The following is a 49164-nucleotide window of genomic DNA, read 5'->3' as shown; positions in this document are numbered from 1 at the left end:
GTTTCACGGAAACGGCGCACCACTCTATCTCTTTGTTTTGACGCAATTCCTGACGGAAAACCGTGGCACACTTTTCCTGGAATTGCTCTAGGGCATCGCGACCAGCATGACCGTGCAAGGCATCGGTTGGAAAAACGACCTTCTGCTTGCGCTTTGCGCCATGCTGGTGGTGCTGACGATCAACGCCGTTTCCGGTTTTCCGACCCTTGGCGACTATGGCGCCGACAATGACAGCATGCTGCGGCTGGTCGAGATTCGCGACCTGCTAGGCGGCCAAAGCTGGTTCGATCTCCACCAATACAGGATGGGCACCTCGGGCGGCTTCGTCATGCATTGGTCGCGGCTTGTCGATACGCCGCTCGCGCTGATCATCATGGCCTTCGATGCGCTGGGCGCCAGCACGGCCGCGGCCGAGCGCGCCGCGCAGATCATCTGGCCGACCCTCCTCTACGGGCTGACTATATTCGTGCTGATGCGCGCCTCGCAGCGCTTCGCCGCTGCGAATGTCGCGATGCCGGCAGTCATTCTGTCGACGGCGGCGCTTTTCTACCTGGTGATCTACAGCCCGGGCGTGATCGATCACCACAATGTCCAGCTGCTTCTGACGGCGGCCGGCCTCTGGCTTCTGATGGAAGCGCCCTCTTGGCGGCCCGCGGCCCTTCTGTCGGGCATTTGCGCCGGCCTGACGCTCGCGGTCGGCATGGAGACGGCTCCCTATGTGGCGGTGCTCGGCATCTGCGCCGCTGTCCTGTTCATCCTCGACGACAAGGAGCGCGGCACGGCACGAGGCTTCGGCATCGGATTTGCCGGCATCGCCTCCCTGGTCTTCGTGGCGACCATCCGGCCCGCCGACTGGGGCGTGGCCCAATGCGACGCCTTCTCCTCCTTCCAGTTCGCCGTGGCCGCATTGTCCGGCTTCGGCCTCGTGATCGCCAGTACCTTTGCCGCATCGAGCCGCCGGGCGCGGCTGGTTTCGATGCTGGCGCTGATGGCGGCGGTCGCGGTCGTTGTGGTCGTGTTCTTCCCGCAATGCCTGGCATCGCCCTATGCGGGCATGGACGAACGTATCCGCACCTATTGGCTGGCCGACGTGGTCGAAGCGCAGCCCTTCTGGAGCGTCGCCATCCACCAGCCGAAGCTGATGGCGGCGCGCTATGTGACGCCTTTCATCGCGATCCTGCTGGTCGGCTTTCAGCTGCGAACCCGTCGCCTGCGCCGCGAGGAAACGCTCGCCGCCATCCTGCTCGTCGTCGCCTTCGGCGTCAGCCTATGGCAGGTGCGCGGCTCGACTTTCTCCGTCGCCTTCGCCGTGCTGCCGCTCTCGGCCTGGATCGCGAGAATCCGCCTGCGGGCGGACGCCGCGCCCTCATGGCGCCTTTCCACCGGCATTGTCATGGCGTGGCTGGTCTCGCTCAACGCGACCTGGGCCGGGGTCGCGGTAGCGGCGCAGTCCGTGGTTCGGCAGGCGCCACAGCGGGTTAATTCCGACCCCGACCATGCCGTGACCTGCGGCAAGCCGGGCGACTTCCACGATCTTGCTGCGATGCCCGCGACGACGGTGCTTGCCTCGTCCAATCTCGGCTCGGGAATATTGGCGTTCACCGGCCATCGGGCGCTGGCCGGCCCTTACCACCGCAATGTCGGCGGCAATCTCGCCATGCTCGATGCGTTCATGGGGACGCCGGACGCCGCCCGCGCCGTCATCGAACGCGAGCATGTCGGGCTGGTCGCGATCTGCCGCGGCAACACGGAAGAGATATCGCTGGCTCTGGACGCGCCGAAGGGCCTTGTCGCGGCGTTGCTGCGGGGCGACCTGCCTGAGTGGCTCGAACTGGACCAGTCTACCGCGGGAAAGCCGATCGAGATCTACAAGGTTCGTTGAATATCGGCCCGCAGCCATATCAGCATCGTCGACAGCGCCCTTCGCAATACGCCTGCTCTGCGCTGATGCAATTTCACTGCGTGATTTAGAAAACCGCTATCGAAATCAGTTCCGTGGATCGTTGCAATCCAGCCTGTGCTTTGGTTAGCATTTCGTTTAGGCGGCGATATATGTATTCAAGAAATTTGGATTCGGGGTTTTAGCTTGGGGAGAAGACATCCATGTCGGCCATAGAGGGCGCGGCGGCGCCAGCATCAGCTACACAAACGCTGCAGCATGTTGTCTCTCACATGGTGGACGCCGTGAACCGCGCCGCGTTTGTGGAAAAGCCTTTCTGGCATCTGGAAATGACCGATGTTTTCCCGGCGGACCTTTATCGGCGCATGCGCGCCGCCATGCCAGAGGCGCGCGAATATCGTGCGCTCAAGGGACGCAACAATGTGAATATCAAGGCTGACGGCACCGCAACGCGGATCAAGATCGACCTCTACCCCGAATACATCCGCCATCTGCCGCAGGAGAAGCGGGCGATTTGGTCCCTGGTTGGCAAGGCATTGCACGCGCCGCAGCTTAAGGACGCATTCATGCGCCGCCTTGCCCCGGGCCTGGAGCGCCGGTTCGGCTCGGACTTCATGAAGGTCGGCATGTATCCGGTGCCGATGCTGACGCGCGACGTGGCGGGCTACAAGATCGGCTTCCACACCGACACGAAATGGAAAGGGATCACGGTCCAGTTCTACCTGCCGGAGGACGACTCGATCAACCATATCGGCACCCGCTTCGCCGAGCGCATGCCGGACGGGCGTTTCGAGAATTCGCACCGGATGTCGTTTTCGCCGAACACCGGCTACGCCTTTGCGGTCGGCACCGACACCTGGCACGCGGTCGACACCGTCGGGCCGGAAGTCCGCACCCGCGACAGCATCCTTCACACCTATTTCGTGGACAACACCGCGACGCTCAAGATCCGCAACCGGAGCAAGCGCGCGGCCAATTTCGTGATGAACGAAGTCCGCCACGTCGGCCGGTAATCTCTCGGCGCCCACCGTCGGCACAGCTGAATCCATGCCAACCAGCCGTCGTCAATCCTGGTGCAGGATGAATTCCAGGTAGAGGTTGCGCTGCAGGATCGAATGGTTGTCGTCGGATATCAGCGACACCATCAGCGCGCCGTCGTCGCGGGTCCAGACGTCCAGCCCTTCCATATTGTCGATCTGGTAGCCCATATCGGCTTCCATCAGCACCGGCCCGTCGGCGACCGCGCCCTTCTCGACGCTTTCGCCATAGATGCGCCGCAGCCGCATTTTCACCCCGCGCGCGATCGAAAAACTGCGCTCCAGCAGCAACAGGTCGCCATCCGGCAGGAAGGCGCCGTCGGTTACGTCGAAATCGCCGTCGCGTCTGACGGTGAAGACGCCCTTATGCGGCCCCTCGATGATGGCGGCGTAGACGTTGCCGGCTTCATCGAGGCTCCTCTCCGAGACCACGACCAGGCCGCCCGCGTGCTGCCCATAAGGATAGGCATGGGTGACGGTCTCGAAGCCGCGGTTCTGGCGCAGCTCCCGGGCGGGGATCTGGTAATCGAGCTGCCCGATCGGCGCTTTCATATTGTCGGGATCGATCTTGAACTGGGCGACGCGCTGGTCGCGCTCAAAGCCGACGGTGGCGATACCGTCCCTGACCGCGAGCCCCTCAGCGTCGACCTTCCATTTCCGGTTGATCGGCCGGCCCGAAGCGTCGACCATCTGCTGCAGGCGGAAGTTCGAAACGCCCGACGGACGTCGGTCGGCGTCATGCGTGATCGTGCCGAAGAACCAGAAGCCGGTGTCGGCGACGCCGATGAAGTCGCTGCCCGGCTTCAGAAAGCGAAAGGCCGATAGCGCGCCGAAATCGCGCGCCTGCGAAGTCATCTCCAGCCCGCCGACGAATTCAAGCGGCCCGAACCGCGTCTCGTCGCGGCCGATATGGAACTGGCTGATCGGCCGCGCCGAAATCCCGACTGTTGCGACGGGAGTTCCTGGAGCGGCAATTGCCGGCGATGCGCAGGCCAGCACGCAGGCGAAAAGCGTCCGCCGCGCACACCGCCCCGAAAGGATCATCCGGCGCGTCGCAATCCGCCGCGCCGCGTGTCGCGTGCGCTCTCCTCGCCGAACAGCGAGGCGAGCTGCTCGGTCATGGCGCCGGCGAGTTCCTCGGCATCGACGATGGTGACGGCGCGGCGATAATAGCGCGTGACGTCGTGGCCGATGCCGATCGCCAGAAGCTCGACCGGCGAGCGCGTCTCGATCAGTTCGATGACTGCCCGCAGATGCCGTTCCAGATAATTGCCCGGGTTGACCGAGAGCGTGGAATCGTCGACCGGCGCGCCGTCCGAGATCATCATCAGGATCTTGCGCTGCTCCGGCCGGCCGATCAGGCGGTTATGCGCCCATAGCAACGCCTCGCCGTCGATGTTTTCCTTCAGTAGGCCCTCACGCATCATCAGCCCGAGATTGCGCCGCGCGCGCCGCCATGGATGATCGGCGGACTTATAGATGATGTGGCGCAGGTCGTTGAGTCGGCCGGGATTAGGCGGCTTGCCATCCTTCAGCCATTTCTCGCGCGCCTGCCCGCCTTTCCACGCCCGCGTGGTGAAGCCGAGGATTTCGACCGAAACGCCGCAACGCTCCAGCGTGCGCGCCAGGATGTCGGCGCAGGTCGCGGCGACGGTGATCGGCCGGCCGCGCATGGAGCCCGAATTGTCGAGCACCAGCGACACCACCGTGTCGCGGAACTTGGTGTCGCGCTCCTGCTTGAAGGACAGCGGCTGCATCGGGTCGATGACCACGCGCACCAGTCGGGCCGGATCGAGATAGCCTTCCTCCAGGTCGAAATCCCAGGAGCGGTTCTGCTGCGCCATCAGCCGGCGCTGCAGCCGGTTGGCGAGCCGCCCGACAACGCCGGAAAGGTTGGCGAGCTGCTTGTCGAGGAAGGCGCGCAGCCGGTCGAGCTCCTCTTCCTCGCACAGTTCCTCGGCGCCTACCGTCTCGTCGAAGGCGGTGGTGAACACCTTGTAATCGATCTCTTTCGGCAGGTTCAGGAACGGATTGTCGTTGCGCTTGGCCTCGCCCGGCGTCTCGGCGTCGGCGTCGTCCTCATCGGACAGGTCGTCGGAGGTGGCGTCGGTCGCTTCGGTCTCGGCCGACTCTTCGTCGTCGGCGGAGGCTTCGGCATCTTCCGACTGCGACTGCTCGGAGCCTGAATCCTCCTCGCCGCCTTCCTCGCTCTGTTCCTCGCCCTGCTGCTCGTTCTCTTCGTTTTCCTCCGAGTCGTCGGTTTCCTGGTCTTCGCCGAGTTGCTCGGCCATTTCCATGGAAACCAGCATGTCGCGCACGACGCGGGCAAAGGCCTGCTGGTCCTCGAGCTTGGCCGACAGGCCGTCCAGCTCGCCACTCGCCTTTTCCTCGATCCAGGGACGCCAGAGATCGACCAGCCGCTCGCCGCTCTTCGGCACGGAACGTCCGGTGAGCTTCTCGCGCACCATCAGCGCAATCGCTTCCTCGAGCGGCGCGTCCGCCTTGTCCCTGACGTCGACGAGGTTCGCCTTGGCGTATTTGTCCTCGAGCATCGAGCCGATATTGTCGGCCACGCCCTGCATGGCGCGGCTGCCGATCGCCTCGACGCGCGCCTGCTCGACGGCGTCGAAGATGGAACGCGCCAGCTTGCCTTCCGGCGCCAGCCTGTTGTGGATGCGCTGATCGTGACAGGCGCGCTTCAGCGCCATGGAATCGCCCAGGCCGCGCGTGATCGCAATGTCGTTGCGGGACGCTTTCTTCGGCAGTTCGGGCAGGCGCGCGCGGTTGCCGGCCAAAGCCGGCCGGTCCTTGGCAAAACCGACCTCGAGGTCCTTGTCGCCGGCGACGGCGCGCATGCACACGGTCACCGCGCGCTTGAAGCTGTCGGCTTCAGACCCGTTCTTCGGCTTGTTGCGCGTGTTGTCGCCTGGACCCGCCATGATCATTCCCTGCGCGATTCATGCTGAAAGGCTGGAGGCCTTTTCAGCCGCGCGCCTACCCCAGCACCACGTTGGCGGCGCTTTCCGGCAGATCCTCGCCGAAGGCGCGCTGGTAGAACTCGGCCACCACCGAACGCTCCAGCTCGTCGCACTTGTTGAGGAAGGTCAGCCGGAACGCCATGCCGATATCGCCGAAAATCTCGGCGTTCTCGGCCCAGGTGATGACGGTCCGCGGGCTCATCACGGTCGACAGGTCGCCATTGATGAAGGCCGAACGCGTCATGTCGGCGACGCGCACCATCTTGTTGACGATGTCCTTGCCCTTGCTGTCGCGATAGTGCTTGGCCTTGGCCAGCACGATATTCACTTCATTGTCGTGCGGCAGGTAATTGAGCGTGGTGACGATCGACCAGCGGTCCATCTGCGCCTGGTTGATCTGCTGCGTACCGTGATAGAGACCCGTGGTGTCGCCGAGACCGACCGTGTTGGCGGTGGCGAACAACCGGAATGCAGGGTGCGGGCGGATGACCCGGCTCTGGTCGAGCAGGGTCAGGCGGCCCGACGATTCCAGCACGCGCTGGATGACGAACATCACGTCCGGCCGGCCGGCATCATATTCGTCAAAGCAGAGCGCCACATTGTGCTGATAGGCCCAGGGCAGGATGCCGTCGCGGAATTCGGTGACCTGCAGCCCTTCCTTGACGACGATGGCGTCCTTGCCGACGAGGTCGATGCGGCTGACATGGCTGTCGAGGTTGACGCGCACGCAGGGCCAGTTGAGCCGCGCCGCGACCTGCTCGATATGCGTCGACTTGCCGGTGCCGTGATAGCCCGACACCATGACGCGACGGTTGTAGGCAAAGCCGGCGAGGATCGCCAGTGTCGTCGCCTTGTCGAACAGATAGTCGGGGTCGATGTCCGGCACATGCTCCGTCGCCGCCGAATAGGCGGGAACGATCATCTTGGAATCGAAGCCGAATTTCTCCTTCACCGGCACGGTCGTGTCGGGCAGGTTGGCGATGTCGCGATCGACCTTGTTCATCACTATCAACGTCTCCACGGGCGAAACGCCGCGTTTCGCCGGCAATCGATTTTGTCCGGGGGCGGTCTTAGAGCCTTTTCCAACCATATGAAAGTTGGAAAAACGACTTGGTACCGTGGGGCCGCTCAGCACAATCCTGCTTGCTTGAGCACGCGATAGGCCTGCAGCACATCGCGGAACCGGTCTTCCGAACCTCTGTCGCCGCCATTCGCATCCGGATGGTGGCGCTTAACGAGTTCCTTATAGCGCGCCTTGATGTCCTGACCAGTCGCCTTTGTGTCAAGGCCAAGCGTTTCCAGCGCCTTGGCCTCAAGTGGCTTTGCCTTGCGCTCGCGCGGCTCGCGTGCTCCGCCGCTGAACAGATTGAAGGGATCGCGCATGCGGTTGTAGTAGCCGGCCCGCCCCGAACGCTGCTGCGCGAAATCCGGCGCCGAGCGCGTCCCGCCGCCATTGGCGCCCATGCGCCATGTCGGCCTGTGGCCGGTCAGCGCCTCCTTCTGGAAGCGGGCGATCTCAGTGTCCGACACGCCGGAGAAGTAATTGAAGCCCTTGTTGTATTCGCGCACATGGTCGAAGCAGAAGCGAAAATACTCGCCCTCCTTGAGGCGCCCGACCGGCGCGCGATGCGTGCCGGCTTCGTTGCAGCCGTCCCACTGGCAGATCGGGGCGCGCGACTTCAGCTCCGCGTCCTTCTCCGGCCGAATTCGAATTTTCTCGAAATATTTGGGGTACGCTTTCATCTCACCCATTTATGGGCTGTTCGCATGTGCGAAACAAGAATTGACATTTCGCCGATGATCGCCCTAACCGCTGAATCGCGGCTTAAAAGCGGTCGAAATTCAAGATTTTGCGGCTATGCCGCAGATGTGGGGAAGGGAAACCCGGATGTCCATACAGTCGACAATCGAAAACAAGCTGAAAGCGGCATTTTCGCCCGAACGGCTAGCGGTCATCAATGAGAGCCACCTTCACGCCGGGCATCATCACGTGGAGTCCGGCCACCACGCGACGTTCGACGGCGCCGGCGAGACGCATTTTCGCGTTCGCATCGTTTCGCCGAGCTTTGCCGGCATGGCTCGCATCGAGCGCCACCGTGCCGTCAACGAATTGCTCGCGGACGAACTGAAAGCCGGCGTGCATGCGCTGGCGATCGAGCCGGCGGCGCCCGGCGAGAAGACGCGCTGGTAAGCTCTCAGCCGACGCTCGCCTTGAGGAAGGCCAACACAGCCGCGGTCAAGGCGTCGCCGTCCTGGCCGAAATCGCGATTGATCGACATGTGCGTATAGGCGCTGCCGTCGAACAACGTGACTTTGGCGCCGGTGGCGCGCAGACGTTCCGCGAAAGCCTTGGACGCTTCGCCTCGCCCGGGCGCGCGCGAATAGGCAATGAAGGTCGGCGGATGTTTCCTGCCCTCGACATGGGCCGACGGCGATAGCGCCGCCCATTGTGTCGGGTCGGGAAAGGCACGCGCATAGGCGCCCATCATGCCACCATTCCTGGAAAGCGCTGCAAGATCATAGGCCCTGGTATCGTCCAGGATCAGCGCGGCGACACCGGGCAAACCGCCGCGCATGCCGGTCAGCGCGATCAGATGGCACCCGGCCGAATGGCCCATGCCGACGATGCGATTGGGATCGCCGCCGTATCGGGCAATGTTGGCGCGCACATAGGCGTAGGCCTTTTCGACGTCGCCGGCCTGGGTGGCGACATCGGCTTCCGGCAGCATGCGGTAATCGATCGAGACGAACACGAAGCCATTGGCGAGCAGGAAGTCCGGCTTTGAGCCTACCTGGCCGCGTTTGCCGAACCGCCAGGCGCCGCCATGGACAAAGAAAACCACCGGCAGGTTGTTTGCGCCGTCCGGCGCGTAAATATCGAGCTTGGCCGGACCGTAATCGAGGGTTTGCGGTGCCGGCCGGCCCGGACGCCTGGCGGCTGACGCACCTGCCGGCAGCAACGCCCCAAGGCATGCCGCGATGAAGCCGCGTCGATCGATCATCGTCATCTCCGGCCAGGCTGCGGCGCAAGCGCGCCACGCACCTCGATTGGATCAATAATGACAACTTGTGGGCAGCAAACCAAATCAGGACCTTGAAGCTCCGCCGGCAATCACCACGTATTTCTCGGGCGAGCATTTTCGGCCGCGTCGGGTATCCCCCGGGTCAATGCCAGATTGCATGCGCTATCCTTCATGTGAAGGGAACAAAGAGTGCTTTCCGGCAGTTGATGCAGCGATGAGCCGATTGGCAGCCCACCGGCTCCGAGGCAAAGCACCATGCGCGAGAACCAATCAGACGTCTTCGATCTGTTTTCGGAGATTTATTCCAACGCGGCTCAGGAAGAGATCAGCCTGCAGCAATATCTCCTGGCCTGCCGCGAAGACAAATCCATGTATGCGTCGGCGCCCGAACGCATGGTCGAGGCGATCGGTGAGCCGAACCTGGTCGACACCAGCAAGGACGAGCGGCTCGGCCGCATTTTCTCCAACCGCACCATCAAGGTCTATCCCTCCTTCTCCGATTTCTACGGAATGGAGGATACGATCGAGCGCATCGCCGGATATTTCCGCTATGCCTCGCAGGGCCTCGAGGAGCGCAAGCAGATCCTCTATCTCCTCGGCCCGGTCGGCGGCGGCAAATCCTCACTGGCCGAACGGCTGAAGAAGCTGATGGAGGAGCGCCCGATCTACACGCTCAAGGTCGGCAATAAGATCAGCCCGGTCTTCGAATCGCCGCTCGGCCTTTTCCATCCCGATCGCATGGGCGATCTGCTGGAGGATAAATACGGCATCGCCCGCCGCCGCCTGAACGGACTGATTTCGCCCTGGGCGGCCAAGCGCCTCGACGAACTGTCGGGCGACATCTCCAAATTCAGCGTGGTCAAGCTGATGCCGTCGCGGCTGCGCCAGATCGCCATCGCCAAGACCGAGCCCGGCGACGAGAACAATCAGGATGTCTCGGCCCTGGTCGGCAAGGTCGACATCAGGCAGTTGGAGCACTTCAGCCAGTCCGACCCGGACGCCTACTCCTACAGCGGCGGCCTCAACCGGACCACGCAAGGGCTGCTCGAATTCGTCGAGATGTTCAAGGCGCCCATCAAGGTCCTGCACCCATTGCTGACGGCAACCCAGGAAGGCAGCTACAACGGCACCGAGAATTTCGGTGCCTTCCCCTATCAGGGCATCGTCGTGGCCCATTCCAATGAATCGGAATGGCAGCAGTTCAAGAACAACAAGAACAACGAAGCCTTCCTCGACCGCATCCTCGTGGTCAAGGTTCCCTATTGCCTTCGTGTTACCGAGGAGAGGCACATTTACGAGAAGCTGCTGCGCGAGAGCGAGCTGGCAAACAGCCCCTGCGCGCCCGAAGTGCTGGACATTCTCAGCCGCTTCACCGTCTCGACCCGCCTTGCCGAGCACGAGAACTCACCACTCTACACCAAGATGCGCGCCTATGACGGCGAGAACCTCAAGGAGATCGACCCCAAGGCCAAGTCGGTCCAGGAATATCGCGACGCCGCCGGCGTCGACGAGGGCATGACCGGGGTAAGCACGCGCTTTGCCTTCAAGATCCTGTCGCAGACGTTCAACTACGACACCAAGGAGGTGGCGGCCGATCCCGTGCACCTGATGTACATCCTCGAGGAGGCCATCAAGCGCGAGCAATTCCCGAAGGAAACGGAGGCCGCCTTCCTCGAATTCATCAAGTCGGAACTCGCGACGCGCTATGCCGAGTTCATCGGCCATGAAATCCAGAAGGCCTATCTGGAGTCCTACAGCGAGTACGGTCAGAACCTCTTCGACCGCTACATCGCCTATGCCGACGCCTGGATCGAGGATCAGGACTACAAGGACCCCGACACCGGCCAGATCCTCAACCGCGAGGTGCTGGACAAGGAATTGTCGCAGGTCGAAAAACCGGCCGGCATCGCCAACCCCAAGGACTTCCGCAACGAAGTGGTCAAATTCACCCTGCGTGCCCGGGCGCGCAACCATGGCCGCAATCCCTCCTGGACGAGCTATGAAAAGCTTCGCGAGGTCATCGAGAAGCGCATGTTCGGCCAAGTCGAGGACCTGCTGCCGGTGATCAGCTTCGGCTCCAAGCAAGACAGCGTCACGGAGAAGCGGCACAACGAATTCGTGCAGCGTATGGTGGAACGCGGCTACACCCAGCGGCAGGTTCGCCGGCTGGTCGACTGGTATATGCGCGTGAACAAGGCGGGTTGAGCAAAGCCGGGACGGTTCCATGCCGATCTTCATCGACCGCCGCCTGAACCCTAAGGACAAGAGCCTGGGCAATCGCCAGCGCTTCCTCCGGCGCGCCCGTGATGAGCTCAAGCGCAGCATCCGCGACCACGTCCGGACAGGTCGTATCGCCGACATTGACCGCGAGCATGCCGTGCCGATGCCTCGCAAGGGCACCAGCGAACCGACCTTCGGTGACGACAAGGAAAGCGGCAGGCGCCAGCACATCCTGCCCGGCAACAGGACATTCAGCCCTGGCGATCTTATCTCCAAACCGGGCGGCGGCGGAGGCTACGGATCGGCTCCAGGGACCACGGAATCCGAAGACGACTTCCGCTTTGTGCTGTCACGCGAGGAAGTGCTCGACCTTTTCTTCGAGGACCTCGAACTGCCGGATCTGGTCAAGCTCAATCTCAAGCAGATACTGAGCTTCAAGCCGAGACGGGCAGGCTTCACGGCAAGCGGAGCGCCGACCAACATCAATGTCGGGCGCACGATGCGCAACAGCCATGGGCGCCGCATCGCGCTCAGACGCCCCAAGCAGGCGGAGTTGGACGCAATCGCCCTGCAGATTGCCGAGCTTGAAGCGAAGCCGGCAAGCACGGCCATGAGCGAACGCATCGCTGCCCTGCGCGAGGAGTTCGACCGGATCGAGCGCAGGCGCAGGCGAATTGCCTATGTCGATCCGGTCGATATCCGGTTCAATCGCTTCGATCCCCAGCCGGTGCCGAACGCCAGCGCGGTGATGTTCTGTTTGATGGACGTCTCCGGCTCGATGGGAGAGCGCGAGAAGGATCTGGCCAAACGCTTCTTCGTGCTGCTGCATCTGTTTCTGACACGGCGCTACGAACGCACCGAGGTCGTCTTCATCCGCCACACCCACGAAGCCAAGGAGGTGGACGAGCATACGTTCTTCTACCACACCGAAAGCGGCGGCACGGTCGTCTCCACCGCGCTCGAGGAAATGCACCGCATCATCGAGGAACGTTATCCGGTCGCCGAATGGAACATCTACGCCGCACAGGCCTCCGACGGCGACAATTTCGCCACCGATTCAGAGCGCTGCATAGAACTGCTCGACCGCAAGCTGATGCGGCTTTGCCAGTATTTCGCCTATGTGGAGATCATCGACGAGCGGGAAAGCCACATTTTCGGCTCGACCGAGAACGGCACATCGCTCTGGCGCGCCTACAACGCCGTCGACGGAAAATGGCCGAATTTCCAGATGAGGCGCATCGCCGCGCCGGCCGACATATACCCGGTCTTCCGCGAGCTCTTCGCCAGGCAACCTGATCTGCGCAAGAGCGCTTGAGGACTGAGGCTCGAAGGGACATAGGCCGATGGTCAGCCAGGCGCGCAAATCCGAATTGCTGTTTTCCGGGTCGGACTGGGATTTCAACAAGCTGTCCCGGGTCTATGACGAGATCGAAGCGATCGGCCTCGAAGAGCTTCGCCTCGACATCTACGCGGTGCAGATGGAGATCATTTCTTCCGAGCAGATGCTAGACGCCTATTCGTCGGTGGGCATGCCGCTGATGTACCGGCATTGGTCATTCGGCAAGCACTTCCTCTATAACGAACTGCTCTACCGCAAGGGCGCACGCGGTCTGGCCTACGAACTGGTCATCAACTCCAATCCCTGTATCGTCTACCTCATGGAAGAAAACACCATGGCCCTGCAGGCTTTGGTGACGGCGCATGCCGCGCTGGGACACAATCATTTCTTCAAGAACAATCACCTTTTCCGACAATGGACGGACGCCGGCGGCATCCTGAGCTATTTGGATTTTGCCAAGAGCTACATAGCCCGATGCGAGGAACGGCATGGCTTGGCGGCCGTGGAAGCAATCCTGGATTCGGCCCACGCGCTGATGGAGCAGGGTGTGTTCCGCTATCATCGGCCGCCGAGACTGTCGTCCGAGCAGCAGCGCGAAGGGCTGCGCGAGCGCCTGGAATACGAGGAGCGTTCGTTCAACGATCTCTGGCGGACACTACCGCCTTCGCAAGAGAGCGACGATACCAAAACAGCCGGTGACGACGACGCGGCCGAGCGGAAGAAATCGCTCAATCTACCGGAAGAGAACCTGCTCTACTTCCTCGAGAAGAACAGTCTCGTCCTCGAGCCTTGGCAGCGCGAGATCGTCAGGATCGTGCGCGTCATCGCGCAATATTTTTACCCGCAGCGGCAAACCCAGGTGATGAACGAAGGTTGCGCGACCTTCGTGCATTACACGCTCATGAACATGCTGTTCGACCGTGGCCGCATCAGCGAAGGCGCCATGCTCGAAATCCTGCGCAACCACTCGAACGTGGTCTTCCAGCCGGCCTATGACGACCCCCGCTTTTCCGGCATCAATCCTTATGCGCTGGGTCTCGACATGATGCAGGACATCCAGCGCATCTCGACCGCGCCGACCGCCGAGGACCGCGACTGGTTTCCCGACATCGCCGGCCGCGGCGACTGGCGCGACACCTTGCTCGACGCCTGGGCCAACCATCGCGACGAATCTTTCATCCGGCAGTATCTGAGCCCAAGGCTGATCCGCAAATGGCGGCTCTTCGTGCTGGCCGACGGTGCCGACGAGCCGCACTATGAGGTAGCCTCGATTCACAATGAGCGCGGCTATGGCAAGATAAGGTCGGCGTTGGCGCAAAGCTACGATATCGGCGCCAACCGTCCCGACATCCAGGTGGTTGACGTCGACCTGCTCGGCGACCGGCATCTGCGGCTCCAGCACGCGGTCAAGGATGGCGTCATGCTCGAGGGCCAGAGCCGCGACGCGACGCTGCGCCATATCCGCAACCTCTGGGGCTATGATGTCAGCCTGGCGGCAATCGATGCCGGTACCGGCGCGATACTCAGCGAGCGTTGGACCAAGGAACTCTGAGCGGCATCGCCGGACATCGACACGCGCCTTAGCCCTCGCTGGCGGGACGTATCCGCAATCTGGCGATGCGGTTCTTCTCGCGCTTCATCACCACGAAACGCTTGCCGTGGAAGGTGAAGGCCTGCTTTTCCTCCGGGATCGACTGCGTCTCATGAATGACGAGGCCGGCGATCGTCGTGGCTTCCTCGTCGGGCAGGTCCCAGTCGAGCGCGCGGTTCAAATCGCGGATTGGCACCGTGCCGTCGACGACGACCGAGCCGTCCGCTTCTTTCTTCACACCCTGCATGTCGATGTCGTGCTCGTCGGCGATCTCGCCGACGATCTCCTCGATGATGTCTTCCAGCGTCACCAGCCCTTCGACCTCGCCATACTCGTCGACGACGATGGCGAAATGCGCCTTGCGCCGCAGGAAGGCGTTGAGCTGCTCCTGCAAGGTGGTGGTGTCCGGCACGAACCACGGCTTGGCCGCGATCTTCATGACGTCGATCCGCGAAAAATCGTTGCCGACCTCGTTGAGGGCCCTCAGCAGATCCTTCGCATGCAACACGCCGACGATGTTGTCGAGCGAGCCCTTCCACAGCGGCATGCGGGTGTGCGGGCTCTGCAGGATCTCGCGCACCACCGCTTCCGGCGCATTGTCGGCATTGACCGAGCGCATATTGGTGCGGTGGACCATGACATCCGACACTTCGAGCTCGTCGAGATCGAACAGGCCCTCAAGCCGATTGCGCTCCTCGGCAGCCGTGTCATCGCGCCGGGGTTCGTCGCCGTCTTCATCCTTGCCATTGCGCTCGGACCGCTGCGGCGGCTCGATCGGCCGCAGCGCATAGCCGCAAGCGGCAAGCAATCGGGCGCGGAAGAAAAGCGCCAAAAGCACGATGGCGGCAAGGACGGCGGCGACGATCCAGCCGGCGCCGTTCATCTGGGATGGCTCATCTCGAGCCATCCGGGATGGCTCGATTTGAGGAAGGAGAGCACTTCCGACGACGGCACGTCCTTGGCGATGAAAGCCTGGCCGATGCCGCGCGTCAGGATGAAGGTCAGCGCGCCGCGCGAGACCTTCTTGTCCTGGGTGATGAAGCCGAGCAGCGCCTCGGCGTCCGGCAGCTCGCCCGGAATGTCGGCCATCCGCCAAGGCAGGCCGACGGCGCGCAGATGCGCTTCGACGCGCTCCGCGTCGTCCGGACTCGCCAGGTTGAGACGCGCCGAGAAGCGGTGCGCCAGCGCCATGCCGATGGCGACGCCCTCGCCATGGACGAGCCGGCTCCCGTCATACTGCGTGGCAGCTTCGAGCGCATGACCGAAAGTGTGGCCGAGATTGAGCAAGGCGCGGTCGCCGGTCTCGAACTCGTCGCGGGCAACGACGTCGGCCTTGGCGCGGCAGGCCTCGGCGATCGCCTCGACCCGCGCCGGACCGCCGGCGAAGACTTGCCCCCAGTTCTGTTCGAGCCAGGCGAAGAAGGCCGGGCGGTCGATCAGCCCGTATTTGGCAAGCTCGGCATAGCCGGCGCGGAACTCGCGGATCGGCAGCGTGTCGAGCACCTGGGTGTCGGCAAGCACCAGCCTGGGCTGGTGGAAGACGCCGACGAGGTTCTTGCCGCGCGCGCTGTTGATGCCGGTCTTGCCGCCGACGGAAGAATCGACCTGCGCCAGCAGCGAGGTCGGTATCTGCACGAAATTCATGCCGCGGCGCACAATGCCGGAAGCAAAGCCGGCAAGGTCGCCGATGACGCCGCCGCCGAGCGCGATCACCACGTCGCGGCGTTCGAGCCTTGCCGCGAGCACGCCGTCGACCACTTCCTCCAGATGGACGAAGCTCTTGGTCTTCTCGCCCACAGGCAGCGTGATGACGGCGGACTGGATGCCGCCTTTGTCCAACCCAGCCTTCAGCGTGTCGAGATGTGCGGCGGCGACATTTTCGTCGGTGACGATGGCCGCGCGGGTACCGGGAAGCCGGCGCGCGATCTCCTCGCCGGAGCGCGCCAGCAATCCTGAACCGATCAATATGTCATAGGCGCGGTCGCCGAGTCCGACCTCGACCTTCACCGGTTCGGCATTGCTCACGACTGATTCTCGCCAGTTGTGGCGCTCGCAGCGCCCGTTGCGATCGCGTCGAGGCCGAGATGGGCGCAAAGCGCCGCGACGACTTCGCCGGCGATGATCTCCTTGCGATCGTCGCGCGTCGGCACCGTCAGGTCGGCGATGGCGTAGACCGGATAGCGCTCGCCCATCAGCTTCTCCAGCACGCCACGCGGATCCGGATTCTTCAATAATGGCCGGTTCTGCTTCTTCGAAACGCGCTCCATCAACAGATCCAGATCGGCCTTCAGCCAGACCGATATGCCATGCGCGGAAATCGCCTCGCGCGTCTGCGCATTCATAAAGGCGCCGCCGCCGGTCGACAGCACTTGCGGTCCGTTCTCCAGCAGGCGCAGGATCACCCGCTGCTCCAGCGCGCGGAATTCCGGCTCGCCATAGCGCTCGAACAACTCCGGCACCGTCATGCGCGAGACGCTTTCGATCTCCTGGTCGCTGTCCATGAAGGGCAGCGACAGCATCGCCGCCACCTTGCGGCCGATCGCGGTCTTGCCGGCGCCCATCAGTCCGACGAAGACGATCGACCGGCTTCCGAGCCGTTCGATCAGCGCGGCGCGGCCTTCGTCCGTCGGATTTGGTGGCAGAGCGTTCATCGGGGCCTCTTTGCGCCGTATCGACATCAAAAGCCTGTTTGCGTCAAGCACGGCCGGACAAACGGCCGCGAAGCTTCCCCGGCAAAACCTCCTGTTCACCGGAATGCTTCGTGCTTGAATTGACCGGATCGGCGTCCCATAAGGGCACAGGGCTTTGGAAAAGCAGAACAACAAGACGGGCGAAAATTGAATGCCGACTTTGTTTCGCTTCGTCGTGACGCTGGCGGTTCTTGCAGGCATTGCCTATGGCGCGATGTTCGCGCTGGCGATGTTCGTGGAGCCGAAAAAAGCAGAAATGAGCATCCGCATTCCGGCTGAAAAGCTCAACCCGAAGAAAAACTGACCCACGAACACCGACAAAGAGCTGATCCCGGCCCGATGAACAGCGCCGCCCGCATCGAAGCCTTCCTCGAGATGATGAGCGCCGAGCGAGGCGCGGCCGAGAACACGCTTTCGTCCTATCGTCGCGACCTGGAGGATGCTTCCGAGGCGATCAAGGGCGGACTGGCGGGCGCGGGATCGGCCGACATCCGCGCCTATCTCGACGACATCGCCGCGCGCGGCTTCGCGCCGACCTCGCAGGCGCGCAAATTGTCAGCGATCCGCCAGTTCTTCAAATTCCTCTATGCCGAAGGGCTGCGCGGCGACGACCCGACCGGCACGCTGGACAGCCCACGCAAGGGCCGGCCGCTGCCGAAGACGATGAGCGAAGCCGAGACCGGGCGCCTGCTCGACCGGGCAGCGCAGGAAGCCGGAGAATCCGGGCCAGACGGCGACAGGCTGGCCGCGTTGCGCCTGCACGCGCTGGTCGAAGTGCTCTACGCAACGGGCTTGCGCGTGTCGGAACTGGTCGGCCTGCCGGTCACGGTGGCGTTGCGCGACGATCGCTTCTTCATGGTGCGCGGCAAGGGTGACAAGGAACGCATGGTGCCGCTCTCGACCAAGGCGCGCGCCGCCATGCGTGCCTGGCTCGCCGTAAGGGCCGAGCGGCCGGCTTTTGCCGAGAGCCCGTTCCTGTTTCCGGCCTCTTCCGACAGCGGCCATCTCTCCCGGCAGGTTTTCGCCCGCGATCTCAAGGGGTTGGCCGCTCGGTCCGGCATAGCGTCGACGAAGATCTCGCCGCATGTGCTTCGCCATGCTTTTGCCAGCCATCTCCTGCAGAACGGCGCCGATCTCAGAGCCGTTCAGCAACTTCTTGGCCATGCCGACATCTCGACCACGCAGATCTACACCCATGTGCTGGAGGAGCGGCTGGTGCGGCTGGTCAACGATCATCACCCGCTTGCCGACTAGGCCTCATATCGCTATGTGAGGGCGACGTTCCACCGCCCGGAGCCGGCATTTCAGCGGTTCCGCCAGCCATTTGCCTTCCGACGGATCGGTCCGCTCAAGCATGTACAACTACCTCGACTTTGAAAAGCCGGTGCAGGATCTGGAGCTCAAGATCCTTGAGCTGAAGAAGCTTGCCGAGAACGGCGAGGCGGTGGATGTCGGCGAAGAGATCAGCAGGCTGGAAAAGCGCTCGCGCGACGCGTTGCGCGACCTCTATAAGGCGCTCACGCCCTGGCAGAAGGTGCAGGTAGCGCGCCATCCCGACCGTCCGCATTGTGTCGACTACATCAAAGGGCTGTTCACCGATTTCACGCCTTTGGCCGGCGACCGCAATTTCGGTGACGACCAGGCGATCGTCGGCGGCTTCGCGCGTTTTCGCGGCGAGCCGGTAGCGATCATCGGCCAGGAAAAGGGTTCGGACACCGCAAGCCGCATCAAGCACAATTTCGGCTCGGTCCGGCCGGAAGGCTATCGCAAGGCGGTGCGCCTGATGGAATTGGCCGACCGCTTCCAGATCCCGCTTTTGACGCTGGTAGACACCGCCGGCGCCTATCCCGGCGTCGGCGCCGAGGAGCGCGGCCAGGCCGAAGCGATCGCGCGTTCGACCTCGGCCTGTCTTTCGCTGAAGGTGCCGTCGATCTCGGTGGTCATCGGCGAAGGCGGCTCCGGCGGCGCCATCGCGATCGCCACCGCCAACCGCGTCTATATGCTGGAGCACGCCATTTATTCGGTGATCTCGCCCGAGGGTGCCGCCTCGATCCTGTGGCGCGACACCACGCGCTCGAAGGACGCGGCGACCAACATGAAGATCACCGCGCAGGATCTTCTCGAGATGAAGATCATCGATGCCATCATTCCCGAGCCGATGGGCGGCGCCCAGCGCGCGCCGGAAACAGTGATTGCGTCCACCGGCGACCTCATCGCCAGGACGATGAAGGATTTCGCCGGCGCCAACACCGATTTTCGCGAGCAGCGCCGCGAGAAATACCTGGCGATGGGCCGCAGCCTCTGACCTCCTAAGTTCCGGCAAGACGTTCAACTGTGGCCGGAATAAGCAATTCCGCCACAAAAATGCCGCCGGATTCGGCTCAATGGAAATCGCCGTGAGGGGTTTGCCAAGGCTTGCGGTAAGGAATTTTCAAGGTTAACGGGCTTACGGTCCACTGGTGTTCAGCCTATGGGCCTGGCCATGCCGACAGCCGTTGGCCCGAGAGAAGAGACGTAGCCGTATCGATGTTTGCCAAGCTTGCCCGCACCGGAATCCTGATCGCCGCTATCGGCATCGCCGGCTGCAACGATTCGTCGATGAAGGACTTCGCGCCCGAGGCCAACAAGCCGTTGCCCGATAAGATCCTCGCCGACATGAGGGCCAAGGGCATGGTACGCACCTCCTCGGTGATGGCGCGCATCTTCAAGGAGGAGGGCAAGCTCGAGATCTGGAAGGCCAAGACCAATGGCCGTTACGATCTTGTCGCCACCTACGACATCTGCAAATGGTCGGGAAAGCTCGGCCCCAAATACACCGAGGGCGACCGCCAGGCGCCGGAAGGCTTCTACACGGTGCGTCCGTCGCAGATGAATCCGCGCTCGAATTACCATCTGTCCTTCAACATTGGCTTCCCCAACGCCTATGACCGCGCCAATGGCCGCACCGGCCAGAACCTGATGGTTCATGGCGCCTGCTCGTCGTCCGGCTGCTATTCGATGACCGATGCCCAGATCGAGCAGATCTATGCCTTCGGCCGCGACGCCTTCCAAGGCGGCCAGACCGAGTTCCAAATCCAGGCCTTTCCGTTCCGCATGACCGCCGCCAACATGGCGCGCTACCGCAACGACCCGAACTACGAGTTCTGGAAGATGCTGAAGGTCGGCTACGACAATTTCGAGATCACCAAGGTGCCGCCGAAGGTCGACGTCTGCGAGAAGCGCTACGTCTTCAACCAGGTGGCGCCGGAAGGCACGACCTTCGACCCGACCGGCCCCTGCCCCGCGACCATGCAGCCTGACTCGTTGAAAACGGCCTACGCCGACTACGAGAAGCGTTATGACGCGGCCTTCAAAGCAGCCGTCAATTCCAGCACGCCGCCGCCGAAGCCGACGATTGCCGGCATCAAGGAAGCGAGCATCGTTTCCGACTGGTCGAAGCGCCGCGCCCGCGGCGAGCGCGTGCCGATCGACCCGCCGTCGCTGAATTCCGACGGCTCGGTGACCGAAACGACCCGCATGGGCCGCATCGATTCCCCGCTCGGCCGCAAGATGGCGGCAGCCGACGCGGAAAAGGAAGCCAAGCGCAAGGCCGAAGAGCAGCGCCTGGCCGCGATCGAGGCGGCCAAGGCCGCCAAGGCAGAGGCAAGGGCGCAGGCGCTGGCCGAGAAGGAGGCCGCCAAGCAAGCGGCGCAGCAACCGGTCGTCACCGCTGGCGTCGAAGCCGCGCCCGCCCAGCCGGCGCAGGAAACGCAGGCTGCCGCCGACGCCGACCAGGGCACCGTGTCGAAGCTGAAGAAGAAGCTTCTCGGCATGTTCGGCGGCTGAGACTTCCGCTTGGCAAAGCCGCCCGCCATCTACGATCTCAAGGGACTGAACTGTCCGTTGCCGGTGCTGAAGGCCCGCAAGCGGCTGGCCGCGATGCGGCCCGGCGCCCGGCTGTGGCTCGAAACCACCGATCCGCTGGCGGTGATCGACATCCCGGCCTTCTGCGCCGATGCCGGTCACCAGCTGCTCGAGACGACGGCCGTCACTGGCGGCCACCGTTTCCTGGTCGAGCGCGGCAACGCGGCTGACCTGCTTGCTTCAGCTTAAAGCCCGGCAATCGCGAGCGGATTGGCTTCCAGCGCTGCGCGGTCCGGCGTGTCGATCGACGGCTTGTTGGTGAAGGCCGCGAACAGCCGCTGGATATAGTCCTGAGGCATGTCGAGCGTGATCAGCACCAGCCTGGTTCCGCGCTGGCCGTCGGGCCAGGCTGGCAGTCTCGCCGGCGGATGCAGGATCTTCTGCACGCCGTGGATGACCAGCGGCCGCGAGGGATCCTCCGCGAGTTCGATGACGCCCTTCATGCGCAGGAGTTTCTCGCCATGCGTCGAGCGCAGGAGGTCGAGGAACATCTCGATCGCCGAGAACGGCACCGGGCCGTTATGGACAAGCGAGTGCGAACGCACGCGCGTGTCGTGGCGATGCTCATGATGGTGGTGAGGATCATGGTCGCCGTCATGGTGGTGATGGTCGTGACCATGGTCGTGCGCCACCTCCTCGCCAAGCCAGCGCCGCACGTCGGCGGACTTGGTTTCAGGATCGTAGAGCCCGCAATTGAACAGCGCCGCGGCGCCGGCCTCCTCGACATCGGGCACGACGGCGCCCGGATTGATCTGCTTGAGCCTTGCCCGCAACGCCTCGACTGCGGCCGGGTCCACAAGGTCGGTCTTGGTCAGCACGACGCGGTCGGCCACCGCGGCCTGTTTCGCCGCCTCGACATGGGCGTCCAGCGTCGCCTCGCCGTTGACGGCGTCGACCAGCGTGATGACGCCGTCGAGCCGGAACGCCTGCACCAGCGCCGGATGCGCCATGATCGACTGCAGCACCGGTGCCGGATCGGCCAGGCCCGTCGTCTCGACGACGACACGGGCCAATTTCGCGATACGGCCGGTCTGCAGCCGGTCGACCAGATCGGCGAGCGTATCGACCAGGTCGCCGCGCACCGTGCAGCAGAGGCAGCCGTCGGAAAGCTGGATGATGCCGTCCGACGCCTGCTCCACCAGCAGATGGTCGATCGCCACCTCGCCGAACTCGTTGATGATCACCGCCGTATCGGCAAGCGCCGGATCCTTGAGCAGCCGATTGAGCAGAGTCGTCTTGCCGGCGCCGAGAAAGCCGGTGAGCACCGAAACGGGAATGGGAAAGCCGCTCATTGGTTTAGCTAATTGGCAGCTTTGACGGGCTGGTCGCCCTGCGCTCCGGCAGCGGCGGTCGCCAGCGGCTCGGCGCCGGGCGGCGCCGGCCTGTCCGGTCGCCAGATCGGCAGCGGCACGTCGGCATAGTTCTGGTCAGTCTGGTCGACGAACGCCTTGGGCGCGGGTCCCGTGGCGCCGCCGAGGCCGACTGCGATGAGCGTGGGATGGGCGAGCTTCACCTGATAGGGCGATTTCGGTTTATTCTTGGCGGCAACCTCGGGCGCCGCCTCCGATTGCTCCGCCTTCGGCTTTTTCGCGCAGATCTCGTCATGCATGTCGTTGGGTGACAGCGTGTCGCCATAGGGCTTGAGAGCGGCCAGCGTGGTCGAACCCGCCGCCGGTTTATCAAAACCCTGGTCGAGCAGCTTTGCCGCCGCTTCGGCGCGGCTGATCGCCGATTTCTCGCCAAGCACCACGGCGACCAGCGTGCGCCCGTTGCGCGTCGCCGAGCCGATCATGTTGAAGCCGGACGGGCAGACGAAGCCGGTCTTCATGCCGTCGGCGCCCGGATAGCGGCCGATCAGGAGATTGTAGTTCGGGAGCGCCTTCTTGCCGACGGCAAGGCCTTCGATCGAGAACCACGGGGCATATTGCGGAAAATCATTGCGCAACGCCGTCACCAGCACGGCAAGGTCGCGCGCGGTCGTATACTGGTCCGGCGAATAGAGCCCGTTCGGATTGACGAAATGCGTGCCGACCATGCCGAGCCGGGCCGCCTCGGCGTTCATGCGCTCGGCGAACGCGGCCTGCGACCCGCCGATATTCTCGCCGACCGCCATGGCTATGTCGTTGGCCGACTTGACCAGCATCATCTTCAGCGCATTGTCGAGCCGCATCACCGAACCCGGCTTGAAGCCCATCTTGCTCGGCGGCTCGCCGGCCGAATGCTTCGTCACCTTGATCGGCGAATCGAGCGCTACCTCGCCGGCCTGGATCGCGCGGAAGGCGACATAGGCGGTCATCAGCTTGCTGAGCGAGGCCGGATACCAACGCTTGAACGCGTCCTGGTGCTCCAGCACAGTGCCGCTCTTGAGGTCGAAAAGCACGACCGGATTGGCGCGCGCCGTGCCGGCAAGCACCGGAAGCGCCAGCGCGCCTGCCAGCAACAGGTTGAGGAAATGCCTTTGCCGCATGATTAAATCCGAAATCGCCTCTTGCCGTGATCGCCGCTGGCTCCGTAAGATTTCGTTACCCATCGCCAGCATAATGCGACCCGACCCTCGACCCCGGGCCGCATTGTTGCGGTGCTATTTACCCTATGTGACGCCAAAATGGCAAAGTGCCATATATTCACAATTGCTGAGCAGTGGCCCTGAACCGACTGCCGCCAGTCAACCAAGAGATGGACCGACCATGCCGATTCTGAACCGCGCCGCGCAAATGCAGGAAGAAGTTGCCGGCTGGCGACGACATCTGCACCAGACACCGGAGCTGAATTTCGACGTCTTTCAGACCGCCGGTTTCGTCACCGAGAAGCTGACGGCCTTCGGCTGCGACGAGGTGGTGACGGGACTGGGCAAGACCGGCGTCGTCGGCATCATCCGCGGCCGCAAGGGCGATGGCCCGACCATCGGGCTGCGCGCCGACATGGACGCGCTGCCGATCGACGAGATCACCGGCAAGCCGTGGGCCTCGACCGTGCGCGGCAAGATGCATGCCTGCGGCCATGACGGCCACACCGCCATGCTCTTGGGCGCCGCCAAATATCTGGCCGAGACGCGCAATTTCGCTGGCACCGTGGCGGTGATCTTCCAGCCGGCCGAGGAAGGCGGCGGCGGCGGCAACGAAATGGTCAAGGACGGCATGATGGAGCGCTTCGACATCGAAAAGGTGTTCGGCATGCACAATATGCCGGGCCTGCCGGTCGGCCAGTTCGCCATCAAGCCCGGCCCGATCATGGCCGCGACCGCCGAATTCACCATCACCGTCAAGGGCCGCGGCGGCCATGCCGCGATGCCGCACGGCACGATCGACCCGATCGTCATCGCCAGCCAGTTGGTCGGCGCGCTGCAAACCATTGCCTCGCGCAGCACCGATCCGGTCGAGTCCGTGGTGGTGTCGGTGACGAAGTTCCACGCCGGCGACGCCTATAACGTCATCCCCGAAAGCGCCGAGATCGCCGGCACCGTGCGCACGCTGAAGAAAGAAGTGGCCAAGAAATCGGAGGAGCGCATTCGCGCACTCTGCGCCGGCCTCGCCTCCGCCTTCGGCGCCACCATCGAGGTCGATTACGACGCCAACTATCCTGTCACCTTCAACCATGCGGAGGAAACCGTGTTTGCGGGCGATATCGCCGCCGACATCGCCGGCGACAGCCATGTCCACCGCGCCATCCAGCCGGTGATGGGCGGCGAGGATTTCTCCTATATGCTGGAAGCGCGCCCCGGCGCCTTCATCTTCATCGGCAATGGCGACTCGGCCGGCCTGCATCACCCGGCCTACGACTTCAACGACGAGGTCATCCCGCACGGCATGAGCTATTGGGTGAAGCTGGCCGAGACCGCGCTCGCCACCTGAGCGCACGCAGGCGAAGGCGGCGAGCGTCCTGCCAAAACGGCTTGGCCCGCCCGGCCCGCCGAGATGAGTTACAGCCCAAGGGGAGGACAGCATGCCTCTTGGCGAACCGGCCCGAAGCGTTTATGTGTCGGGCCGCGTGGTCCCGTAGCTCAGTAGGATAGAGCGGCAGATTCCTAATCTGTAGGTCACAGGTTCGATTCCTGTCGGGATCACCAACGAATTCAATGGGTTGGGATCAGATCGGCGCAATTTCATGTCGCCCCGTGTTGGTAGCAACCTACGCGACATAGAAAACCGAGGGCTGGCGAAGCCGAAGGACTGACATCCGCAGAGGCTGCGTATTTGGATAAGTGGCTCGCCAAGCGCACGGGACCTGTTTCGGTTCGAGAACGAGTGATCGGGTTAATCGTCCCAACCATGATGGCCGCAGCTATTGCGCTGCTGATCTATTGGGGTGGCGGCGGATTCTCGCTCTACGTGTCGCTGTTCGTTGGCCGGATCGGCTCACTGGTGGTAGGGCTTCTGATCCAGCGCCCTAAGGCATGAGCGCACGCGACCTGAAATCCGCCAAGCCTGCGGGTTGGTCGAGAGCTTTCGGGGGGCCATTTGATCCGACGCGCCGGTTTCCACCACGGCGTGGCCCGGATCGCTCCGCCACCAGGAATTGCCGAATGCAAGCGTGCCGGCCGTATACGACGGCGGGCATCAGAGCGAAGTGAACGGCCCCGAAAGATGGTGCCTGCGCATAAGCGTGGAGAGGCGGTTCGCCGCTTCGGCGAATGCTTCGCCTCCAGAAGCGATCAGCGCCGGTCTTTCCTGCTCGGGCGCTGCCAGGACGCGTTCCCAGAACGCGGCGACGACGGCGCTTGACCGGGCGAGATCGGCGGCCGCGTTTTGATCGTCGGCCAGCGCCGCCAAATGCCGAGATGTAATGCCGCCGATGCCGGGCGGCACTTTCGCTCCCATGTCGAGAAAGCCCGGAGGCAGCGATCCTTTCAGATTGTGGACGCGATGCTCGACGATGGCGGCGTAGATCTGGTCGACGGCCTGCTTGGCGCCGGCGACACGGGAGGGGTGGTCGGTGTCGGCCGCGGCGTGAGGGAGGAGTTCCAGACGCTGGCCATAGGCCTCGACCAGTCTGAGATAGGGCAGCATTGGTCCCGAAAGCGTGCTGCCGTCCTTGAACAGGTCCGCATCGATCGCCGCATGGGAAAGGCGCCCTGACGCCAGCGCGCGCTCCAGTGCTGCCACATCGACCAGCTCGCCGCGATCGTAGTTGATGAGCACCGCGCCGTGGTTGAGGAGGGAGAGGACTTCATCTCCGATCAGTCCGGCATTGGCGTATCGCTGCTGGCCGGCATGGAAGGGACCGAGGCCTAGGTGGACCGAAAGCGCGTCGGCGCCGCGCGCGGCGTCTTCCATGGTCTGGGCATAGTCGAAGCCTTCCGCCTCGATCCATTTTTGGTGACGGGGCCGCGCATGGATGGCGACCCGCATGCCGAAGGCCTGGCCGAGCCTGGCGAATTCCCGGCCGATATTGCCATAGCCGAGCACCGCCAGCCTTTTGCCTTCGAGCTTCTCGGTCGGGTAATGGCGCAGATCTTTTCCCGTATCGAACTGCCCGCCGGCGACCAGGGTGTTGAGCTTGTCCACGGGAAGATTGGGCCTGACTTTCAGCAGCGCCTTCATCGCCATTTGCGCGGTGGCGCGGCTGTTGATGCCCGGCGTGTTCATCAACGGCGCTTGGCCGCCTTCCCCGCTGCCTCCACCCCACGATGCCGAGCCCATATTGCCGGTGCCGGCGCCGATGCGCACGCCGCCGAGGCGGAACCTGGTCTCGGCCGGAATGAACGTCGCGGCGGCGATGACGGCGTCGTAGCGGCCGTCACCGGCCTCTGCCAGCAATTCGTCACGCGTGCTCAATTGCGGCAGGTAGAAGAAATGCAGCCTGTCGGGGTCAAGGGCGCCGGCCTTGGCGATGCCTGTCTGGTGGAACACGCCGCCCTTGGCTTCGATATAGGCCTTGACCTCGCTGTGGTCGGGATTGCCGTCAGCGCCAAAGCGCAGCCCGACAAAATCGCAGATCAGAATATTGGCTGATGTCATGGAGCGTGGTTTCCCTGCAGTTATCTCCAGCTACTCCAATCCGTTGTCCAATGGACCGCGTGAAGCGGCATATCCGGGTCGCAAGCGAGAGATCGCGTAAGGAAGCTAAAACTTGTCGGCGCCAGCGAGGTCAGCCTGAGATAATTTCGTAGTGAAGGATCTGGGCGTCGTCGAGGGACGATCTGCGTCCGGGCGAGATGACGCCGGAGCCGAAGAGGAGAATATCTTCGCGGCGTATGAACACTTCTTGGCCGGGTCCCATCGACACAAATGTGCCCGACGAGCTCCGCTCGACAAGCCGGGCCTTGCCGTTCGAAATGGTGAAGGTCGCGTGGTGCCTTGAGACCCAGGGCCGCTGGACGACGATATCGCATTCCGGAGATCGGCCGATCGTCACCAGTTCGTTGTTTCGGCAGGATCGCGACTGATCTTCATAGCGGATGATCAGATTGATCGGTGGCGGCGGCGGGGCAGAGCGCCTATCGATAAAGGTACCTCGGTTGGCGATGTGCGTGCTGAGGGCCTCATTGTCGCTTCGTAGCGTATAGACATCGAAGAGTTCTTGCTTGCCCTTGAAGGCCATCTTGTCGAGGAGCCGCAAGGTACTGCGGCTGCCCGCGGAAAGGGCTTCGAAGAAGCTCTGGCTGATCAGGACCTCCCCGGGGTTGGCCGTGGCGGACAACCTTGCGGTGACATTGACAACGTCGCCGAATAGCGCGCCGCGCGCGCGAATGACCGCCCCGAAATGCAATCCGATCCGGGCGATCAAGGGCTTTTTCGACAGTTGATGGCTGATTTGGCAGACCGCCATCAGCGCCGCCTCCGAGCTCTCGAACAGGCTGAGCACGTCATCACCCTTCGAGTAGATGAAATCACCGCCGTGTTGGGCGACGATCTCGCGTATCGCGTCGAGGCAATCCGAGACCTGCCGCAAAGCGTCATCGTCGCCGATGCGCTCATAGAGCGGCGTGCTGCCCACGACGTCAGCCAAGAGGACCGCGGCTAGAAGTCTTTCCTGATCCATCGACTCGTGTCCGCCCCGAGAACGAAGCGTATATAACATACCAAGGCCGACTTTGACTTATCCATGGGCGCGCCAAAAGGGCCTGCGCAACTGGGCAAGTGCTTGGCGCGATTAGCTCGGACGGACAGGCATCTGCCTTCGCTCATCCCGCCAAACGGGTTATCGGCTCAGAAATAGCGAAAAACGTTTCGTATCCTTAACCCGGGCTGCCGGCCGCCGGATTGGCGATGATCGCCGCCCGGAAGCGGGCGACGAAATCGTCCAGCGCCGGGCGTTCGGCATCCGAGATCGCCCAGTAGGAGAAGGCGTCGTCGGTCCAGTGGACCAGAAGGAAGCCACCTGCCGACAGATCGTCCGCCACCGGTACGGATTTGGCCTCGTTCTGCCGGGGCGCGGCCACCAGCGTGATCAGATGCTCATGATGGCGGTAGACCAGAGCCGGCATCGGCCTGTCGCCGATCACCTCGACGCGCCCGCCAAGCAGGGCGTAACCATCCTTGGCCATGTCGGGCGCCGCCGGCGAGACGCCGATGCGGCCGTCGAGCCATGGCTTCACCGTGTGGCGGTCGGACGAGACGATGTCGACCGGGGTCGCCGCGAGCAGGCTGCGGCGATGGCCGTTGGCGACGGCCACGGCAAAGCTGTCGGACCCATTGTCCGCCGTCGCCAGCCACTGCGTCGCGCCGCTGGCCAGAAACGCCGTCAGCACGATCGAGGCCGCCATCTGGCGCCAGTCGAAGGAGTCGAACCAGCGTGCCGCGCGCGGCCGCATCTCGACGACATTGCCTTGCTGCTGTTGCGGCTGTGACTGCGCCTTCACGGCTGTGGATTGGACGGCTTCGTCGGCCCCACTCACCTCGGCGATGGCCGCAATGCGGGCCAGAAAATCGTCGCGGACCGTCTGGCGCGGCACATTGGCGACAGCGCCGCGCAGCGCCACCAGGCGCGCGTGTTCGGCGGCCAGCTCCGGATCGGCGGCTATCCGCCGCTCGACCGCCAAAGCGGCCGCGGCATCGAGCTCGCCATCGACAAGGGCGTGGATCATCAGCTTCATATCCTGCGAGTCTTGCGGCAATCCATCCTCACGCGGGCGATTTTCATGCGGGCTCATGGTGGCGCCCTCCGAGTTCCGTCATCAAGAGGCCGCGGGCTCTCGCCAGCCGCGACATCACCGTGCCCTGCGGCACTCCGAGCATGGCGGCGATCTCGCGGTAGCTGAGACCGTTGATGTCGCGCAGCACAAGTGTTTCGCGGAAGGCTTGCGGCAGCCTGGCGATCGCCGCTTCCACCGCCGCCGAATTGGCCTTGGCGATCAGCGCCGCCTCCGGGCTGTCGGTGTCAGTGTCGGGCGGCGGCGACACGTCGTCGAGATCGGCGAGGTCGCCGACGGCGACCACGCTGCGCGGGCGGTTGCGCGCCATCCATGTGTAGGAAGCGTTGCGCACGATGGTGAGCAGCCACGCGCGGGGGTTTCCCCCAGCGAACCCGGCAATGCCCGCATGCGCCTTGAGGCAGGCCTCCTGCACCACATCCTCGGCGTCGGCTTGATTGCCGGTCAGCCAGCGGGCAAGCGACAGCGCATCGCCAAGATGCGGCAGCACCACTTCGGCAAAACGCGCTGCCAGCATCTTTTCGCTCAACACCGTTCCGCCGTCGGGCGCTCCCGCCATGGGTTTGCCGCCCTCAGCGGGAGGCGACGATCTGTCCCTGCTCGTGTGGGTGAAGATCGCGACCGCAGGCGATGGCGCCTGCTTCGAGGGAGGAGAAGGCATTGGTGTCACCGGAGTCAAGTGTCTCGGAAGCAAGGCGTGCCTCGGAAGAGGACGGCGCATCGCTGGCTGCAAAGGGGCGATCGCCGTCATGGTCGTGGATCTCGATGGTTGCGATCGGCACGGATCAGGGCCGGCGGCGAGGCGGTATCGCCCGGACCGGATGCGCCCGGCTCATCCGCTCCATAGGACGCCGGCGGCTGACGCCTTCGCCTTGTTCACATGCGTATTTGTCTTCGCGCCGCTTCATGGTCGGTCTCCTGCTGTTGCGCACAAATGGCGCATGCTCTGGAGACCCGCAGACCGGGCGGTTTATTCCCGGCCGGTCGGCCTTTTCGTTAACGCCAACTTGATCGAACGGCGTGCGGGCCTACAGCGCCTGCAGCGCAAGCCCCGCCAGAGCCGATCCCGCCAGCGTCGGCAGCATGCCGAGTTTCAGCCTGAACATGGCGACCATCGCCGCCGCCGACAGAAGCGCGGCGCGCCAGCCGAGCGAGGACAGGACCGGAACCTCCACGCCCCAGCCGACGCTTGCGACCTTGCCGAAGACGACATGCAGCCCGAACCACAATGCAAGGTTCATGATCACGCCGACGACTGCCGCTGTGATCGCGCCGAGCGCCGCTGCCAGCGCCTTGTTCTGCCTGAGCTGCTCGATGTAGGGCGCGCCCAAAAATATCCAGAAGAAGCACGGGACGAAAGTGGCCCAGAGCGTCAGCGCCGACCCGAGCGATCCGGCAAGCAAAGGATTGATTGCACCGGCATGGCGATAGGCGGCGGCGAAGCCGACGAATTGCAACACCAGGATCAGCGGCCCGGGCGTCGTTTCGGCAAGCCCGAGCCCGTCGACCATCTGTCCAGGCGAAAGCCAGCCGAACGAGGTCACCGCCGCCTGCGCCACATAGGCGAGAACCGCATAGGCGCCGCCGAATGTGACCACGGCCATCAGGCTGAAGAAACCGCCGACCTGCGCCCACACGCTGCCCGGCCCCGCCAGCAAGGCGACCAGTGCTACAGGCCCCAGCCAGAGCGGCAGCCAGATGGCGATGGTGCGGGCCGCATGCCATCTGGTCGGCACGGTGTGGCCGAGCTCACCGCGCTCGAACATCAGGTCGACCACGCCTTTGATGTCGGCGACGCTGCCCTTGCCATGTGCCGAGCCGGAAAACAGCCGTGGCGCAAACCGATTGCCGATCCAGCCGATGAGGCCTGCCGCGAGCACGATCAGCGGGAACGGCACTCTGGCGACGTAGATGGCGAGGAAGGCCGCCACCGCGATCACGATCATGGCCCGGTTCTTCAGCGCCCGCTTGCCGATGCGGATCACGGCTTCGACGACGACGGCAAGCACCGCCGCCTTGACGCCGAAGAACAGCGCCTCGACGACCGGTGCATCGTTGTAGAGCATGTAGAAGCTGCTCAAGCCCAGCATGACCAGCGCGCCCGGCAGCACGAACAGGCTGCCGGCGACGAGACCGCCTGCCGTCCGATGCAGGAGCCAGCCGATATAGACGGCAAGCTGCTGCGCCTCGGGCCCGGGCAGGAGCATGCAGTAGTTGAGCGCGTGCAGGAACCGCTCCTCGCCGATCCAGCGGCGCTCCTCGACCAGTTCCTTGTGCATCAGCGCGATCTGCCCGGCCGGCCCGCCGAAGGACAGCAGGCCGATCTTGGCCCACAGCCGCGTCGCCTCGCGAAAGCTCGGCACGGTCGGGACATCGACCAGCGGCGCGGCGTCCTTCTTGGCGAGTGCTGTCATTACGCCTTGCCTCCGACCGGCCAGTTATGCGTCTCGTCGGTGGCGTCGCGGCACCAGCGGAAGAAGGCGTCATAGAGGAGCATGCCGGCTTGGAGCTGCTCGAGGTCGTCGCGGAACATGCGCGACAGGCCGAGCGAGGCGGCGAGGAACCCGGCCGCCTGCGGCACGAGGTCGAGGCGCGCCGTATCGGCGCCGCGCACGATCAGCGCCAGGCGATCGAGCGCTTCGACGCGCAGACCGAATTCCTCGATCATCGTGTCGAAAGTGCAGCGATCGCCACGATGGCTCCAGAACACGCCTTCTATGTCGAAGGGAACCGCTGCGAAGCGATCGGCCACAAGAGGCACCTCGGCTGGATCGACGAACAGGAAAACCGCCTCGGGATCGACGAAGCGGCGGATCAGCCAGGGGCAGGCGATGCGGTCGACCTTCGGCCGCGAACGCGTGACCCATACGGTGCGGCCCTTCTCGTCGCGGGGCGGGATCGCGCCGGCGCTGACCAACGGCGCCCTGGCGGCGACCCAGGCCTCGAAGCCGCCTTCAAGCGATTCCGCCGGAATGCCTTCGTGGCGCAGCCACGCGGCAACGCCTTGCGAGAGTTTCTGTCCCCTCTGGCAGATCACGACGACTTTGCGTCCCGAAAATTCCGACGCCCAGCTTGAGACAGTCCTGAAATCGCGCCGGCATGACGCCGGCAACAGGCGCGCATCGGCTTCATAGTCCTCGTCGATGCGCACATCGACCAGGCAAGGCGCATCGGGCAAGCCGACGAGACGGGAAAGCTGCGGAACGGTGATTGCGGTTGTTGACGGCATGGCGTCCACCTCCTGAGCAAAGAGAGTTTGGACGCGATCGTTGGGCTGACGCCTCACGGGGTCGTCGCGGGGAACCCCTTGCCGGAATGCTGGAACGATCACCGCCGATTGTCAAGGAAGGCGTTGCCTCCGACCGCCTTCGTTTTGCGATCGCCGTTGCGCTTACTGCGCCGTCCAGCCGCCATCCATCGGCAGCGTCGTGCCGGTGATCTGCCTGGCGGCGTCCGAGCACAGGAACAAAGTCAGCGCCGCCAGCTCCTCGACGGTGACGAATTCCTTGGTCGGCTGCGCCGCAAGCAGCACGTCGTGCTTGACCTGCTCCTCGGTCATGCCGCGCGCCTTCATCGTGTCGGGAATCTGTTTCTCGACCAGCGGCGTCCAGACATAGCCAGGCGCGATCGCATTCACGGTGATGCCGTCCTGCGCCACTTCCAGCGCCACCGTCTTGGTCAGGCCGGCGATGCCGTGCTTGGCCGAGACATAGGCCGACTTGAACGGCGAGGCGACCAGCGCATGCGCCGAAGCCGTGTTGATGATGCGGCCCCATTTGCGGCTCTTCATGCCGGGCACCGCCGCCTTGATGGCGTAGAAGGCGGCCAGAAGATTGATGCGGATGATGGCTTCCCACTTGTCGTCGGGAAATTCCTCGATCGGCGCGACATGCTGGATGCCGGCATTGTTGACCAGGATGTCGAGGCTGCCGAACGCCGCCTCGGCCTCGTGGATCATGGCGGTGACGGCGGCGCCGTCCATCATGTTGGCGCCCGAGTAACGGCACTTGACGCCGAAATCCTTTTCGATGCCGGACCGCTCCTGCTCGATCGCCGCCGCGTCGCCCAGGCCGTTGATGGTGACGTTGGCGCCCTCCGCGGCGAAGGCACGCGCGATTGCAAGGCCGATGCCGCTGGTCGAGCCGGTGACGAGCGCGTTCTTCGAAGACAGGGAACCCATGGGAGATCTCGCAAGAGGTGGGAGGGACTTATCAACGCAATGAGTTGGGAGAGCAGATAGTTGGTGCAATGCAGCACGACAATGGCACGGCCATGTGTCGGCTCGATTACAGCGCGGCAGCGCCATTTGCCGGCTCTGGCGGCGTGTCGCCGGGCTGACACCGCACTGTCATGCTGCCGTGCAACATACTTGCCAGCGCATTCGCGCGGGGTCTTTTCAAACTTTACTGGGGCACCAGCCATGGAAATCGCCGACGTCGTGAAGCGCGCCTATGCGATGCCGCTCACCAATCCGTCCTTCCCACCCGGCCCTTATCGTTTCTTCGACCGCGAATACATCATCATCACCTATCGCACGACGCGCGAAGCTCTTGAGGCGGTCGTGCCGGCGCCGCTCGAGATCGACGAGCCGCTGGTGAAATACGAGTTCATCCGCATGCCGGATTCGACGGGCTTCGGCGACTACACCGAGACCGGCCAGGTCATCCCGGTGCGCTACAAGGGCCAGCATGGCGGCTACGTGCATTCAATGTATCTCGACGACGACGCGCCGATTGCCGGCGGCCGCGAGCTCTGGGGTTTTCCAAAAAAGCTCGCCAGCCCCAAGATCGTGCATGAAGGCGAGGTGGTGGTCGGCACGCTGCATTATGGCAGCGTTCTGTGCGCCACCGGAACCATGGGCTACAAGCACCGCGAAGCCGACCACGACCAGGTGCTCGCCTCGCTCGCCGCGCCCAACTTCCTTATCAAGATCATCCCGCACGTCGACAGCAGCCCACGAATCTGCGAGCTGGTCCGCTACTACCTCACTGACATCACGCTGAAGGAAGCCTGGACGGCGCCCGCCGCGCTCGACCTTCGCCCGCATGTCATGGCCGATGTCGCCAAGCTGCCTGTGCTCGACATCGTCTCGGCCGTTCACTTCACCGCCGATCTGACGCTGGGTCTCGGCGAAGTCGTGCATGATTATCTCGCCGACCACGGCCGATCGGCTGCCGGCGCGAAGGAACTGGAGAAAGCCGGTGCTTGAGCGTACCAGCAACAAGGCGGCCGCCGCCACCATCGCGGAAATTACGGCGCAATATGACCGCATTGCCCTGGTCTTCCAGGGCGGCGGCGCACTCGGCGCCTACCAGGCGGGGGTCTATCAGGCGCTTGCCGACGCCGGCTGCGAGCCGACCTGGCTGTCCGGCGTCTCGATCGGCGCCATCAATGCCTCGATCATCGCCGGCAACGAGCCGAGCCGCCGCCTGCAGCGGCTGGAGCAGTTCTGGCAGACGATCTCGGGCCGTAAGATCTGGGCCTATACGCCGGAAGGCGACATCTATCGCGACATCCGCAACCAGACCTCGTCATTGATGACCATGACTATGGGCCAGCCCGGCTTCTTCAAGCCGCGCAATCCCAACCCCTGGTTCCAGCTGGCGGGAGCGGAAGGCGCCACAAGCTTCTACGACACCGCCGAGCTCAAGGACACGCTGGAAAGCCTGATCGACTTCGACGTGCTGAACGACGGCAAGAAGCGGCTGAGCGTCGGCGCGGTCAATGTCAGGACCGGCAATTTCGTCTATTTCGACACCGACAAGGTGCGCATCGGGCCGGAGCACATCATGGCGAGCGGCGCGCTGCCGCCGGCCTTCCCCTCGATCCGCATCGAAGGCGAGTATTACTGGGATGGCGGCATTGTTTCCAATACGCCGCTGCAATATCTGCTCGACCAGGAGGAGGACCGCTCCTCGCTGGTGTTCCAGGTCGATCTGTTCAGCGCCCGCGGCGTGCTGCCGCGCGGCTTGGCCGACGTCCTGTCGCGCCACAAGGACATCATGTATTCCAGCCGCACGCGCCAGAACACCGACAACTTCCAGCGCATCCATGCGCTCAAGATGAAGCTGCTCGACGCGCTGAAACGCGTGCCGCCGGACCAGCTCAAGGATGGCGAGAAGGAATTGATAGCCGACTATTCCGACGCAGGCGTGGTCAACATCGTCCACCTGATCTATCAGCACAAAGGCTATGAAGGCCACGCCAAGGACTACGAGTTCTCCGGCACCTCGATGCGCGAGCATTGGGAGATGGGCTTGGAAGACACCGAGCGCACGCTGCGTCACAAGAAGTGGCTGATGCTGCCCGACAACGCCGACGGCGTGACCATCCACGACCTGCATCGCGAAGATCCGACCTGATATTTGCATCCGCCACAAGCGGAGCAATCTCGGGAAAAAGTCACAGCGGCCGCTCGCCTGGGAGCCCGCAAACTGTGAAGCTCTGCTTCACAGGCCATCAACATTGTCGCGGATAGTCGCCTCGCGGAGAGCGGGCTTACATCTGGGCGTCAGCAAAATGCGCTGGGCTCAATGGAGTACCGCCGATGACCGCCGAAGCTGTTCCCCCTGCCGTCGTTCCGTTGCGTGACGCTTGGCGAGGCCTGCTGTGGTTTGTGCCGCTCACAACGCTCTGGCTACTCTTGATCTATCGTTGGCCGGCGATCCCGGAGAGCGGCGTTCCGACCACGTTCCACCAGCTCGCGGCCCATGGGCTCATCGCCCTGGGATTGTGGCTCGGCCTCGAACATACGAGCCTGACACCGGGTCAACGTCGCGCGACTTGGTTGGCGATCATGATCCCGGATACGCTGTGGTTCGCCGTCGCTTGGAGCGCCGCGATCAATGGCATCTTCCATCCGGACGCCACGGCTTTACCGGCGTTGCCATCGGCCATCTTCCTGCCGGTGATCATCGGTGCGCCGCTGTTGCTGTTCTCCAGGCGGGTCGGGCAGGTGCTCGATGCGACGCCGGCGAGCTGGCTCGTCGCGGTTCAGCTCTACCGCGTATTCGGCAGTTGGGCGCTCGCGGCGTGGCTGCATGGTGCGCTGCCCGGCGTATTCGCGGTGCCGGCAGGCGTCGGCGACGTGCTGACAGGGCTGTTCGCGTTGCCTGCGGCGATCGCGGTGGCGACCGGCACAGCCGGGGGCCGGAGGGCAGCAATTCTCTGGAATATCCTCGGCCTTGCCGATTTCGCTGTCGCGATCACCATGGGCATAATCACCTCGCCCGGCCCGTGGCAGTTGATCGTTCCGGATGTGCTGAGCATCGGCGCTGGCGATTATCCGGGTGTGCTGACCCCTGCTTTCGTGGTGCCAAGCTCAATCCTACTGCATGTTTTGTCGCTGCGCCAGCTGCGCCGCCTTAGAGCAATTCCAGGAAAAGTGTGAGCGGTTTTCCGTCCGGAATTGCGCAAAACAAAGAGATAGAGCGGTTCGCCGTTTCCGTGAAACGGTGAACCGCTCCAGCAGGGCGGAAATTGCACGGCGATAGAAAGAAACGGCGCCGCCAGCCACGCCGTTTCTTTGAGGGCCTTCCTGCTCAGAACACCTGGCGGAGGATCACGAACAGCACGAAGGCCAGCGCGATCGAGCAGGGCAGCGTGAGCACCCAGGCCAGCAGCAGGTTGCGCACGGTCGACCATTGCAGGCCGGAACCGTTGGCTGCCATGGTGCCGGCGACGCCGGACGACAGCACGTGCGTCGTCGACACCGGCAGGCCGAAACGGTCGGCCATGCCGATGGTGATCATCGCGACAAGCTCGGCGGCGGCTCCCTGACCATAAGTCAGGTGGCTCTTGCCGATCTTCTCGCCGACGGTGACGACGATGCGCTTCCAGCCAACCATGGTGCCGAGGCCGAGCGCCAGCGCCACGGCGATCTTCACCCAGAGCGGAATGAACTTCGTCGCGTTGTCGACCGCCTTGTGATAATCGGTGACCGCCTTGAGATCGGCGTCCTGCATCGGCAGCAGCTTCTTCTTGTCGATCAGCTTCAGCGCTTCGCCGATCAGGTAGATGTCGTTGCGCGCGTTGCTGACCAGGTCGGTCGGCACGTTGTCGACCGAGGCGTAAGGCTGCAGCCCGGCGGTGGTGTTGTGGATATAGGTCTGCAGCGCGATCGTGGTCTGATCGTTCCAGCTCTTGCTGCGCACAGCCTCCTGCACGGCAGCCTTGGCAGCATTGGCATCGGCGACAGCAACGCCAGGCTTGAGGTACTTGCCCAGAGCCTGCTCGACAGACACCGAGGCCGCCTTGTAGGCGTCGAGATAGTTGATGTCGGGCGTGCGGTTGAGCGCGTAAGCTGTCGGCACCACGCCGATCAGGATAAGCATGATCAGCCCCATGCCCTTCTGACCGTCATTGGAGCCGTGCGCGAAGCTGACGCCGGTGCAGGTGAAGATCAGCAGCGCGCGGATCCACCATGGCGGCGGCGCATTGCCCTTCGGCGCTTCATAGAGCGCCGGATTGCGCACCAGGAGCTTCATGGCATAGAGCAGGATGGCGGCGGCGAAGAAGCCGACGATCGGCGAGACCAGCAAGGTGATGCCGACATTGGTCGCCTGCCCCCAGTCGACACCGCTGGTGGCGCTTCCGGCCGGGGCCATGAACTGGTTGGCGAGGCCGACGCCGATGATCGAGCCGACCATCGTGTGCGAGCTCGAAGCCGGCAGGCCGAGAAACCAGGTGCCGAGGTTCCACAGGATGGCGGCGACCAGAAGGGCGAACACCATGGCGAAGCCGGATGACGAGCCGACCTGCAGGATGAGCTCGACCGGCAGCAGCGACAGGATGCCGAAGGCCACCGCGCCGCTCGAGGTCAGCACCCCGAGGAAATTGAAGACGCCCGACCACATGACGGCGAATTGGCCGGCAGCGAGCGCGTGTAGATGACGGTGGCGACCGCGTTGGCGGTATCGTGGAAGCCGTTGACGAATTCGAAGCCCAGCGCGATCAGAAGCGCGATGCCAAGCAGGATCCAGGGCACCGTCTTGGCGATGGCCAGATCCTGGCTGAGCGCATAGCCGACATAGACGATGCCGACGAGCACCAGCACGCCGAAGGTCGGCAGGAACCATTTGGCACCGCCCGATTGTTCCAGGGGATGATCCGGTCTCGGGATCCCCGCCTCACTCGAAACTACGTCCACCATTGTCCCACTCCTTTTGCATTGCAGCAAAGAACCGGGAAGGACGCTATGTCCCTAGAATGAAGCTGGTGTGACGCTCTTAACCGTTTGGTCACCACCACTACCAAGCCGTTTGGTCACCACCAAACCGTTGGTGACCTATCCGGCTATCTTCAGGAGCGAGGACACCAGAAGCTTGCGCTCGTCTTCTGAGAGCACGTCTGAATCAAACAGATTCATGCTGCGCATCCCTTCGATGGCGAGAAAGCAGACCAGCAGCGAGCCGAGGTCGTCCGTCTCCCCCTTCAGCCTTTCGAACAGCTGGCGCTTGAAGGCCTTGATCGGTGTCAGAAAATCGGGATCCTCCGCAATCGCGGAGAACATCCAGGACGCCGACGGTTTCGGCCGCTCGCAGTCGTCGGCCGACAGCTTGATATAGGCTGAGAGGACGCTCTCGTGGCCGGCCTCGGTGGCGCGCGTTTCCAGCGCCTTCTGGAAGTCGCTGAGATAGCTTTCGACCAGGCCCTGCATCAGCTTGGCCTTGGTCGGAAAATTATAGAGCAGGCCGCCTTTCGACACTCCGGCGCGGCTGGCGACCGCCTCGAGCGACAGGCTTCCCGGGCCTGCCTCGCGCGCTACGTCGGCGGCGGCGGCAAGTATCTTTTCGCGTGAGTTCGCCCTAGGTACTCTCATCGCGCTCCCCGTACATTAGCTTAGGCGGAATTGACAAGACCGTCCAGCCGGTACAGTAAAGCGCGCCGATTTGAAATCGGGACTTATCGTCGATATGTGTCCCGGCATCGATTGTTTTGCCGGTTGCCGGCTCGAGGGGACTGTCCGTGAAGCGCTTTTTCATCATCGCCGGATTTTTGCTGCTGCTTGCCTTGGTGTGCGTCGGCATCGTTGGTTTCAACTTCATGCGCGACGCCGGCATCAAGCAGTATTTCGCTACCATGAAGCCGCCGGCCGCGACGGTGTCGACAGTGACGGTCAAGCCTTCGGTATGGACCCCCGGCATCGAGGCCATCGGCACCGTCAACGCCGTGCGGGGCGTCGATCTCACCCTCGAGACGAGCGGCATCGTCAGGGACATCCTTTTCCACGCCAACCAGAAGGTTGCCGCCGACGCGGTGCTGGTGCAGCTCGACGATGCCGTCGAGAAAGCCGATCTGGTGGCGCAGAAGGCGCAGGCCGCCTCGGACCAGGCGGCGCTGACCCGCGCGATCGAATTGCAGCGGCGCGGCGTCGGCACCGACGCGACGCTTGACGCCGCGCGTGCTGCGGCGGACGCCTCGGCCGCGCAGGTCAACAAGCTGCAGGCAGTGCTCGACCAGAAGCAATTATCCGCGCCATTCGGCGGCACGGTCGGTATCCCGAAGATCGACATCGGCCAGTATCTGGCGCCAGGCAACGCGGTGGTGACGATCCAGGACCTGGACACGATGCGGGTCGACTTCACGGTACCCGAACAGCAGCTGCCGCTGCTTAAGATCGGCCAGACCATCAAGCTCGGCACCAATCTCGCCGATATGTCATTTGCCGGCTCCATTCGCGGCATCGACCCCAAGATCGATCCCGCCAGCCGGCTGGTCTCGATTCGCGGCGAGGTCGCCAATCCGGAAGGCAAGCTGACGCCTGGCCAGTTCGTCCAGATCCGTGTCGAGCTGCCGCAGGAAAACAATGTCATTTCCGTGCCGCAGACGGCGGTGACGACCAGCCTCTATGGCGATTATGTCTTCGTGGTCGAGCCGGCGAAGCCCGCAGCCGCTGCCGCGCCGGCGAAGCCGGATGAGCAGAAGGTTAGCGCCGATAAGGCGGCCGGCGATGCCGCCAAGCCGCAGGCGGACGCCACCAAGCCAGCCGACAACGCCGCAAAGCCGGCGGACGCGAAGCCGGCCGACAAAGCGGCCGGCGACGCCGCCAAGCCGGCCGAGGCCGCGCAGCAGCCTGCGCTCACCATCTCGCAGGTCTTCGTCAAGCTCGGCCGCCGCAACAACGGCATGGTTGAGATCGTCGAGGGCCTCAAGGACGGCGACCAGGTCGTCACGGCCGGCCAGAACCGGCTCTTCAACGGCATGTCGGTTGCCGTCGACAACACCATCGATCCCAGCAAATCGGCGAACAAACAGGTTCAGCAATGAGCTTTTCCGACCTTTTCATCCGCCGGCCCGTGCTGTCGACGGTGCTGGCCTGCCTGATCCTGCTGCTCGGTTTCCAGGGCATCTTCGGCCTGTCGATCCGTCAATATCCTAAGGTTGACGAGACGGCGATCACCATCACCACGGCCTATCCCGGCGCCAGTGCCGACCTGATCCAGGGCTTCATATCGGCCCCGATCGCGCGCGCCGTCGCCTCGACCGAAAACATCGATTACGTCACCTCGTCCAGCCGTCCGTCCTCGAGCACGGTCACGGTGCAGATGAAGCTCGGCTCCAATCCGGACGTCGCGCTGGCAGAGGTGCTGTCCAAGGTCCAGGGCGTGCGCGGCACCTTGCCGGACGCCTCCAAGGATCCGGTCATCGTCAAGGGCACCGGCCAGCAGTTCGCGATGATGTACATCTCGATGCAGAACCCGAACATGACGAAGGAGCAGCTCACCGAATATATCGAGCGCGTCATCCGGCCTCGCATCTCGACCGTGGAAGGTGTCGCCGACGTCCAGATCTTCGGCGCCCAGGAATATTCCATGCGCGTCTGGATCGACCCGATCAGGCTTGCCGCCCGCGGCGCCACCGCCGTGGACGTGCTGACCGCGATCAACAACTCGAACTTCCTGTCGGCGCCCGGCAACACCGAGAACGAATATGTGGTCTCCTCGATCACCGTGCATTCGACCCTGCAGACGCCTGAGGCCTTCGCCCAGCTCCCGATACGCTCGACGGATGGCCAGGTGGTGCGCCTGCGCGACGTCGCGCATGTCGAGCTCGGCGCGAAAAACACCGACACCAGGGTGAGCTTCAACGGCAAGCCGGGAACCTTCCTGGCCATCTTCCCGACGCCTGCGGCCAACCCGCTGACGACCGCCGCCGCGGTCACCCGGCTCGTGCCGCAGATCCAAGAGACGCTGCCGAAAGGCATGACGATCGAGGTCGTCTACGACGCCACTGGCCAGATCAGCGCCTCGATCGAGGAAGTGTTCAAGACCATCGGCGAAGCCGTCGCCATCGTCATCGTGGTCATCCTCCTGTTCCTGGGCTCGTTCCGCTCGGTGATGATGCCGATCGTGACGATCCCGCTGTCGCTGATCGGCGTCTGCTTCATCCTGTTTGCGGTCGGTTATTCGATCAACCTTCTGTCGCTGCTGGCCATGGTGCTGGCGATCGGCCTTGTCGTCGACGACGCCATCGTGGTGGTGGAGAACATCCACCGCCACATGGAGGAAGACGGCATGTCGCCGATGCAGGCGGCCTTCAACGGCATGCGCGAGATCGCGACGGCCATCGTGGCGATGACCATCACGCTGGCCGCCGTGTTCGCCCCGCTTGCCTTCACCGGCGGCCTGACCGGCGCGCTGTTCCGCGAATTCGCGGTGACGCTGGCCGGCTCGGTGGTGTTGTCGGGCGTGATCGCCATGACCATCACGCCGATGATGTCCGCTCGCCTGCTGAAGCCGGGCCAGCACGGCCGCTTCCAGCGGATCGTCGACGGAACCTTCAGCCGCATCGAGCGCGTCTACGAACGGGCGGTCACCGCTTCGCTCAGGAACCGCCCGGTGACGCTGATCATCGTTGTCGCTCTCGTGGCGCTGACCGGCTTCATGTTCACCAAGACCTCGACGGAGCTGGCGCCGGAAGAAGATCAAGGTTTCCTGCTCTCGATCGTCACCGCGCCGCGCTATGCGACATCGGATTACACCGAGGCCTACGTCAATCAGATGCTTGGCCTTGTGAAGGACATTCCCGAGACCAGGGCGCAATTCTCTGCCGTCGCCTTCGGCGGCGCGACCAACGGTGCCTTCGTCGGCTTCGCCTTCAAGGATTGGGCAGAGCGCAAGCGCAGTTCGAAGGAGCTCCAGGCCGACATTCAGGGCCGCCTCGCCAAGGTCGCCGGCGTCGAAGCCTTCGTCTTCGCGCCGCCGACGCTGCCCGGCTCCGGCGGCGGCCTGCCGATTTCCATGGTGGTGCGCTCCACCGGAGCTCCCTCGGAGGTCTTCGAGCAGGCGGAGAAGATCAAGAGCAAGGCGCAGGCTTCCGGCCGCTTCATCGTCGTGCAGAACTCGATGTCTTACGATGCGCCGCAGGTGACCGTGACCATCGACCGCGAGCGCGCAGCAGCATTGAACCTGCCGATCGCGGATATCGGCAATACGCTGACGCTGCTTGTGGGCGGCTCCGAAGTGGCGCAGTTCGACCGCGACTCCAACAGCTACGACATCATCCCGCAGGTGCCGCAGGAATTCCGCGACAATCCCGACAAGCTCGGCGAGTATTTCGTGCGCAGTGTCGACGGCAAGATGGTGCCGCTGTCGGCGGTCGTGAAGATCTCGACCAATGCCTCGCCGGCGGCCATCGAGCAGTTCAACCAGCTGAACTCCTCGACGATCTCGGCCTTGCCTCTGCCTGGCGTGACCACCGGCGACGGACTGAAGGTGCTGGAGGATCTCGCTAAGGAGACCCTGCCCGACACCTTCTTCGTCGACTATTCCGGCCAGTCGCGGCAGGAGAAGGAGCAGGGCAACACCATCCTGATCGCCTTCGCGGCGGCGGTGATCGTCATCTACCTGGTGCTGGCGGCCCAGTTCGAGAGCTTCCGCGATCCGCTTATCATCATGATGGCGGTGCCGCTGTCGATCTTCGGCGCGATCGTGCCGCTCAACATCGGCCTGGGGACGCTGAACATCTACACCCAGGTCGGCCTGATCACGCTCATCGGCCTGATTACCAAGCACGGCATTCTGCTGGTGGAATTCGCCAACCAGCAGCGTGAAATCCATGGCATGCGGCGCCGCGACGCCATCATCGCTTCGGCCAAGGTGCGCCTGCGGCCGATCCTGATGACCACGGCGGCCATGGCGCTCGGCGTCGTGCCGCTGATCGTCTCCAGCGGCGCCGGTGCAGCCGCGCGCTATTCAATGGGCCTGGTCATCTTCACCGGCATCCTGGTCGGCACCATGTTCACGCTCTTCGTCGTGCCGATGTTCTACACCTTCATCGCCAGCAAGGACCTGCCGCATCTCGCCGAGAAGCCCGATCCGAATCTGATGCCGGCGCTGCCGAGCTGAGACGACAACCGAAGCGAAAAACAAAAGAGGCCGGAATTTCCGGCCTCTTTTTTTGGCGGCTGCCTCACAGCTTCGCGATCGGTGGAAGGCGGCAACCTGCCTGCTACTCTTACCCAGCCGGTTACTTGGCCAAGCCTTATTTGACAATGACGATGCTGGTGTTGCCGGGGCCGAAGGCCTCGACCAACTGATAGAAATCGGCCGCAGCATCGGGATGCAGCCGCACGCAGCCATGCGAAGCGGGGCGGCCGAGACGGCTGACGGCATAGGTGGCGTGGACCGCGTAGCCGCCGCTGAAAAACACCGAATGCGGCATCGGCGCGTTGTCGTATTTTTTCGAATACCACATCTCATGCAGGCGGGTCGGCTTGAACGAGCCGGTCGGCGTGATGTGCCTTTTGTCGCCGGTCGACACCTTCCAGATATAGGTCGGGCGGCCATCGACCGTGACTTCCATGATCTGCTGCGACAGCGAAACCTTGGCGACGAGCTGGTTGGCGTGGGCGGCATTGCCGGCGCCGAACAGAAGCGCCGCGCCGGTGAGCGCGGCGGCGGTGATGTTGATGAGCTTGGCGGAATTGGCGGAGTGCATGACGATCCCTCTGTTTTTTGCCGTTGTGTCCGGCTTCAATTTCGATGGGGCCTTATCGTGCTCGTCCGTTTCAGACCTATTTCGCTTAATACTCGTTTCTGTTTCGAATTCGTTTCTGCAAATTAACAGCGTGGCCGGTTGAGCAGTACCGCGGCCTTGCGAGAGGTGGCGGTCAGGCGTCGCACAATCGGCTTCGGCCAGAAACGAAAGTTCATTTCGTATGTATATGAAAGACTAGGCCCCACTTTCGAAACCGATCTGCAACAAAATGCATCTGCGGCGGCATGATTTGGATACAGGCCGGCATCAAATTTGACGCAACGGGAACAGACATCCACAAATGAAAATGGGCAGGAAATCGAAACTCCGCTCCTGGTTTCCCAGGATCAGCGTCGCGGCGATCGTGCTCGGCGGCGCCGGCTCGGTAGCCGGCAAGCCGGCGACGACGCTGGCGGCGATGACTTCCGGCGAGGTTTCGACGCTGCACATGGCTCTGTTCATCGCCACGGTCTGGATTTTGTCCAGCCTGCGCGTCCACCGGCTGAAGGCCTTCTGGCGGGTCGGCCTCCGGTTGATGAGGACGCGCGGCCCCTCCGGCTACTTGCTGCCGAGAGGACCGAAGGCCCGCGCCGCAGCGGGGGGCTCCGTCAGCGGCGCGGGCGCTTCGGGAGTTTCCTGAAGCCCGATTTCGAGATCGAGGATTTGAAGAGATGAAGACGAAATTTGCCGCCTCGGTGCTTTCCGCGCTGCTTTACGCGCAGGGTTTGCTGGGCTTTGCCGCTCTTGCGACGGTATTGCTCAAGGAGCGCGCCCAGGCCGGGATAACCGTCAGCGCGAACGTTCCAACTGGACCCTCGGTCATCGTCGTGCGCTGAACGCCAGGCGTTGTCGGACCCAAAATGACCACCGCTTTGGGGAAGCCGATGCTCAAAAGCCTCGCTGATCAAAGCTTACTCTTTGCGTGGAACCGGCGGATCGAAACGATAGCCGGCACCCCTGATGGTGGTGATGGTCTCGGTGTCGAGCTTGCGGCGCAGCCGCACGATGCGCGAATCAATCGAACGGTCGAAAGCATCTGCATTCTCCGCCGGCGCCGCGGCAATGATATCGTCGCGCGTCAGCACCTTGCGCGGGCTGGCCAGGAACAGCTTGAGCAGCGCCACCTGGCCCGGGGAAAGCTGCTCCTCCGCGCCCGAGCGATGCATCACCATGGCCGACCGCAGGTCGACGGTGGCGTTTTCCAGTACGACCAGCTCGCCGCCGGCCCTGCCGCGTCTCATCAGCAGGCCGCCGATGCGCGCGGCAAGCTCGCGCACGTTGAGCGGGCTTTCGATGACGTCGGCGGCACCCAGCTCGAGCGCCAGCACCTTGTCGACAAGGTCGCGCGGCCGGCAGATCAGGATGAAGTCGGGACCGCCCTCGCCACCCCCGCCCTGGCTGCTGTAACGCCTGAGCAGTTCGCGGCCCTCGGCCTGGGTGACGTCGTCGCCGACGACCACGACATCGATGCCGCCGGCCGAAAGCAGCGTCTCCGCCTCCCAGGGCTGGCGCGCCTGGCGCACATCGTGCCCGCGCCGTTCGAGATGGTCGGCGAGATTTTTGGCCACCACCTCGGCGACGGACACAAGCGCAATGACGGATCGTGCGGCCATTTTCTTCACCCCGCCACAGACAACTCGAGATGAGTGCTGGACATCATGTTTATACCCAATCTACTTTCTGCTGAAAGCGGGAGCGAGCTCGTCGTGAAGGCACGCATCATCGTCGTCGAGGACGAACCGGATCTGAGGGAGGCTGTGGCCGAATATCTCGGCGCCAGCGGCTATGACGTCGTGACGGCCGAGAATGCGGCCGCCGCGCGCGCGCTGTTCGAGGCGCAGTCCTTCCACCTCGCCATTCTCGACATCGCCATGCCTGGCGAGGACGGGCTGTCGCTCGGCCGCTGGCTGCGCTCGAAAACGCAGATCGGCGTCATCTACGCCACGGCCGCCGGCACCGCGCTTGACCGCATCGTCGGGCTGGAGCTCGGCGCCGACGATTATATAGTCAAGCCGTACGAATTGCGCGAGGTGCTGGCGCGGGTGCGCAGCGTGCTGCGCCGCGTGCCGCAGCCGGCCGAGCCGCAGGCGGCGAAGGCCGAAACCGCAAATCGCCGTTTCGTGAATTTCGGCGGCTTCCAGGCCGATTTTGACGGCCGTCTGGTCATCGGCGCCGATGGCGCGGTGATCGAGATGGCCAAAAGCGAGTTCGACGTGCTCGAGGTTTTTCTCACCCGCGCCAACCGGCTTCTAACGCGAGCGGCGATTTCGGAAGCGATCGGCTTCGTCGAGGATCCGGAATCCTCGCGCGCGGTCGACATCCGCATCATGCGGTTGCGAAAGAAGATCGAGGCCGACCCCGCCAATCCGAAATTCCTGCGTACGGTGCGCGGCGAAGGCTATATCTTCTCGCTGCCGAGCGGCGACGCCAACTAGAGCATTCCGGGAATGGCATGAAACGGCTAGGCTCGGCGCCTTGGCCGTAGCCTTCCGTCCGGAATTGCGTCAAAACAAAGCGGTAGAGCGGTTCGCCGTTTCCGTGGAACGGAGGGACGCTCTGAACGACCGACGTCCGGGCCTTGGATGACCATGACTGCTGATGCAGCACGCACCGATACGAATGGCTCGCGTCCGGGCGGCGCCGCCATGGCGGCTGTCCATGTCGTGCGCCGCCTGCGCGAGGCAGGCGACTGGCAGCGCGAGATGGACGACATACTAGCGACGATGTGCCGCAAGATGGATTGCCAGCGCGGCATCCTTTTCCGCCTGCGTGAATTGCCGGGCGAAGGCTTCGCCCAGTCCGTCGCCGCTTATTGGATCGATCCTGACTTCGGCGGCGAGCTGGCCTCGCCCACGGTGATCATGCAGTCGATCATCAACTCGGACTCGCTGCTGGAGCAGTTGCAGGAGGACGAGCGGCAAGGCAAGATTTTCTCCGGCCACACGCGCGACCTCGAGGGTTTCCTGCGGGCCGATTTCGAGAAGCAGAACATCAAGTCGTTCCTGTCCGTCTCCGTTTTCGCGCATGGCCACCTTTGGGGCACGCTGGCCATCAATGACTGCATCGCTGAGCGCGAATGGACGGATGAGGAAGAAGCGACGCTGCACATCATCGCTTTGGCGATCGGCGACGCCATCGAGCGCTCGCCATCGGAAGCGCATGCCAGTGAAGTGATCCGCCGCACCATGCTGCAGGCCTCACTGGACGCCATCATCGTCATCGACGAGACGGGTTCGATCATCGAGTTCAATCCGGCCGCCGAGAAGATGTTCGGCTTCCAGCGCAGCGCAATCCTCGGCAAGGACCTGCTCGATACCATCGTTCCGCTATACTACCGCAAAGGCTATGCCTCTGGCGCCGAATACATGGCTGGCCGCGGCGCGCCGATGGTCGGCCAGCGGCTGGAGACCGTCACGCAGAACGCTGCCGGCGAGATTTTCCCGATCGAGCTGACGGCGACCGAGATGCGGGTTGCCGACCGCCGCCTGATCTTCGGCTCGATCCGCGACCTGCGCGAAAAGCTGCAGGCCGAGGAAGAGATCAATCGTCAGCGCGAGAAGCTGCACCAGAACGAGAAGATGGCGGCGATGGGCTCGCTGCTTGCCGGCGTCTCGCATGAGCTCAACAACCCGCTGGCGGTGGTTGTGGCGCAGTCGACGCTGCTGCACGAATTCGCCGGCGATCCGCAGACCAAGGTCCGCGCCGAGAAAGTGCGCGCCGCCGCCGAGCGTTGCGGCCGCATCGTCAAGAGCTTCCTGTCGATGGTGCGCCTACACCCGACCGAGCAAGCCGAGACCGATCTCAACCAGGTGGTGCGCTCGGCGCTCGAAGTCACCGCCTATGGCGCGCGCTCCAGCGGCATCATCATCGACACCGATTTCACCGGCGGGCCGCTGCTTGCCATGGCCGACGCCGACCACATCACGCAGGTCGCAGCAAACTTCCTCATCAACAGCCAGCATGCGCTTGCCGGCATCGCCGGCGAACGGCGCATCAAGGTGCGGACGTTCCGCAACGAGCACGGCAATCCGGGCTTCTCGGTCGAGGACAACGGCCCGGGCATCCCCGCGGCGATCCGCTCGCGCATCTTCGAATCCTATTTCACCACCAAGCCGGTCGGCGTCGGCACCGGCATCGGCCTGTCGATCTCGAAATCGATCGTCGAGCGCCACAAAGGCAACATCTGGTTCGAGGAGGTCGAGCCGCAAGGTGCGCGCTTCGTCGTGCAGTTGCCGGCGATCGCGGGCGGCAGCGCCGCGCCTGGCGAAGGTCCGGCGCGTTCAAGCGGGCTGCGCCACGCACTGGTGATCGACGACGAGCCGGACGTCGCCGGCTCGTTGTCCGACATACTCGAACTGATGGGCGTGAAGTCGCGCGTCGTGGCAAGCTGGACATCGGCGGCGGACGTGTTGAACGGCTACATGCCGCCGGACATCGTTTTTTCCGATCTGCGCATGCCGGGCATCAGCGGCATTGCGATCTACCGCGAACTGCTTGCTCAGCGGCCCGCGCTGGCGCAGCGCTTCGTGCTGGTCACCGGCGATCTGATCGGTGCCAAGGCGGAAATCGAAGCGCTGCCGCCGCAGCAGCGCCCGCACATCCTGGAAAAGCCATTCTCGACGCTCGACGTCCGCGGCATCCTCTCGACCATTGCCGACGAAGCCGCCGCCGACAACGGCGCCCACATCTAAAGCGGGCCGACTACGCGGCCGAGCTCTCATGAGCGCCGCCGCGGGGTCTGTTGAGATTCAGGTCAGGCCGAGCCGAGAAGGATGGATTCCGAGAACCGGAGCGGAGCGTACTTTCAGTACGTGAGCACCGGAAGCGCAGGAAGCTGCCCTTCGCAGGCCGGCCTCACCTGAATATCGACAGGCACCAAAAAAAGAGGCTCCCGACCGATTTCCACGGCGGGAGCCTGACTGGAGCGCAGGAGGGCGCGCTCAGGGGAGGTCTTAAAAAACGTTCGGCGTGTTGGTGAGCGGCGCGGCGTTGGCGATCATGCGCACCGCGCGCTCCCTGTGCTGGCCGGACTGCTCGGCGATGGCGCGCAGGCACTCAAGGCTCTCGGCGCCCCAGTTCTGACCCTTGCAGGCAAAGTCGATCGTGGATTCCGGCAGGCGAGCGGTCTTGAGCGTGGTCTGCGCGCCCTCGACGACATTGGCCGGCGGATTGATCGAGGCGAAAGCCGGCCCTGAGGCAGGCGCGGCCAGCATGGCGACAAAGGCGCAGGCGCCGATCAGCATGAACATCGCCATCGGATGGTCGCTGGCGCGCTGCCGCAGCGCAAGCTTCGGCCGGCGGTCATTGCGTTGCGGTCCATGCAGGCGGCGATTGGCATCGGTGGTGCGAACTTTCGCAAACATCGGTTGCTCCCTTCGTTGTCTTTCTTTTTTGCTATGAAACGAACATAAT

44 protein-coding genes, 1 tRNA gene and 1 pseudogene are annotated in these 49164 nt (G+C 63.7%); 23 read left to right on the top strand and 23 right to left on the bottom strand.

Translation table 11 applies throughout. The features are described from left to right. Positions 1–106: 106 nt before the first annotated feature. Positions 107–1882 carry a GtrA family protein gene (locus LB523_RS09540; RefSeq protein WP_224602387.1) on the top strand — a complete coding sequence of 592 codons (1776 nt, stop codon included), beginning with the start codon at positions 107–109 and terminating at the stop codon, positions 1880–1882. Positions 1883–2103: 221 nt separating this feature from the next. Beyond that, positions 2104–2913 (top strand): hypothetical protein, encoded by an 810-nt coding sequence (locus tag LB523_RS09535; protein WP_224602385.1) that lies wholly within the window; start codon positions 2104–2106, stop codon positions 2911–2913. 51 nt (positions 2914–2964) lie between these two features. Here LB523_RS09535 and LB523_RS09530 read toward each other — a convergent pair whose 3' ends face one another. From LB523_RS09530 to LB523_RS09515, 4 genes are all read right to left on the bottom strand, one after another. Then, positions 2965–3981: an esterase-like activity of phytase family protein gene (locus tag LB523_RS09530; RefSeq protein WP_224602383.1), complete on the bottom strand. Its 1017-nt coding sequence runs from the start codon at positions 3979–3981 to the stop codon at positions 2965–2967. Beyond that, positions 3978–5876: a cobaltochelatase subunit CobT gene (cobT, locus tag LB523_RS09525; protein ID WP_095767560.1), complete on the bottom strand. Its 1899-nt coding sequence runs from the start codon at positions 5874–5876 to the stop codon at positions 3978–3980. Before cobT ends, LB523_RS09530 begins: the two co-directional genes overlap by 4 nt. 55 nt (positions 5877–5931) lie before the next feature. Further along, positions 5932–6918, bottom strand: coding sequence for a cobaltochelatase subunit CobS (gene cobS / locus LB523_RS09520; protein ID WP_095767438.1), 987 nt, complete (start codon positions 6916–6918; stop codon positions 5932–5934). Between the two features lie 125 nt (positions 6919–7043). Then, positions 7044–7667, bottom strand: a complete 624-nt coding sequence (locus tag LB523_RS09515) for a J domain-containing protein (protein ID WP_095767437.1) — start codon at positions 7665–7667, stop codon at positions 7044–7046. 136 nt (positions 7668–7803) lie between these two features. On the opposite strand from LB523_RS09515, the gene LB523_RS09510 reads away from it, so the two are divergent. Then, positions 7804–8106: a BolA family protein gene (locus tag LB523_RS09510; protein ID WP_095767436.1), complete on the top strand. Its 303-nt coding sequence runs from the start codon at positions 7804–7806 to the stop codon at positions 8104–8106. A gap of 4 nt (positions 8107–8110) precedes the next feature. On the opposite strand, the gene LB523_RS09505 is transcribed toward LB523_RS09510, so the two are convergent. Then, positions 8111–8917: an alpha/beta hydrolase gene (locus LB523_RS09505; protein ID WP_224602380.1), complete on the bottom strand. Its 807-nt coding sequence runs from the start codon at positions 8915–8917 to the stop codon at positions 8111–8113. A 276-nt stretch (positions 8918–9193) separates the two neighbouring features. Here LB523_RS09505 and LB523_RS09500 point away from each other — a divergent pair, with 276 nt between their 5' ends. The 3 genes from LB523_RS09500 to LB523_RS09490 are packed head-to-tail and all read left to right on the top strand — an operon-like array spanning position 9194 to position 14049. Continuing rightward, positions 9194–11143, top strand: a complete 1950-nt coding sequence (locus LB523_RS09500; RefSeq protein WP_095767435.1) for a PrkA family serine protein kinase — start codon at positions 9194–9196, stop codon at positions 11141–11143. Positions 11144–11162: 19 nt separating this feature from the next. Further along, positions 11163–12473 carry a YeaH/YhbH family protein gene (locus LB523_RS09495; RefSeq protein WP_095767434.1) on the top strand — a complete coding sequence of 437 codons (1311 nt, stop codon included), beginning with the start codon at positions 11163–11165 and terminating at the stop codon, positions 12471–12473. A gap of 28 nt (positions 12474–12501) precedes the next feature. Continuing rightward, positions 12502–14049, top strand: coding sequence for a SpoVR family protein (locus tag LB523_RS09490; protein ID WP_224602379.1), 1548 nt, complete (start codon positions 12502–12504; stop codon positions 14047–14049). Positions 14050–14077: 28 nt separating this feature from the next. On the opposite strand, the gene LB523_RS09485 is transcribed toward LB523_RS09490, so the two are convergent. From LB523_RS09485 to LB523_RS09475, 3 genes are read right to left on the bottom strand one after another with little or no spacing between them, the layout of a single operon-like run. Further along, positions 14078–14971, bottom strand: coding sequence for an HlyC/CorC family transporter (locus LB523_RS09485; protein WP_140845859.1), 894 nt, complete (start codon positions 14969–14971; stop codon positions 14078–14080). Next, positions 14968–16113 carry a 3-dehydroquinate synthase gene (aroB, locus tag LB523_RS09480; RefSeq protein ID WP_224602377.1) on the bottom strand — a complete coding sequence of 382 codons (1146 nt, stop codon included), beginning with the start codon at positions 16111–16113 and terminating at the stop codon, positions 14968–14970. The genes LB523_RS09485 and aroB overlap by 4 nt, the downstream gene beginning before the upstream one ends. Then, on the bottom strand, positions 16110–16739 hold the full coding sequence (locus LB523_RS09475) for a shikimate kinase (RefSeq protein ID WP_140845857.1): 630 nt from the start codon (positions 16737–16739) through the stop codon (positions 16110–16112). The genes aroB and LB523_RS09475 overlap by 4 nt, the downstream gene beginning before the upstream one ends. Positions 16740–16929: 190 nt before the next feature. On the opposite strand from LB523_RS09475, the gene LB523_RS09470 reads away from it, so the two are divergent. The 5 genes from LB523_RS09470 (at position 16930) to LB523_RS09450 (ending at position 20870) form a co-directional block, all read left to right on the top strand. Beyond that, positions 16930–17082 (top strand): hypothetical protein, encoded by a 153-nt coding sequence (locus LB523_RS09470; RefSeq protein ID WP_042643428.1) that lies wholly within the window; start codon positions 16930–16932, stop codon positions 17080–17082. Positions 17083–17117: 35 nt separating this feature from the next. Continuing rightward, positions 17118–18032 carry a site-specific tyrosine recombinase XerD gene (locus tag LB523_RS09465; RefSeq protein ID WP_224602375.1) on the top strand — a complete coding sequence of 305 codons (915 nt, stop codon included), beginning with the start codon at positions 17118–17120 and terminating at the stop codon, positions 18030–18032. Positions 18033–18132: 100 nt separating this feature from the next. Further along, on the top strand, positions 18133–19083 hold the full coding sequence (locus LB523_RS09460; protein WP_140843171.1) for an acetyl-CoA carboxylase carboxyltransferase subunit alpha: 951 nt from the start codon (positions 18133–18135) through the stop codon (positions 19081–19083). Between the two features lie 221 nt (positions 19084–19304). After that, complete coding sequence (locus tag LB523_RS09455; RefSeq protein WP_224602372.1) at positions 19305–20603, top strand: murein L,D-transpeptidase family protein; 1299 nt, start codon at positions 19305–19307, stop codon at positions 20601–20603. A gap of 9 nt (positions 20604–20612) precedes the next feature. After that, complete coding sequence (locus LB523_RS09450) at positions 20613–20870, top strand: sulfurtransferase TusA family protein (RefSeq protein ID WP_140843167.1); 258 nt, start codon at positions 20613–20615, stop codon at positions 20868–20870. Here the strand turns inward: LB523_RS09450 and LB523_RS09445 are convergent. Together LB523_RS09445 and LB523_RS09440 are read right to left on the bottom strand one after the other, a co-directional pair. Then, entirely contained in the window at positions 20867–21973 is a 1107-nt protein-coding gene (locus tag LB523_RS09445) for a CobW family GTP-binding protein (RefSeq protein ID WP_224602370.1), read from the bottom strand. The genes LB523_RS09450 and LB523_RS09445 overlap by 4 nt on opposite strands. 8 nt (positions 21974–21981) lie before the next feature. Beyond that, positions 21982–23148 carry a D-alanyl-D-alanine carboxypeptidase family protein gene (locus tag LB523_RS09440; RefSeq protein ID WP_224602369.1) on the bottom strand — a complete coding sequence of 389 codons (1167 nt, stop codon included), beginning with the start codon at positions 23146–23148 and terminating at the stop codon, positions 21982–21984. Between the two features lie 220 nt (positions 23149–23368). On the opposite strand from LB523_RS09440, the gene LB523_RS09435 reads away from it, so the two are divergent. From LB523_RS09435 to LB523_RS09425, 3 genes are all read left to right on the top strand, one after another. Next, positions 23369–24532: a M20 aminoacylase family protein gene (locus LB523_RS09435; protein ID WP_224602368.1), complete on the top strand. Its 1164-nt coding sequence runs from the start codon at positions 23369–23371 to the stop codon at positions 24530–24532. A gap of 138 nt (positions 24533–24670) precedes the next feature. Then, a tRNA-Arg gene (locus LB523_RS09430) sits at positions 24671–24747 on the top strand. A gap of 127 nt (positions 24748–24874) precedes the next feature. After that, entirely contained in the window at positions 24875–25078 is a 204-nt protein-coding gene (locus LB523_RS09425) for a hypothetical protein (protein WP_224602367.1), read from the top strand. 159 nt (positions 25079–25237) lie between these two features. On the opposite strand, the gene LB523_RS09420 is transcribed toward LB523_RS09425, so the two are convergent. From LB523_RS09420 to LB523_RS09385, 8 genes are all read right to left on the bottom strand, one after another. After that, positions 25238–26638, bottom strand: a complete 1401-nt coding sequence (locus LB523_RS09420; RefSeq protein WP_224602366.1) for an NAD(P)-dependent oxidoreductase — start codon at positions 26636–26638, stop codon at positions 25238–25240. 130 nt (positions 26639–26768) lie between these two features. Next, positions 26769–27662 carry an adenylate/guanylate cyclase domain-containing protein gene (locus LB523_RS09415; RefSeq protein WP_224602365.1) on the bottom strand — a complete coding sequence of 298 codons (894 nt, stop codon included), beginning with the start codon at positions 27660–27662 and terminating at the stop codon, positions 26769–26771. A gap of 196 nt (positions 27663–27858) precedes the next feature. Then, positions 27859–28773 carry an anti-sigma factor family protein gene (locus LB523_RS09410; RefSeq protein ID WP_224602364.1) on the bottom strand — a complete coding sequence of 305 codons (915 nt, stop codon included), beginning with the start codon at positions 28771–28773 and terminating at the stop codon, positions 27859–27861. Further along, complete coding sequence (locus tag LB523_RS09405) at positions 28760–29332, bottom strand: sigma-70 family RNA polymerase sigma factor (RefSeq protein WP_224602363.1); 573 nt, start codon at positions 29330–29332, stop codon at positions 28760–28762. Before LB523_RS09405 ends, LB523_RS09410 begins: the two co-directional genes overlap by 14 nt. Positions 29333–29345: 13 nt before the next feature. After that, positions 29346–29555, bottom strand: a complete 210-nt coding sequence (locus tag LB523_RS09400; protein ID WP_224602362.1) for a hypothetical protein — start codon at positions 29553–29555, stop codon at positions 29346–29348. A gap of 246 nt (positions 29556–29801) precedes the next feature. Beyond that, entirely contained in the window at positions 29802–31187 is a 1386-nt protein-coding gene (gene chrA, locus LB523_RS09395) for a chromate efflux transporter (protein WP_224602360.1), read from the bottom strand. Then, complete coding sequence (locus LB523_RS09390; protein ID WP_224602359.1) at positions 31187–32002, bottom strand: chromate resistance protein ChrB domain-containing protein; 816 nt, start codon at positions 32000–32002, stop codon at positions 31187–31189. Before LB523_RS09390 ends, chrA begins: the two co-directional genes overlap by 1 nt. Before the next feature lie 162 nt (positions 32003–32164). Next, on the bottom strand, positions 32165–32953 hold the full coding sequence (locus LB523_RS09385; protein WP_224602357.1) for a 3-hydroxybutyrate dehydrogenase: 789 nt from the start codon (positions 32951–32953) through the stop codon (positions 32165–32167). Between the two features lie 240 nt (positions 32954–33193). On the opposite strand from LB523_RS09385, the gene LB523_RS09380 reads away from it, so the two are divergent. From LB523_RS09380 to LB523_RS09370, 3 genes are all read left to right on the top strand, one after another. Next, positions 33194–33982, top strand: a complete 789-nt coding sequence (locus LB523_RS09380; RefSeq protein WP_224602355.1) for an acetoacetate decarboxylase — start codon at positions 33194–33196, stop codon at positions 33980–33982. Then, entirely contained in the window at positions 33975–35135 is a 1161-nt protein-coding gene (locus LB523_RS09375) for a patatin-like phospholipase family protein (protein ID WP_224602353.1), read from the top strand. Before LB523_RS09380 ends, LB523_RS09375 begins: the two co-directional genes overlap by 8 nt. Before the next feature lie 185 nt (positions 35136–35320). Further along, entirely contained in the window at positions 35321–36163 is an 843-nt protein-coding gene (locus LB523_RS09370; RefSeq protein ID WP_224602351.1) for an MFS transporter, read from the top strand. A 151-nt stretch (positions 36164–36314) separates the two neighbouring features. Here LB523_RS09370 and LB523_RS09365 read toward each other — a convergent pair. Next, positions 36315–37924: pseudogene (locus LB523_RS09365) on the bottom strand (inorganic phosphate transporter). A 135-nt stretch (positions 37925–38059) separates the two neighbouring features. Further along, positions 38060–38593, bottom strand: coding sequence for a TetR/AcrR family transcriptional regulator (locus LB523_RS09360; RefSeq protein WP_224602348.1), 534 nt, complete (start codon positions 38591–38593; stop codon positions 38060–38062). Between the two features lie 146 nt (positions 38594–38739). Here LB523_RS09360 and LB523_RS09355 point away from each other — a divergent pair, with 146 nt between their 5' ends. Together LB523_RS09355 and LB523_RS09350 are read left to right on the top strand one after the other, a co-directional pair. Continuing rightward, positions 38740–40041 (top strand): efflux RND transporter periplasmic adaptor subunit, encoded by a 1302-nt coding sequence (locus LB523_RS09355; RefSeq protein ID WP_224602346.1) that lies wholly within the window; start codon positions 38740–38742, stop codon positions 40039–40041. Further along, positions 40038–43121 carry an efflux RND transporter permease subunit gene (locus tag LB523_RS09350; protein WP_224602344.1) on the top strand — a complete coding sequence of 1028 codons (3084 nt, stop codon included), beginning with the start codon at positions 40038–40040 and terminating at the stop codon, positions 43119–43121. The genes LB523_RS09355 and LB523_RS09350 overlap by 4 nt, the downstream gene beginning before the upstream one ends. 136 nt (positions 43122–43257) lie before the next feature. Here the strand turns inward: LB523_RS09350 and LB523_RS09345 are convergent, their stop codons facing one another. Next, on the bottom strand, positions 43258–43713 hold the full coding sequence (locus LB523_RS09345; protein ID WP_224602342.1) for a L,D-transpeptidase: 456 nt from the start codon (positions 43711–43713) through the stop codon (positions 43258–43260). A gap of 340 nt (positions 43714–44053) precedes the next feature. Between LB523_RS09345 and LB523_RS09340 the strand changes: the two genes are divergently transcribed. Together LB523_RS09340 and LB523_RS09335 are read left to right on the top strand one after the other, a co-directional pair. After that, positions 44054–44392 (top strand): hypothetical protein, encoded by a 339-nt coding sequence (locus tag LB523_RS09340; RefSeq protein ID WP_224602340.1) that lies wholly within the window; start codon positions 44054–44056, stop codon positions 44390–44392. A 31-nt stretch (positions 44393–44423) separates the two neighbouring features. After that, positions 44424–44588 carry a hypothetical protein gene (locus LB523_RS09335; protein WP_181164944.1) on the top strand — a complete coding sequence of 55 codons (165 nt, stop codon included), beginning with the start codon at positions 44424–44426 and terminating at the stop codon, positions 44586–44588. A gap of 75 nt (positions 44589–44663) precedes the next feature. On the opposite strand, the gene LB523_RS09330 is transcribed toward LB523_RS09335, so the two are convergent. Further along, positions 44664–45365, bottom strand: coding sequence for a response regulator transcription factor (locus LB523_RS09330; protein ID WP_224602338.1), 702 nt, complete (start codon positions 45363–45365; stop codon positions 44664–44666). A gap of 93 nt (positions 45366–45458) precedes the next feature. Here LB523_RS09330 and LB523_RS09325 point away from each other — a divergent pair, with 93 nt between their 5' ends. Together LB523_RS09325 and LB523_RS09320 are read left to right on the top strand one after the other, a co-directional pair. Continuing rightward, positions 45459–46187 (top strand): response regulator, encoded by a 729-nt coding sequence (locus LB523_RS09325; protein WP_224602335.1) that lies wholly within the window; start codon positions 45459–45461, stop codon positions 46185–46187. 153 nt (positions 46188–46340) lie between these two features. Further along, on the top strand, positions 46341–48443 hold the full coding sequence (locus LB523_RS09320) for an ATP-binding protein (protein WP_224602333.1): 2103 nt from the start codon (positions 46341–46343) through the stop codon (positions 48441–48443). A 261-nt stretch (positions 48444–48704) separates the two neighbouring features. On the opposite strand, the gene LB523_RS09315 is transcribed toward LB523_RS09320, so the two are convergent. Beyond that, complete coding sequence (locus LB523_RS09315) at positions 48705–49115, bottom strand: hypothetical protein (protein WP_224602332.1); 411 nt, start codon at positions 49113–49115, stop codon at positions 48705–48707. Positions 49116–49164 lie beyond the last annotated feature (49 nt).

The organism is Mesorhizobium sp. ESP-6-4, assembly GCF_020164735.1.
Lineage (GTDB): Bacteria > Pseudomonadota > Alphaproteobacteria > Rhizobiales > Rhizobiaceae > Mesorhizobium.
The sequence above is the reverse complement of the archived record's forward strand: the minus strand, read 5'-3'. Positions and strand labels throughout refer to the sequence as shown.

What these genes read in the sequence shown, in the direction of transcription:
- LB523_RS09515 (WP_095767437.1), bottom strand. Translation starts at nt 7,667, where the DNA reads ATGGGTGAGATGAAAGCGTACCCCAAATATTTCGAGAAAATTCGAATT.
- LB523_RS09530 (WP_224602383.1), bottom strand. Translation starts at nt 3,981, where the DNA reads ATGATCCTTTCGGGGCGGTGTGCGCGGCGGACGCTTTTCGCCTGCGTG.
- LB523_RS09330 (WP_224602338.1), bottom strand. Translation starts at nt 45,365, where the DNA reads ATGGCCGCACGATCCGTCATTGCGCTTGTGTCCGTCGCCGAGGTGGTG.
- LB523_RS09350 (WP_224602344.1), top strand. Translation starts at nt 40,038, where the DNA reads ATGAGCTTTTCCGACCTTTTCATCCGCCGGCCCGTGCTGTCGACGGTG.
- LB523_RS09320 (WP_224602333.1), top strand. Translation starts at nt 46,341, where the DNA reads ATGACTGCTGATGCAGCACGCACCGATACGAATGGCTCGCGTCCGGGC.
- LB523_RS09445 (WP_224602370.1), bottom strand. Translation starts at nt 21,973, where the DNA reads ATGAGCGGCTTTCCCATTCCCGTTTCGGTGCTCACCGGCTTTCTCGGC.
- LB523_RS09315 (WP_224602332.1), bottom strand. Translation starts at nt 49,115, where the DNA reads ATGTTTGCGAAAGTTCGCACCACCGATGCCAATCGCCGCCTGCATGGA.
- LB523_RS09500 (WP_095767435.1), top strand. Translation starts at nt 9,194, where the DNA reads ATGCGCGAGAACCAATCAGACGTCTTCGATCTGTTTTCGGAGATTTAT.
- LB523_RS09465 (WP_224602375.1), top strand. Translation starts at nt 17,118, where the DNA reads ATGAACAGCGCCGCCCGCATCGAAGCCTTCCTCGAGATGATGAGCGCC.
- LB523_RS09345 (WP_224602342.1), bottom strand. Translation starts at nt 43,713, where the DNA reads ATGCACTCCGCCAATTCCGCCAAGCTCATCAACATCACCGCCGCCGCG.
- LB523_RS09340 (WP_224602340.1), top strand. Translation starts at nt 44,054, where the DNA reads ATGAAAATGGGCAGGAAATCGAAACTCCGCTCCTGGTTTCCCAGGATC.
- LB523_RS09460 (WP_140843171.1), top strand. Translation starts at nt 18,133, where the DNA reads ATGTACAACTACCTCGACTTTGAAAAGCCGGTGCAGGATCTGGAGCTC.
- LB523_RS09390 (WP_224602359.1), bottom strand. Translation starts at nt 32,002, where the DNA reads ATGCCGTCAACAACCGCAATCACCGTTCCGCAGCTTTCCCGTCTCGTC.
- LB523_RS09385 (WP_224602357.1), bottom strand. Translation starts at nt 32,953, where the DNA reads ATGGGTTCCCTGTCTTCGAAGAACGCGCTCGTCACCGGCTCGACCAGC.
- LB523_RS09505 (WP_224602380.1), bottom strand. Translation starts at nt 8,917, where the DNA reads ATGATCGATCGACGCGGCTTCATCGCGGCATGCCTTGGGGCGTTGCTG.
- LB523_RS09380 (WP_224602355.1), top strand. Translation starts at nt 33,194, where the DNA reads ATGGAAATCGCCGACGTCGTGAAGCGCGCCTATGCGATGCCGCTCACC.
- LB523_RS09420 (WP_224602366.1), bottom strand. Translation starts at nt 26,638, where the DNA reads ATGACATCAGCCAATATTCTGATCTGCGATTTTGTCGGGCTGCGCTTT.
- LB523_RS09475 (WP_140845857.1), bottom strand. Translation starts at nt 16,739, where the DNA reads ATGAACGCTCTGCCACCAAATCCGACGGACGAAGGCCGCGCCGCGCTG.
- LB523_RS09440 (WP_224602369.1), bottom strand. Translation starts at nt 23,148, where the DNA reads ATGCGGCAAAGGCATTTCCTCAACCTGTTGCTGGCAGGCGCGCTGGCG.
- LB523_RS09405 (WP_224602363.1), bottom strand. Translation starts at nt 29,332, where the DNA reads ATGGCGGGAGCGCCCGACGGCGGAACGGTGTTGAGCGAAAAGATGCTG.
- LB523_RS09360 (WP_224602348.1), bottom strand. Translation starts at nt 38,593, where the DNA reads ATGAGAGTACCTAGGGCGAACTCACGCGAAAAGATACTTGCCGCCGCC.
- LB523_RS09485 (WP_140845859.1), bottom strand. Translation starts at nt 14,971, where the DNA reads ATGAACGGCGCCGGCTGGATCGTCGCCGCCGTCCTTGCCGCCATCGTG.
- LB523_RS09510 (WP_095767436.1), top strand. Translation starts at nt 7,804, where the DNA reads ATGTCCATACAGTCGACAATCGAAAACAAGCTGAAAGCGGCATTTTCG.
- LB523_RS09435 (WP_224602368.1), top strand. Translation starts at nt 23,369, where the DNA reads ATGCCGATTCTGAACCGCGCCGCGCAAATGCAGGAAGAAGTTGCCGGC.
- LB523_RS09335 (WP_181164944.1), top strand. Translation starts at nt 44,424, where the DNA reads ATGAAGACGAAATTTGCCGCCTCGGTGCTTTCCGCGCTGCTTTACGCG.
- LB523_RS09535 (WP_224602385.1), top strand. Translation starts at nt 2,104, where the DNA reads ATGTCGGCCATAGAGGGCGCGGCGGCGCCAGCATCAGCTACACAAACG.
- LB523_RS09540 (WP_224602387.1), top strand. Translation starts at nt 107, where the DNA reads ATGACCGTGCAAGGCATCGGTTGGAAAAACGACCTTCTGCTTGCGCTT.
- LB523_RS09490 (WP_224602379.1), top strand. Translation starts at nt 12,502, where the DNA reads ATGGTCAGCCAGGCGCGCAAATCCGAATTGCTGTTTTCCGGGTCGGAC.
- chrA (WP_224602360.1), bottom strand. Translation starts at nt 31,187, where the DNA reads ATGACAGCACTCGCCAAGAAGGACGCCGCGCCGCTGGTCGATGTCCCG.
- cobT (WP_095767560.1), bottom strand. Translation starts at nt 5,876, where the DNA reads ATGGCGGGTCCAGGCGACAACACGCGCAACAAGCCGAAGAACGGGTCT.
- LB523_RS09495 (WP_095767434.1), top strand. Translation starts at nt 11,163, where the DNA reads ATGCCGATCTTCATCGACCGCCGCCTGAACCCTAAGGACAAGAGCCTG.
- LB523_RS09370 (WP_224602351.1), top strand. Translation starts at nt 35,321, where the DNA reads ATGACCGCCGAAGCTGTTCCCCCTGCCGTCGTTCCGTTGCGTGACGCT.
- cobS (WP_095767438.1), bottom strand. Translation starts at nt 6,918, where the DNA reads ATGAACAAGGTCGATCGCGACATCGCCAACCTGCCCGACACGACCGTG.
- LB523_RS09410 (WP_224602364.1), bottom strand. Translation starts at nt 28,773, where the DNA reads ATGAGCCCGCATGAAAATCGCCCGCGTGAGGATGGATTGCCGCAAGAC.
- LB523_RS09415 (WP_224602365.1), bottom strand. Translation starts at nt 27,662, where the DNA reads ATGGATCAGGAAAGACTTCTAGCCGCGGTCCTCTTGGCTGACGTCGTG.
- LB523_RS09470 (WP_042643428.1), top strand. Translation starts at nt 16,930, where the DNA reads ATGCCGACTTTGTTTCGCTTCGTCGTGACGCTGGCGGTTCTTGCAGGC.
- LB523_RS09455 (WP_224602372.1), top strand. Translation starts at nt 19,305, where the DNA reads ATGTTTGCCAAGCTTGCCCGCACCGGAATCCTGATCGCCGCTATCGGC.